A 57,671-nucleotide genomic window follows, 5' to 3' on the forward strand; every position below is an offset into this window, starting at 1 on the left:
ATTTTATACCTTCCGATCCATTTTGATAGCGCATAACTGCTTGTAATTTTTCATCTGAACTAAACTTAGCCATATAAAAACTGCACCTCCAATGTTAGTTGATGTCTAACATTTGGGGTGCAGTTCATCCTAGGGTGGTTTTTTTATGGCTATTTTTCAGTAACTTCTACTTGTTTCGATGGCATGGAATGCATCCCTCTCGCTGTTACATGAGAAGTAACTTTATATATTCCTTCAACCGGAAACTGATAAACTGCAGTATACTTTCCCTCCCCTTCGTATGTCGCCGCCACTTCTAGTCCCATACTGCCTTCTAAAGAAATTTCAAATGTTACATCATCCGCATCATCTATGTATTCATCTTGCTGAGTAACAATGGCTTCCAATTGTACAAGGTCAGCGACCGTTACTGCTTCCACTTCAGGAACAACGAGTTCTACGTTTATGGGCTTAGGCAATTCCATTTCCGTAAATTCGTTTTCTTCCTTTTGGCATCCGCTTAATAACATAAGGAAGATCATCGTAGAACATAGTAGTACAATGAATCGTCTCATTTTTATAAATCCTCTCTTCGATTTATATGTAGATAAAAGAAAACCGCCTCTGTTTTAATCAAACAGCCAAGCGGTTCATGGAAGTAAAATCTGAATTTGTTCTTTTATGATAATAGTTCGTAAATTTCAGTAAGATGTTTAATTTCAACATCGGGGTTAAAGGATTGGTCGTTTGTTTTTTCATTACGGTTAATCCATACTGCTTTAATTCCTGCGGAAAGCGCACCCTTAATATCCGTAGTCAGCTTGTCCCCGACCATTAACGCTTCCTCAGCAGACACATCAAGCTGTGATAAGGCATGATGGAATATTGAAGCATCCGGCTTACCTTTACCAAACTTCCCAGAAATAACGATGTGATCAAAATAAGGTACCAAATTAGGAACACCATCGAGCTTCTCTTGCTGTAAAGAAGGACATCCATTGGTGAGAAGCAGCAGCTTCACTTTACCTTTCAGTTCGGTGAGAACTTCGAGAGTCTCATCATACATATAAGGACGAGATCTTCTCTCTTTACCAAATTTATCAGCTAACTCCGCACCTAGTTCGCTATCATTCACACCAAGTGCCGCAAGACCGTTCGTCCAAGCATCTTTACGATATCCGGGTACTAATTGTTCGAGCTTTCTGAATTCTGGCTGTTCCCCAGCATTAAAATTCGCCCATAGTCCCTCAAAGGGATTGATGCCAATCATTTTCGTAAATGGATATGTTTCATAAGATTCATATAGCTTTCTAGCTTCGTTTCTTACCGATACTTCAAGTTCATGAGGATCTACACCGCATTTTTTTGAGGCATAGAGACATGTTTCGTAGAAAGCTTCTTCTACACTTTTTTCATCCCATAGCAGGGTATCATCCAAGTCGAACATCACTGCTTTAATTGACATCTTGTTCTCTCCCCTTGAGTATATCGATTTATTTAGCTTCTTTAAGAGCTTTCTTATCCTCTACTGGAATCTGATGTGTCTGTGCAAAGGTAATGAGTCTTTCGCCCATTGCGTCAGTATCATACAAATTAAGCAAACGACTGAAAGCCCAGTTACTGCCTTTAGCGTTGTGTTCAATAATAATCGAACCTTTATCTACCACAATGCGTTTGATGTCTTCTGCACCAAGTGAACGTTCTCTGCTCAGCTTAATGGTCTTAATCCGTTTCTTACCTACTTTAAGATAAGGACGACGTAAGAAATACATTAGTGCTAGTCCAATATAAAGTATAAATACAAACCAATCGAAACCAGACACACCGTCTTTTGTAACACCACTGAGTGTTAGAAACATAAAAGCAAGTACGACTAGTACGAAAGGAAAGATAAACGCTCTTCCTTTGAAAATATCTTCATTTTCCATTCCGGAGCCAAGGACAGGTTGTCCCTTTTTTTTGCGATTCTTATTTACTTTTTGTTGATTCCTTTTGACTGCTCTTTCAAATGAACTTGCCATGTAAATCCCCCTTTAAAATCTGTACAATGCAGTTATTATATCATGGTAGTTATATACTAACTCTCCACTCATAACTATGATTAAACCTATACTTTTTTCACGGGAATAATATTAGTTTTAGCATAACGGAAATTCTCTTCCTTCATCTAAATTGCTCCCTTAAAAAAAGCACAATCTACTTAACTTTGCCATGTAAATAAAGGGTTGTCAAGGTATATACCTGTATGGCCAGACCTCCTTATGTAAACAACAAAAAAAGGACACAATTGTGAATTGCGCCCTTGCCGGTCATCCATTAAAAAACGATATAGACAGCATCAATGAACTGTAAATGAAAGTAGAAGTTCATTAATTAACAGATAAAATTCAAAATATAAAAAGCATCTTCCCTTACTCTACATGAGGTAAACTTAATACTTGCCCTGTTTGAATATCACTCGTTTCCATCACATTCAGCTGTTTGATTCGTTCTACATATTCCCTAGTATCCATGTGATGCGGTTTATGATCCAAAGCAATCGACCATAAAGAATCTCCTGTGGATACAACAAACTCTTGATAGGAAACAATTTTACTTGCATTGGTAAGCACCGTCATAAACCCAGTTAGACATAAAAAAGCAACACTAAGAATAATGACCAGGTGAACCAAAAAACGTCTATTATTATAAATCAATTGATGAAATAACTTACCAAGCAGAGTATGATCCTTAACTCCTTCAGTATTACTATAGATACTGTTGTATGTACTGTATTTTAGCATATATACCGTCCTCCAAACATTTGTTCTCATTTCTATATTGATCACTATAACACGAACGTGTGTTTTGTACAATAACTTTTTAGAACAATTGTTCGTCCCATTTTAGAACTAACGTTTGTACGAACGGAGGTTCTATGCTATAATTTTCCCAAACGTTATTAAGTGGAGTTGATACGGTATGTCGAAGGTGTCCAGCAGGCAATTAGCAATCTTGGAGTTTATACGAAATGAAGTTCGATTAAAAGGATATCCACCGTCCGTAAGAGAGATTGGTGAAGCTGTCGGACTCGCGTCCAGCTCCACTGTTCACGGACACTTGGATCGTTTGGAGAAGAAAGGTTTAATTCGAAGAGACCCTACAAAACCTCGTGCAATCGAGCTTTTGAGTCACGATGAGTTAGATGAGACAAGCCAATTTGCGCAGACGGTTGTCAGAGTTCCCGTCGTTGGTAAAGTAACCGCAGGTATTCCTATTACTGCAACAGAGAATATTGAAGACTATTTCCCTCTACCTATGCAATATGTTGGAGAAGAGAAGGTATTTATGTTGAATGTAGTAGGCGATAGTATGATCGAAGCTGGTATTGTCAATGGGGATTATGTCATTGTGCGTCAGCAACAAACGGCTAACAATGGAGAAATCGTCGTAGCTATGACGGAAGATGATGAAGCTACAGTGAAAACTTTCTATAAAGAAAAAGATCATGTTCGTCTTCAGCCTGAGAATCCTACATATGAACCTCTCCGGCTTACGAAAGTAACCATACTAGGTAAAGTTATTGGCCTATTCCGTGATTTTCATTAATTTTAAAAAAATAAAAATAAAAATAATTTAATTTGCACTTATATTTTTAAAGCAGAGATCTTATAACTCAGATCTCTGCTTTTCACATTTTACTCCACTACTAATCATTAGGATCAACTTACCTTACATTGATATGTCCTTCCCATTCAATCCTTACTTCATTTCCAAATTTTCTTACTTCAGTATCTATCACATTCAGTTGGCAGTCTTTTTTGGAATCATATAATCTTAATCGATATGTATCTTTCTCTTTCCGCTTTTTCCACTCCAATCCATAAAGGTGATTCTCAAAAGATGAATATAAATTATTTAGTATAAAGTCATTTAACATATCCAGCGGAAAACCCGATGTCACTTCAATGTAATTTTCAATGGTGAGATTCGTCCAACCAAAAACGAAATCATGTATTTTTTTATGATTTTTATAATGCTTAAAATTAATTTGGCAACCTTCAAATTTACCTGGAATACACTTAACAAAAGAGAATTCAACATAAGTACCATCGCTAAATGTGTCTCGTAAAATCGCCATTTCATTCCCCTTTAGATTTGAATTGATCTGTTCTGTGTCTATGTATGGAAAGTCCTTCATTCGGATCCCATTATAAGTCTGTTTAATTCACTTACAAAGTCATTCAATGAAACAAACTCAGTAATTATATAAAAGTTTGCTCTACAATTAAACGGGATGCCTATATTTTCGAAAAGATTGATCATTTTCGGTTGAAAAATCATGAAGATAATTCAAACTTCAGAGACAATTTCGAGGGTTAAAGAAAAATAAAATCTGTTACCAATACCAACAAAAAACCCTCAACGCTTAGAGCGCCAAGGGTTTTCCATTCTAGTACAGCGTCAAATATTGATCGCGTTCCCATTGATGTACTTGAGTTCTGTACATATCCCACTCAATTTCTTTCAATTCATAGAAATGAGCAAGTGCGTGTTCGCCGAGAGCATCGGTAATCACTTCACTGCGGATCAGTTCATGCAATGCTTCTTTCAGGTCAGCTGGCAAGGAAGGGATACCTTCTTCAATGCGCTCTTCTTCTGACATGATATAGATATTACGGTCAATTGGAGCCGGCAATGACAATTCACGTTTGATACCGTCAAGACCTGCTTTCAGCATCACTGCAAGTGCAAGGTAAGGATTTGCTGCTGGATCCGGGTTACGAACCTCAACACGAGTACTCAGACCACGTGATGCTGGAATACGAATCATCGGGCTGCGGTTACTTGCTGACCATGCTACGTAACAAGGTGCTTCATATCCAGGAACCAAACGTTTGTAAGAGTTCACCGTTGGATTCGTGATCGCTGCCATTGCGCGAGCATGTTTCAGGATACCTGCCATGTAATGGCGGGCTTCTTTACTGAGACCGAGTTCATCAGACTCATCATAGAATGTATTTACATTACCTTTAAATAAGGACTGGTGGCAGTGCATCCCTGATCCGTTCATACCAAATAGAGGTTTCGGCATAAAGGTTGCATGCAGACCGTGCTGACGAGCAATCGTTTTTACTACGAGTTTAAACGTTTGAATCTCATCCGCTGCTTTGACAGCTTCTTCATATTTGAAGTCGATCTCATGTTGTCCTGGAGCCACTTCATGGTGAGAAGCTTCAACTTCAAAGCCCATCTCTTCCAAAGTAAGTACGATCTCACGACGGCAGTTTTCACCAAGATCCATTGGAGCCAGGTCAAAATAACCACCTTGGTCATTGAGTTCCGTTGTCGGATTACCATTCGCATCCGTACGGAATAAGAAGAATTCAGGTTCAGGTCCCACGTTCATGGAAGTATAGCCCATTTCTTCTGCTTCTTTAAGTACACGTTTTAAAATACCACGCGGATCTCCTGCAAAAGGAGTACCATCTGGCATATATACATCACAGATAAGACGTGCAACACGGTTCTCAGCAACCCATGGGAATACGACCCAAGTGTCTAGATCCGGGTACAAGTACATATCTGATTCTTCGATACGAACATAACCTTCAATGGAAGATCCATCAAACATCATTTTATTATCCAATGCTTTTTGTAACTGGCTTACTGGAATTTCAACGTTCTTGATCGTACCGAGCAGGTCAGTAAATTGCAATCGGATAAAGCGTACATTTTCTTCTTTTGCAATACGAATAATGTCCTCTTTAGTAAAACTCACAAAATCCTCTCCCTTTTCTTCATATAAGTATCAGCTTCAATGAGTGCATGCAGGACAGCCGATCCGTTTTCTAAAGTAATATCACGATTGTTATTGCTTTAGAAAATGTTGGTTCCCCATTCATTGTCACAGGCGCACTTCCACATGTCAAGAAAGTGAACCTGGAGTCCTATTTCAACTTATCACCTAAGTTTCGGCTTAAGAAACTTACTTTTTGTTAAAGAAGCGTGACAACTCACCTTGAATTAAGGAAACCTGACCTGGACGTTTACCAGCAACCAGCTGTTGCTTGAGCATCCGGTGCAGCTGAGAATCCGACAGCTCTCTTCGTTTCACTTCGGTGTCAGGAGTAATAACCGTTGCTTCCTCTGATTCTTTTGTTACCGGGTTCATTACTTGCTTAATCCCCGCAATATTGACCCCTTTTTCAATTAAAGCTTTAATCTCAAGCAATCGTTCTACATCATTAAAAGAGAAAAGACGCTGATTTCCTGATGTACGCGCTGGGACGATTAAATTATGCTGCTCATAATAGCGAATTTGCCTTGCAGAAAGATCCGTAAGTTTCATAACGATTCCAATAGGAAATAAGGCCATATTTCTGCGGATTTCATCACCCATGTCGTTCATCTACCTTCCAAGTATTCTATATACCATCATTGTACATTTATATGATATGAAGTGTCAATGATATGTAAGGAAAACTCACAGTAAATTACGGTCTTTCATTGTTTGCAGTGCCATAAGAACGCCATATTTCACATGGGAGTAAGTAAGACCGCCTTGCATATATCCTATGTAAGGTTCTCTGATCGGTGCATCTGCTGATAGTTCAAGGCTTCCACCTTGAATAAAAGTTCCTGCTGCCATGATTACTGGATGCTCATAACCCGGCATGTCCCAAGGCTCTGGTACCACATGACTATCAATTGCCGAAGCTTTCTGAATTCCTTGTACAAAAGCAATGAGATGGTCTGGGCCGTCAAAAGAAACAGCCTGAATGAGATCGGTTCGCATCTCATGCCATGCCGGTTTCGTGACAAAGCCAACCGCTTCAAACATTGCCGCAGCAAATATACTTCCCTTGATTGCTTGTCCAACAGTGGATGGAGCTAGATACAAACCTTGGTAAATCCCTCTTGTCGTCCCAAGCATGGCTCCAACTTCGCCGCCGATTCCTGGTGCCGTGAGCCGGTAAGCAGCAAGCTGAACATACTTTTCTTTTCCGCAAATATAGCCACCGGTTTCGGCAATACCACCGCCCGGATTTTTAATAAGAGAACCGGCAATTAGATCAGCGCCTACTTCTGTAGGTTCCTTCTCTTCCGTAAATTCTCCATAACAATTGTCCACAAAAACAATGACATCTTCTTTTAACGCCTTCACTTTTTGAACCATCTCTTCGATCTGCGCCACCGTAAAAGATGATCTCCAGTCATATCCCCTGGAACGCTGAATACCGATCACTTTTGTACGTTCACCTATGGCTGCTTCCACCGCACTCCAATCAATCAGACCCTCAGCAGTAAGTGCAGTCTCCTGATACGTAATTCCAAAATCATGTAATGAACCTGTGCCATCCCCAGCTTTTCCTATGACTTTATGTAACGTATCATACGGTGTTCCTGTAATATATAGCAGTTCATCTCCTGGACGAAGCACTCCATAAAGCGCTGTAGCAATAGTATGTGTCCCCGAGGCAAAATGCGGCCGCACTAATGCTGCTTCTGCCCCGAAAACTTCAGCATATACTTCATCCAGCACTTCACGACCGCGATCATTATAAGCATACCCAGTGGAACCTGCAAAATGATAATCACTTACTTGCTTCTTCTGAAAAGCTTCAATGACTTTCCACTGATTCTTGTCGATGATCCGGTCGACTTCTCTGAGTCTACCTTCAATCTTCTCTTCAATCTCTTGCCCTAAGCGAACAATTTCTTCTGAAAAAACGGCCTTCATGTTCTTCTTCTCTCCTCATGCGTACAAATCTGACATGATATGCACTTTAGTTGTTATATCGTTATCCGGTAAAATCACGTCAAATGATTAAACTTCAATAAAATCTTTCAGCAAATATCCGTGCTTCTCATATTCCCCTTGCTGAACCTGTACTTCATATATAACATCACTTTCATCATATTCAGTATTAATTACATCACCCACACGGTAAATAACAGAAGTAATATCTCCTCTTTCTGCAGGTATGCGGAACTTCACCGTATCTCCTGCCAGTTCCTCTTGAATCATCTCGCGAATGCTGAGTAAATCCGCTTCATCAAAGGCACTGATCTTCTTATACCCTTTACCTGATGGCAACATTTGAAGCTGTTCTGGTGTACATGCATCTTTTTTATTAAATAGAACAATCTGCGGTTTATCCGCCGCTCCTAGCTCCTCAAGGATCTTGTGAACGACTTTCATCTGATCTTCTCTCATCTCGGATGATGCATCCACTACATGAAGAATAAGATCTGCTTCATTCACTTCTTCGAGAGTAGCGCGGAATGCAGCGACTAAATCATGCGGTAAATTTTGAATAAACCCAACCGTATCCGTTAGAACAATCTCCTTGCCGCTTGGAAGTTCCATCGTACGAGAAGTAGGATCTAGTGTTGCGAACAATTGATTCTCAATATACACATCCGCTGCCGTCAGTTGTTTGAGCAGGGTTGATTTTCCCGCGTTCGTATAACCAACAAGAGCAACCTGAATCACTCCGCTCTTTTTGCGGCGCTCTCTGTACAGTTTACGATGACGCGTCACTTCTTCCAGTTGACGTTTCAAATCGCTGATTCGATTACGAATATGTCTACGATCTGTTTCAAGCTTACTTTCCCCCGGTCCACGGGTACCGATTCCGCCGCCTAGACGTGATAAATTCTTGCCATGACCGGACAAGCGCGGAAGTAAATAAGAGTGCTGTGCGAGTTCAACTTGGATAATACCTTCTCTTGTATTTGCCCTTTGAGCAAAAATATCAAGGATGAGCTGAGTACGGTCAATGATCTTGAGATCAAGGCTTGCTTCCAGGTTCCTTACTTGAGCACCCGAGAGATCCTGATCAAAAATAGCTGTAGTCGCCCCGAGCTCATCCGCAACGAGTCTAAGTTCTTCCACTTTTCCTTTTCCGATAAACCATTTGGTATCCGCTTTTTCCTTGTTCTGCGAAATTACGCTAAGTACTTCAACCCCTGCTGTCTCAGCCAGTTTAACAAGTTCCTCCAGAGAATACTCTGGATTAATCCCGCTTTTTTTTACTTGATCTGTCACAAGACTAACCAAAATTGCTTTATCTTTAATATCCATATTTGTTTCGTGCGTGGAGTTTGCCATCATGTTTGCTCCTTATTATTCATATCGTTTGCTTGTATTATTGTCTTTTTATTTATTTTGTCTCAAGTTTTAAATCCTCTGTTCGTATCGTCATCAGCTCAAGCTTTCCCGGGCTTCCCGACGAATATTGATTTAGCAGCCGGACCGCCTGATGACGAATCGACTTTTCAATAATATTCCGAACATATCTTGCGTTACTGAATGCTTGAGAGGTATCATTCTTTTCTTCTAGCAAATGTTGTTTTAATTTGAGTATGGACTGCGGCATTAAAATATAATCCCGTTCTTTCGCCATAAGTTCTGATATTTGGATCAATTGATCAAGGGAGTAGTCAGGAAACTCAATCTGAATGGGAAAACGAGAAGGCAAACCAGGATTGGTTTGCATAAAAAAATCGATTTCCTCTGAGTATCCGGCCAGGATGAGGATAAATTGATTTTTGTGATCTTCCATTGCCTTTACTAATGTATCAATTGCTTCTTTACCAAAATCTTTCTCTCCACCGCGAGCCAGACTATAGGCTTCATCAATAAATAAGATACCACCGAGCGATTTTTTCACGAGATCTCGCGTTTTTTGAGCTGTATGTCCAATATATTCACCCACAAGATCGGCCCGTTCTACCTCAACCAAATGTCCTTTGGTGAGAACCCCCATCTTCTGAAATAGTTTCGCAACGATTCGCGCCACCGTTGTTTTACCTGTACCCGGATTTCCTTTAAAGACCATGTGGTAAACATGAGAGCCGCTCACAAGGCCAGCTTGGGTCCTCATCTGTGCAATTTGCAAAAACGCATAGATTTCGAACACAAAATCTTTTATACTTTCAAGTCCCACAAGTTCGTCTAACTCTTTTTGAATATCCTGGTACATGGCGAATTGAGGATTATCCTTGATCTGAGCCTGCGTTGTATCCGCCTCTGCTGCTGGGCCGCCCTGTACACTATACAAATCTGTGTGATTACGAAGCACCACATTAATCTGCCGGGAAGGTCTACCTTCCTGACCCCCTCCAGCTGCCATCGCTCTTCCATTCATCAAACGCTCACCTCTACTCTTCAGGGGCTTAACTTCCTCTACTTAAGGTATTCTAGCGAAGCGGATGTTATTAGAAGTTTTGCGAAAGTAGGTTGTTAGAAAGAGAGCACAATCTGATCCATCTTCCACTTCGAGTAAGCAAGCGTTTCTCTTATTTGGCTAGGCCAAAATGGCATGACGACGGATTCAGCTAGTGAAATCATTGGTTTATCATAATCAAGGAATGCAGCAATTTCAAGCGATCTCATACCATGAAAATCATGAGTAATAATTACCGAAGAACGGAGGCCATGTTCATTCATGATACGTTTGCTGTATAGTAAATTTTCGTAAGTACTCGTAGCTTCATTCTCTAAAAGAATATATTTAGGATCTACTCCCAGCCGAACAAGGTACTGCTGCATCCCTTCAGCTTCCGTGTATCTATGCTCAGAACTATCAAGCCCTCCGCTCACGATGAAATAAGTAAAAGTCCCTTTTTCATATAACATCAGCGCATGGTCCAATCGTTCCTGTAAACCAGGACTCGGTACATCTCCCCAAAGCGAGGCTCCAAGTACAATTCCGACATCTACCTTTTGTCCGCTTATATTTGATTCGCTTGGCGTAAGAATTCTCCACTGGGTATACCCGATCCAAAGTATAAAGAGAACAGCCAACAAGAGGATTATCTTAAAAAATCGCTTTCTAGCTTTCGTGGCGTAGATAACATCTTTTATTCTTTGTCTCTTTCTTATCTTCTCTATCTTCATGTCTACTCCTTAAAGTCACCATTTTCAAATAAATTCGCCCGATCTTCCAGGGACATTTTGAAATAAGGAAAGGAATGAGCATCGATCGTCTGAAGAAGATACTGAGCCGTTCTCGTTGATAATTCATAATCTGCTGTTGTGATGTGGCCTTTCTCCAGTGCATCATCCAGTTCATCTTCGTCCAGCAAAAATATTTCTCCATCTTTGAGGACAATCACATCGAGATATAAATCATCAAACCAAGGTACTCCTTGATCCGTAATCCCCTGATTACGACATGTATCAATGTACCATTCAACAATTTGATCCTCATCATCAAACATAGCTGTCACAACATAATGTTCGTCTTTGGGAAAATACTGAAGCCAAGAGTAGCCTTTATCTGCAGTACAAAACGTGTATCCACCATAAGTCTTCCACAGCGGTTCCTTCAAATCATGAATCGTATAAAGGGATAAATATCCTGTGAATTCTTCGCTCTCCACATATCGGCAAGCAAATTGCCGATTGGTAATTCTTCGCCAATTGGCTCGATCTCCGAATTTTCTTTTCATCCTCATCCCTCTTCATTCATTACTCACATCCATAGTAGGATGCCTTTCATTATGGATAAAGTGATCCCTTCACTACATCCAAGTTCTTAATTCATATAATTTCATATCTCAATCAAGAACGATCTACAAGGTATTTACAGCTTACCATATTTAAGATATACACTCAAAGTCGCTTCCCATAGAACAGAAAGAAGCCAGCAGGTGTCATCACCTGCTGGCTTCTTTTGAATTAAAATGATTTATTTAGGGTGTAGTTCCATCTTGTTTATTTGTATCGGCTTGAGGAGTGGTAGCTCCATTAGTAGAAGGAGGGGTTTCACTAGCAGGAGGAACCGTTTCCTCTGGAGTGGTAGTTTCATTTCCCCCACCAGATTCGCTGTTATCACCACGATCAGGGGTTTCCGTTTCTCCGCCGCCACTTTCATTTCCTGCATTATTTCCATCACTATTGCCGTTGGCGTTACCGTTACCGGTGCTGCTGCCATTCCCGCTACCATTACCATTACCATTTCCTTCATTAGTTCCATTACCCGTGCCATTTCCATTACCATTTCCGTTATTTTCACCATTATCATTACCATTCTGGTTTTCGCCAGTGTTTTCATCTTCCTCATCAGGAATGGTTTCTGGCTGCTCTGGCTCTTCTGGTATTACCTCTTCTGCTTCAATGAAGAGAGTAACTGTATTCGACGGAGCTGAGTCTTCTCCGTTCACTGGGTTAATGGCTGTTACATAGTACTCATAAGTGAGCCCCGGTAATGCTCCCGTATCGGTTGCACTTGTTTCTGAGATTCCATCCTGGATCCGGGTAAATGAACCTTCTGAAGATTCTTTACGATACACGCGGTACTTCTCACCCTCTGCCGATGAACCTTTCCAGCTAAGAGATACCGCTTTTTGGTTAACATCATACGAAGCACTCAGACCGCTGACGGATACATCTACTTCCGGTTCTTCTACCGGTGGAGCCACTGGAGTGTCAGGAATTTCATTCTTTGGTGTAAAGAATTCTTTCCGTTCTACCCCTTCCAGTGCCTTTTCCATAACTGTACTGAAGAAGGTAGCAGCAAGTTTACTGCTGTTTTTCAGCATGTGTTCTGAGTCTGGTTCGTCATACCCCATCCATACGGCTGCCGTATATTCCGGTGTATAACCAACAAACCATACATCACGGTTTGCACTGTTTCCAGAAATACCGCTTTGGGTCGTACCTGTCTTACCAGCAACTGGACGGCTCAGTCTAGCACTTGTACCTGTCCCACTGTTTACTACTTCTTGCATCATTTCAGTCATCTGATAAGCTGTTTCTTCGCTCATCACTTGTTCTTTATCATCTTTATGCTCATAGATTGTTTTGCCATCACTATTTACGATCTTCGTAATTGCATAACCTTCCTGGTATTGACCGCGATTGGCAAATGCGCTGTAGGCTGCAGCCATTTCCAGTGTATTCGTCCCTTTATTCAGACCGCCGAGCGCCATCGAAAGGTTACGATCATCTTCGGTCATCGTAATACCAAGTTTTTTAGCAAAGTCGTAACCTGTACCTACACCAATTTGGTTAAGCAACCAAACTGCAGGGATATTCTCTGATTTTGTAATCGCATCTGCCATTCCAATGGTGCTGGAGTATCCGTGCAAGTTCTTCGGACAGTAATTACCAAAACATTGCTGTTCATTACTCAAACTAGAGTTTTTCGTAAATTTCCCTGTCTCAAGGGCTGGTGCATAAGATGCAATCGGTTTAAATGCCGATCCCGGCTGACGATAACTGCTAGTTGCTCGGTTGAAGCCTTGACGCTGATAATCGCGTCCTCCTTGAAGAGCAACGATACTTCCTGTCTCATGATCCATAATAACCATAGATCCTTGAACTTTCTCATCATCAGGACTATCTTCAAACAGATCATCGTTTTTGAAAGCTTCTTCGACCGCTTCCTGAGCCTGCGTACTCATCGCTGTATAAATCTGATATCCGCCAATATTCAAATCATCGGTAGTTTTGCCTGTTACCTCTTCGGCTTCTTTCAGAACATAGTCGACATACGAATCATATTTACGTTCTTCTTTTGGTCTTTCGTATGTGTACTCAACTTCCTTCGCTTCTTCCATCTCTTCCTTCGAGATATATCCTTGTTCATACATCAGATCAAGAACTACACCCCGGCGTGCTTTGGAATCGATTGGGTTTCCTGAAGGATTATAAGCAGACGGCCCTTTTGGAATAGCAGCCAGTGTCGCGATTTCCCATAGTTCCAGTTTCTCTAGATCATCTTTACCAAAATAAAACTGCGAAGCTGCTTTAATTCCATACTCCTGATATCCAAACCACACACGATTCAAATACATGGTAAGGATCTCATCTTTGGTATACTTCCGCTCAATCGCGAGAGCAATAGACACTTCTGTAGCTTTACGGAAGAACGTTTTATCCCGAGTTAAGAATACGTTCTTCGCTAACTGCTGGGAAATTGTACTGCCCCCTTCAACTAATGAACGCGCCATAACGTCTTTTACCGCCGCACGGGCAATGGACCATAGATCTACACCATTATGTTCATAAAATCTGCGGTCCTCTGTAGCGACAAATGCATCTTTTACGAGCTGAGGAATTTCATCTTCTTTAGCTGGTTCCCAGTTTTCTATCGAAAGCTCACTAATCTCATTTCCTTCTGAGTCATATACTTTCGATGTTTCGTTCACAGTCATCTTATCTAGGTTTGCAGTTAAAATGCGTTCTCCACTAACCATGATGAACAAGTACCCAGCCAGTGCAATGAATATGGCAAAAGCTGCGGTGAAAAATAAAGTCCAACCTACGCGTTTACGTGTAAATTTCTTCTTCTTAGATCCGGCTTTCTTATCGCTTGGTTTCTTTTTATTATTCTTATTGTTGCGATTGCCGGATCTGGACAGTGTATCGTTTGACATGATACCTCCCTGACTCCTTTTTCGGTACGCATAATGCATGCTACCTTATGTCTTTTTCTTTAGTATTTGTAGAAACATGGAAAAATACCGCAGGAAGTAAAAGAACAACCTTTACAGGTTGCTCCGCCAATTCCTTATCACTATTAACGATTTCATTTTAAGAAAGTTTCATGCTTTATTCTTCATTGTTTCCATTTTGCATCAGTGAAATGTTGCGCTGAGGTGTAAATGTGGATATGGCATGCTTATAGATCATTTGTTGGCGTCCGTCACTATCGACAACTATCGTATAATTATCAAATGCCTTTACCGTACCTCGAATTTGAAAACCGTTGACTAGAAATATGGTTGCTGGAATATTTTCTTTCCGCATTTGATTCAAGAACGTATCCTGGATGTTGATGGACTTGGTCATTTAGCCGTACCCCCAATAATTCTATTAGATTGTTTTGAAGATGATGTTACTTCAAATTCAGCTTTTCAGCTATTATATCACGTATCATAGCGAAACTCGTAGAAAAATTTGCAGTATCCGTCATATCCACCCAATGAATATCTTTCATATGTCTGAACCAGGATAGCTGTCGTTTGGCGAAGCGACGCGTATCTCTCTTCAGTTCACTTACTGCGGTTTCTAGCGGAACTTCTCCTCGAAGATAAGAAGCTATCTCTTTGTATCCGAGACCTTGCATAGAAATGCAGCCTGGTCCCACACCATGGTCTAGCAGCGCAGCTACTTCCTGTACTAAACCTTCTTCCATCATTTCATCAATACGGTCTTCAATACGTTTATATAGCATTTGTCTATCCATTGTCAAACCGACGATACATAGATCATACGGAGATTCCTTTTTTTGTGCTGCAAGCTGATCGGATTGTCTCATGCCTGTCATATGATAAATTTCAAGCGATCTAATCACACGTCTAACATCATTAGGGTGTAATCTTTCGGCACTCGGCGGATCAATTTCTCTTAATTTTTCATGGAGTTTCTCAGGTCCGTGTACATCCGCATAATCAAATTGTTCCTTACGGAATTCTTCATCAGAGCCCACTTCCGAGAATTGAAAATTATAACAGACGGATTCCACATAAAGTCCTGTGCCTCCTACGATAAAAGGCAACTTTCCTCTCGCATGAATATCTTCGATCAAGTGACGGCAGTTCTCTTGAAATTCTGCTACCGAATAAGGATAGTCAGGCTCATGAATATCAATGAGATGATGGGGAATTCCATTCATTTCTTCTGGTTTAATCTTCGCTGTTCCGATATCCATCTGCCGATATACCTGCATAGAATCACCTGAAATGATCTCGGCATTAAATGTTTTGGCCAGTTCTATACTCATTTTTGTCTTTCCCACCGCTGTAGGGCCTACAAGGACAAGCAGCTTGGGCTTATTGCTCATTGTCAAGTTCTATCACTCCGTACACTATTTTCGACCTCGAACGATCGGGTTCACGAAACCCAAGTCTTGTAAATTCGTCGCTTCCGGCTTTTTCTTTCATTACGATTCGCTTTCTTGCGACCCTGCGTGCCTCTATTATACTCTCTAACTGCAGCGCAGCACTATTTGCGAATGGACGAAGCGGCTTTATTCCGCTCGAATCCAGCATCGGCTGACGAAACATAGGGTCGAAATAAATAACGTCAACGCTCTTATCTTCCATCTGCTTGAGCAAACTCAGGTGATCACTATGTTTTAGTTCAATCGATCTTAAGGCCTCATTTACCTCAGGCTTGCCTGTACGGTAGTACTTCATTCCTTCGAGTAATAAGGTATATAAGGAATGCGAGCTTTCACAAGCAATAACGTGACCGCTTTTTCCAACAGCTACAGCAAAAACCAGGGCATCCGTACCTAATCCGGCTGTGCAATCAAGCACGGTATCTCCTTCCTTGATGTCACCTGCCGTGAGCATCGGATCACTTTCCCCCCGTAGAATCCGCTTCGCTCTGACATACCCCATACTCGGGTGAAAAGAAAGCTCTGGCTCGTTTTGGCGGTTAAGACGTGCTCCTTCCTTTACGACCACAACAATCTCATCATCCTTGTACTCTTCTGCAAGCCGGGCTAGAGACGTTTTATTTCGCGGGACATATAAAGATCCAGTGGCTTCTGCCAACTCCATTGCTCGTTTCACTAGATCCCCATTTTTTGTTTCCCCAGTTGTAATTAACATAATTTCTCCGTTCCTTATTCCAATTTACATAACTCTTTTAAACATTTTTTCTAAATCATACGTTGAAAAGGAAACGACTATAGGTCTTCCATGTGGACATGTGTATGGCTGCTTACACGCAGCGAGTCTTTGAAGCAAGACCTCGGCTTCTTTTTCAGTCAATTTTTGATTTGCCTTAATTGATGCCTTACATGAACACATAATAGAAGATGCTTCCCGCAGTTTTGATAAGTCAATGGACCTTTCCGATAACACCCATTCTGCCATTTCTAGAATAATTGATTCTTCACTTCCTTTTGGGAACCAGTAAGGGTAGGAAGTAACACGAAAAGTCTGCCCTCCAAAATGCTCCAGATATACACCTGCTTTCTCAAACCACGGAAGCTTCGTTTTCAGCTGTTCTGTTTCTGAAGGGGTAAACTCAAGGGTGATCGGAAGCAGCAGCTCCTGAGATGCCTCTACTGGATTACCAAACTGCTTATAATAAAACTCATAATTTATTCGCTCATGAGCAGCATGCTGATCGATCAAATAAAGCCCGCTATCATTTTGCGCTATCAAATACGTTCCGTGATGTTGACCAATCAGAGATAGTTCTGGAAACTCAGGAAGCTCTGGTCTCTCCGAAGACTGATGATGAGGATCGTCTGGTTTGTTACTTTTGGATGCAGCGATATCACGATAATAGTCTTTAAAGGACTTATTGAGCTGAGATTGTTTTACTTGTTGACGCTCATTTCTCACTTCTGAAGAAGCTTCTGAATAATTAAAGGGTGAAAGACGCTCCTGCTTCCCATCCGGCTGAATGTAGTCTTCATCAAGATCATCTTTCAAACCTTTGGAAGGAAGTATCTGATCCTTAGCCTGAACCTGCCCATCATAATGAACCGCGCTCTCTCTCATTTCAGTAGCAGGTAACTCTTTTTCTTCAGAAAAAGGTAACTGCTTCGCAAAAGAACCAGAGAACTGCTTGGTTTCCGCACGATCTTCAATCTTTCCTCTTGGAAAATGGAATTGTTCCTGCACAATAGAAGTGCTGCCCGGCTTACCAATCGTTTGCTTAACCACCTGCGGTATTAACACTTCCTGCCGCAGAGCAGCATGTACAATCTCCTCTACAAAAGCGTAAAGTTCAGCTTCTTTACTAAATCGCACTTCGAGCTTAGCTGGATGCACGTTCACATCAACTAGCGACGGATGCATCTCAAGCTGTAATACGGCCAGCGGGAACCGATTAATAGGTAGTAGTGTATGGTACGCCTTAAGAAGCGCTTGGTTCAGTCCATAGTTTCTAATATATCTTCCGTTTATAATCGTTGATATTCCGTTACGGTTGGCTCTCGTAAAATCGGGCCGACTCACAAATCCGCTAATCTTATAATCCAGGTTTTCTCCGTTTACCGGGAGCATGGTTTTGGCCGCAGAAGTTCCGTATATGGCAGCAATCACCTGAACTAAGTCTCCGTTTCCAATCGTCTGCAGCAGCATATTCCCATTATGTCTTAGGGTAAATGCGATATCGGGATGCGACAACGCCATACGGTATATCGCATCTGAGATATGACCGAGCTCTGTCTGGATGGTCTTCATATATTTCAGTCTTGCTGGTGTATTATAGAAAAGTTCTTCTACCGTAAAATCAGTACCTTGAGAAGCGGTGATATCTTCATGCCTTATTAATTTACCGCCTTCAATTACAATCTCTCTACCCCGCCCATCGTCCTTATTCGAGCTGACAAGACGAACTTTAGACACGGCTGCAATACTCGGAAGTGCTTCTCCTCGAAATCCTAAACTCGTAATTTCAAACAGATCTCTGCCATTCTCGATTTTACTTGTTGCGTGACGGTAAAAGGCGGTTTCCATATCATCGGGATCTATGCCGCCGCCGTTATCCGTGACACGAATCGTTTGAAGTCCCCCTTCATAGACAGAGACGTCAATTCGAGTACTGCCTGCATCGATCGAATTTTCTACAAGCTCCTTTACTACAGAAGCGGGTCTTTCTACAACCTCACCTGCAGCAATCTGGTTTGCAATATGTTCATCCAGGACATGAATTTTAGCCACCTTTTAACCCTCCCTTTATTTCAAACTATATTTTAAATTATAGATCATTTACTTTCATTTTCAGGTCATTCACAAACTGCATTGTTTCCAGCGGGGTCATATTCATTAAATCCGCTGTTTTTAGTTTCTTGATGATTTGCTTCACAGCTGGATCTACCTCTGAGTGGGTTGCTTTTTTCTTCGGTATCATGTCTTCTTCATCAAAAATCGAAAGCTGAACTACTTCTGTATCTTGCGTATTCTCTTCCGCTGTCTCGAATAGCGGTGATTCCATGACATATTCATCTGTCTTACGTCCATCCAGCTCGGATTTTAGATCAGAATGCGTGTTATCCTCAGAAGTTGCCGCGCTTTGTTCTCTGCCAGCAGCAGACTCTGCCTGTGCATTCTTCTCATGATCATGCTTGTCCATCGTACCCATCGTCTCATGAATGAGACCCTTTGCTCGCTCGATAATTGAGCCAGGCAGACCTGCAAGTCTAGCTACATAAATACCGTAACTGCTGCTCGCAGCCCCCGGAATTAATTTGCGCAGGAACTGAACTTCATCTTCTTTCTCCTGAACTGCCATCGAGTAGTTGCGAAGAGAAGATAGACTATCCTCCAGATGAGACAGCTCATGAAAATGAGTCGATACAAGCGCCTTACAACCAATATGATCATGCACATATTCAATCACAGACTGAGCAATGGCCATTCCTTCACTTGTAGAGGTACCCCGGCCAAGCTCATCAATAATAATTAAACTCCGCGGTGTTGCTTTTTCTGTCATGATCTGAATATCAGCCATTTCAACCATGAATGTACTTTGACCTCCAATGAGATCATCACCTGCGCCAATTCTTGTAAAAATCCGGTCCATAATCGGAACTTCTGCCTGCGCAGCAGGTACAAACGAACCCATTTGCGCCAAAATTGAAATCAAAGCAACCTGCCGCATATAGGTGCTTTTCCCTGCCATATTAGGTCCAGTGATTAGCAAAATACGCGGATCTTCTTGTTCCATCAAGGTATCATTAGCCATAAACGATCCATCTCTCATGACGGATTCTACGACAGGGTGTCTGCCTTGCTTAATCTTCATATTAAATGCATCCGTAATAACAGGCTTTACAAAACCTCGTTCCGCACTCACCGTAGCAAGGGATTGATAGACATCAATCTCTGCGACTTGTTCAGCGAGACGCTGAAGTCTTTTTATTTCACCTGCCAACTTATCCCGAAGTTCAATGAATAGAGAATACTCTAGTCCTACCATTTTTTCTTCGGCTTCAAGAATCAGTGACTCCTTCTCTTTCAGCTCCGGAGTGATATAACGTTCCGCATTCGCAAGCGTCTGCTTCCGCTCATACCTTCCTTCTGGCAAGGAAGCAACATTCGATTTGGTCACTTCAATGTAATAACCGAATACTTTGTTGTATCCGATCTTAAGAGAGCGAATACCTGTTGCTTCACGCTCTCTGGCCTCAAGTTCAGCAATCCAACGTTTCCCGTTCACACTCGCATAACGCAGCTCATCAAGATGTTCATGATACCCTTCACGAATCATTCCCCCGTCCCGTACGGAAACGGGCGGCTCCTCCACGATAGCTTCCTCGATCAGTTCCTTTAGGTCAGAACAGTGATCTAAGGAACTCGCGATCTTCTGCAATGTTTCAGATGGAGAGTTCAGACATAATTCAATCAAAGCAGGAACCCTTGTAAGTGATACTTTTAGTGCATTCATATCCCGGCCGTTCGCATTCCCAAATGCAATCCGTCCGACTAGGCGTTCCAGATCATAGATTTCTTGCAGCTGCTCCCGAATATCCTGACGTAAGATAAACTGATGATACAACTTGTCTACCGCTTCCAGACGCTCTTCAATTTTGTTTTTTTGCAAAAGAGGTTTATCGATCCAGCGGCGGAGCATTCTTGCACCCATGGAGGTCTCCGTCTTATCAATGAGAGACAGAAGGGAGCCTTTCTTCGACCGATCGCGCACCGTTTCTACAAGTTCTAGATTCCTTCTAGTAAAAGGATCAAGGATCATATAGTTATCAGGTTCATAAGTCGATACCTCTGTAAGCTGACCAAGAGAGCGTCTTTGCGTCTCATGAAGATACGAGAATAAAGTCGCGAGACAGTGCTGACGTTCTTCACCAAGTCTTGCCCATACCGTTTCTCCAAACTGCTCAATAACGAAGTCAGCTTTATTCTTCTCATATTCCGTATAGGTAACAGGACGATTCCCCGTCATCAGTTCACTCTTTACCGTATGGAGAAGGGCTGCGTCACCAAGAATCTCTGACGGTTCATAAATCCCAATTTCATCTTTTAGCCACTTTTCAGAATAAAGGGCTGATGTTAAATAAAGTTCGCCCGTAGATAGATCACATGCGGAAATGGCGATCATTCCGTTTTTCTGTGTGAGGCAGACCATATAGTTATTGCTTTTATCGCCAAGCGTCTTGCCTTCCATCACGGTTCCCGGCGTAATGACACGCACAATTTCCCTGCGTACCATCCCTTTTGTTGTTGCCGCATCTTCCATCTGTTCACAGATGGCTACTTTATATCCTTTTTCAATCAAACGATGAATATAGTTATCAGCAGAGTGATAAGGCACTCCGCACATCGGAATTTTTTCACCTACTCCGCCTTCCCGGCCGGTAAGTGTAATCTCTAGTTCCTTAGCGGCAAGTATTGCATCTTCAAAAAACATTTCATAAAAATCGCCTAAACGAAAAAAAAGAAACGCATCTTGCGCTTGCTCTTTTACTTTCAAATATTGCTGAATCATCGGCGTATATTGTGCCATGATATTTATCCACTCCTGCTACACGTTGTAAAGCTTACATATCTTTTATCTAAGATACGGCTTTCTATCGTTCAGATCTCTATTATAACAAAAAGACTAAGCATGTCATGGCTCTAGCGGAATATTCCACAAAGGCCGGATATCCCTTGTTTCATCCCACGTCTTTCCTTCATATAAGGCAGACACTAGCGGACTTATATATTTATGAAATTTGCGGTATTCAGGAAGGAGAATCATTTCTTGCAAAAGGGGCTCCATAACAGAACGCAGCAAAACCTGGTCCCCTTCATAAAAAGCTGCATGGATCACTGGCTGATCCAGCGGCCGCAGGTTTAGTCTCCGGTACTGAGAAGCAATAAGTCCTGCCATAGCCACGACCCCTTTTGCGATCATGGGAGAGACTAGAAAGCTCGGCAGCGTACGATATTCAAATCCTCCGTAGGGCTGAACTCGAAAATCTCCCAGGTATCCATAACGAGGCCTTCTTCCGGCACTTCTCGGATCTTCCAGTATAGCAACAGGCAGCGCTAAATAATTGTCGAGTGCTCTTAGGAGCTCAAAGCTAAGCACCACCCGGCTAAAATGTACGTGTCCCCCTAGAGGAATCCCTTTTACAGGCATTCCTCCTGCACACCAGATTAAAGAACGATCAGTAATTAGGGAAGAAGCCGTACGAAACGCATGCATAAGGTGTGTTATGAGTTCTCTCGGTTCCGCACTCGGACTTGGACGGAGTTCGGCTACAGGATAAACCCTTCTTCCTTCCCGAGAAATCGAGTCACATCCCGCTTCTCCCTGACGATCCAAAAACTGAGAAGCAGGAACCATAGATCTGTCTTCACGTAATAGTAAAAACTCAGGGTCCATACCAAGTACCGGTACAGTGCCCGCTTCTACTTCTGCTTCCAAAGCGAGTTCTGTTTCCCTTACAGCCTGTTCGTACATCTGACGAATGTCATCACTTAGGAGCCAAGGATAATCGTTGACACTCGTAACGACAGCTCCTTTCTCCGATGCTTCCAGCACAATCTCTGCGTGCACTAAATTCAGTGCATATGCTGCCTTTACAGCGGCACGCTCAATTCTTCTATAACGGGACGTTTCTTCTATTTTTAGTACGGATATCTCTTTCACTTGTTTTATTCCTGTGTATACTACCTTCCGAACTCGCAATGCCTTCAGCTGACTAACTAGCACTTCATAATATACTTTAAAATGATTTTCTTGCTCTCTATGTATAGAGAGGGCGGAACCGAGACCCGAACGTTTTAGTCTCGCAGTTCGTTCTGCGATAGACATCTGCTCATATAAAGGCAAATTCCGGATTACTGCCATCCCGCTTCCACCCTTCTCCTTCAGGCTAAAAAAAATAAAAAAAGGAGGGCTGCCGCCCTCTACGCCGAAGAGTTCGGCGCATATGATGCACTATACAGATCGAAAAAGCAATTACAATTCATCATCCAGTGAGTCTGGATCAAGTTCATCAAAATCTGCTTCGACTGTACCAAAATCATAATCTTTGTCATCGTCCCCACAGCCATGAGGACTAACAAGCACATTGACTTTAGTTTCGGCAATCAGTTCGACGGCGAATTCGCGTTCCACCCGAATAAGTACACTCTCACCATTTGAAGATACACTTGCTTCTACGCAGCTCGGCTCCTGTGTTGACTCCGCAGAAACCTCTACAGTAGAAGCACGGTGTTTCGGATCAAGGTACGACAGTGGAACATTCTCTACATAAGACACTGTTTCCTTAGCAACGTCGGTTTGAGAGTTTTGGTCATAAGAATACCAAATATTGATATCGTAAGTACCAATCACTTCAATTCCGTCACCAGCCGCAACCGCCTCGTACTCGTGATTTATAATCCATGCACCTAAAATACTGGTAGGATTATGTGGCGGAGTCACAGTATGTGTTACGGTAGAGAACTTACGACCTTTGCCGCAGATCGCTTTCGTTATAATCTCTCTACATTGTTGTTTATGACCTAATGACATCTTTGAACCTCCTCCATACAATCATTCCATTTATATGTATGCAGGACATGGGCATTTGTTGATTGATTAAGTCACTTATTTTTTCTATTAATAAAAGATTTATTTATAAAAAGCTATTCTCCTTTTGCTGACACGGAAAAGGAGCTTTATCTTTTTTCGCAATTTTTAAATATAATCCAAGTTCTCTGCACAGTTGTCTAATCGCTGAACGTATTTCAAATTCCTCCCTTGTGGTTGGAAGGTCCATAACGCGAAACTGTTCTTCCATCTCTTGCAACAGTTTTTCGGTACGTCCCGTATAGAACTCGGTATGAACATCGGCGCTTAGCTGATCAAATAATTCTGCTACCATCTCGGCATGTGTCATCGTTGTATATACTTGTGATATCAGATGCATCATATGCTGAATTGAATCTAGCTGCGTCTTTCGCATGTAAAAATAAACCGTCCATTCTTCGTTTGGATGAATAACCTGATTTTCGAGATACATTTTAGAAGCTGCAATTCCGCTTGATATCACTTTTTCTGCTTCAATAATCTCTTTCCCGCCCCAAACATAAGAAGGATCCTTTAAGGTGTTAGCAAATTCCTTGAAAATCACAGAAAATAATGCATCAATGTCGTGTCTTATGTTTAATAGTTTATTATCCGGTTTCGGCATGTAAGCCATATTCACAACCATAGCCGAACCCAGACCAATAATAAGCATCAGAATCTGAACTCCGATGACTTCAAAACTGATCTCCCCTCCGTTAAATACCCGAAATACAACAACAGAGCCGGTGACGATGCCCTCTTTAAACCCTGCTCGTACAATCGCAGGAAAAGCGGTTAGTATATATGCTGCCAGCACCCAGTAATGAAATCCCAATACTGCAAACAGAACAGATGCAAAAAGAAGCCCGACTACCGACGCGAAAAAACGTGCCGAAATGGTTTTCAGGCTTCTTTTGCGAGTTACGTCCACTCCAAGTATAGCGAGTAGACCTGCCGAGGTCGGACTATGCAAGCCCGCCGCATCAGCAATCAGAACAGCCATAAGAGCTGCAATAGCTGTTTTAATAACGCGAAACCCCATGTATGATATCTCTCCTCTATCTCTATCGGCAATCTAGGTTCTACACGAATGCAGACAACCTTGTTATTACCCAAACGGATCGTAGGTATTTATCGTACATGATTTTTGTTAGCCGAACAATGTAACTTATTCGGGTGACGCTAAATCTACATATTTCCGTGTCTTTTTTACATTATTTGTTCCATTCGTGCTATAATTCACGGCCTCCCATCAGTTTACGTTCAAGCCAGGCTACAAGTTGGTACATCATCGTAGCAACAACGGCGATGACGATAAGACTCGACATGACGAGCGTAAAGTTAAATACCTGAAAACCATAAATAATGAGATATCCAAGCCCTTCCTTCGCAACAAGAAATTCTCCGACGATAACCCCGATCCAAGCAAGCCCCACATTCACTTTTAAAGTAGAGACAATCGCCGGAAACGAAGCAGGAAAAATAACTTTTCGAAAGATTTGCTTGCGGTTTGCTCCAAAAGTACGAACAACCTTCACATAATTCGGATCTACTTCATTAAAGCTGTTATACACAACGAGCGTTGTAATAATGACGGTAATGGAGATGGTGGTCATGATGATCGCGGTAAAACCAGCCCCAAACATGACGATAAAGATGGGCCCGAGGGCTACTTTAGGCATACTATTAAATACAACGAGGTATGGATCAAGAACCTTGGACAAGAAAGGGGACCACCAGATCAAGATGGCAATGAGCGTTCCTAGAATAGTTCCAAGCAGAAACCCAACCACCGTCTCAAATACCGTAACGGATAAGTGACTCCAAATTTCACCGCTGGCTACATCCTTACCAAGCTGTCCAAAGATTTTAGAAGGATAACTGAAGAGCAGTACATCAATCCATTTCATTCTTCCAGCGACTTCCCACGTTAGAAACATGATAATGAGAATACCAATCTGGGTAAGACTGACTTTTCGGCGCAAGGATTTTCGTTTGCGATTGTACTGACCATGAATTTGCCCAAGCCAGTCCTGCCCTTGAGATGGATTCAAACCTTCTTGCTCCTTCATCTGTTATCCTCCTTTCCATCTGTGTCTTCCAGTTCTCTCCATATCTCATTAAATAGTTCATTAAATCCTGCCTGTTCCCGCGCATAAAAAGGCTGCGCCTTTCGAATTTCATCTGGAATCAGGAATGTTCTGCGAATTCTCCCCGGATTTTTATCGAGTACAATCACTTTATCACTTACAGCAATCGCTTCAGATAAATCATGTGTTACCAGGATCGCCGTCTTCCCCTGTTCTCGGAGTATGTCAGAGATCAGATCTTCAAGTTGAAGTTTCGTTTGATAGTCTAGTGCTGAAAAAGGTTCATCCAGCAGGAGCAGGTCAGGGCTTGTTGCCAACGTTCGCACAAGTGCTACCCGCTGGCGCATCCCCCCTGATAAGGACGAAGGGTAGAGGTTTTCTGTCCCTGCGAGGCCCATATTCGCGAGCATCTCGCTTGTTTTTTGCGCAGAATCTTTCGTAAGCTGTCCTGTAATTTCAAGACCAATGAGTATATTCTCCCTAATGGTCCGCCAGGGATACAAGTAATCCTGCTGCAGCATATATCCAACCTTGGGGGAGGGGGACTTGATCACATCGCCAGATAACCTGACTTCTCCTTTTGTAGGAAAGAGAAGTCCTGCGATCATAGAGAGTATCGTTGTTTTGCCGCAGCCGCTTGGACCGACAAGACTAATGAACTCGCCCTCATTTATCTCTAAATGAAGTGATTCAATGGCGAGTTTTGCTTCTCTCTCGGTCACATAGACATGGGTAATATCCTTCATCTCTATTAAATTCATTTACTCACTTCCTTTGATAAAAAGGCTTCACTTGGAAGAGATAACGTCATTTGCAAAATCGTTATTCACAATGGCAGAAGCGGGAACTTCCTCTTTCAGCTCTCCTGCATTTTTCATAACTGCAAGCAAGTTATTCCATTCTTCCTCATCAATGATTGGGTCAGTGGCATAAGTTTCTTGAGCTTTATATCGCTCTATACTGCTGGTAACTATCGATGGATCTGCATCTTTAAAATAAGGCATGATCACTTCCGCAATTTCTTCGGATGAGTGCTCATTCACCCAAGTCTGTGCTTTATGAAGACCTCTAGTGAATTTGGTTACCGTCTCTTGGTTCGCCTTTATATAGCTTTGCTTTGTCATAAATACCGTATAAGGCAAATGTCCGCTCTCCACCCCGAAAGAAGCCACTACTTTCCCTCTACCTTCCTTTTCAAAGATGGATGCCTGCGGTTCAAAAAGCTGCACATAATCTCCAGTTCCCGAAGCAAAGGCAGCTGCAATGTTTGCAAAATCGATATTTTGGATCAGCGTCAAATCCTGGTGAGGATTGATCCCTTTTTTACCTAGTGCAAACTCTCCCGCCATCTGCGGCATGCCACCTTTTCTCTGGCCGAGAAATTCACTATTTTTAAGCTGCGACCAGTCAAAGTCACCTTGCTGGTCTCTTGCGAATAAGAAGGTTCCATCGGTTTGCGTTACTTGGGCAAAATTAATGACAGGGTCTTCTGCTCCCTGCTGATATACATAGATCGACGTTTCCGCCCCAACCAAGGCTATATCAATGGATCCTGCCAAAAGAGCAGCCATTGTCTTGTCTCCACCAGCGGTCGTTTGAATCTCTACATCAAGTCCTTCTTCCTTAAAAAAACCTTTAGCGACAGCTACATATTCCGGTGCGTAAAATACGGAACGAGTAACCTCTCCTACTCTTACCTTTACATCCCCGCTGCTTTTTCCGCCCGTACACCCGCTCATAACAACACTCAACAGGAGAACCGGCAGCACAAGCAGCTTCCACCATCCTTTTCCTTTCATCTTAGAACCCTCCCCTAAGTAAGCAATGCAATTTATGAGTATACGTATGCAATGAACTTACAAATGGTTAATGAATTCGGGAGATCATCGCGCCCGTTTCCATATATTTTACATCGTTATGTAAAAAAAGCTGACAGGTCATAATGACCGTCAGCTTTGTTTTCTATTTTTTAAAAGCGAAGTGAATTCATTTCAATACATTTCGTTGCTTTCATCAGAACGATATTTCAAGTATATCTCTCTCTATCTAAGCTCTATAAAGAATAGATCTCTTTATATTTATTCTCTAAATAATCTGCAAGGTAATCTGGATTCAGCTCTTCTCCCGTAATAGCAAGAATGAGTTCAGAAGGTTTACGGGATTTACCGTATTGATATACTTTTTCAGTAAGCCATTCTTTAATCGGTGAAAGATTTCCTTCTCGAAGATAACGATCAAATTCTGGCATTTCTTTTCGCATCGTGTTAACGATCTGTGCAGCATACATATTCCCCAGTGAATACGACGCAAAATAACCAAAATCTCCACTCGACCAGTGTACATCTTGCAAAACACCCAATCCATCGTGAGGAGGTGTCACACCGAGGTATTGTTTATATTTATCATTCCATACGGCAGGAAGGTCTGAAACAGGTAAATTCTCGTTAAATAACATTTTCTCTATTTCATAGCGGATGATGATATGCAAGTTGTAAGTTAGTTCGTCTGCTTCAATACGTATGAGTGAACTCTCTACTTTATTAATTGCGCGGTAAAAAGATTTGACAGACACATCTTTCAGTTGCTCTGGGAAGTAAGACTGTAATACCGGGTAGTAACGCTCCCAAAAAGGAAGACTACGGCCAATCATATTTTCCCACAGTCTCGATTGAGATTCATGAATTCCCATGGAAGTTCCTTCTGCAAGGAGGGTCCCTGCAAGTTTCGGATCGATATTTTGTTCATATAGCGCATGACCGCCTTCATGAAGTGAGCTGAATACGGCGCTTGCCACATCTTTTTCATAATAATGCGTGGTAATACGTACATCCCCTGGATTAAGCCCTGTAGCGAATGGATGTACGCTTTCGTCGAGTCTTCCGGCTTCAAAATCATAGCCCATTTCCCCAAGAATATAGCGGCTAAATTCTTCTTGTTTCTTGATATCGAAAGATTGATCTAGAAAAGAAGTATCCGGTTTATGTACGGAATTTTTGATTTTTTCTTGCAGGGGAACAAGACGCGCTTTTAATCTACTGAATACTTCATCCAGTTTTGCTACCGTGAGATCCGGTTCAAACATATCAAGCAGCGTATCGTAGCGCGTATCTTTCACGCCGTAATAATCTATGAATTCTCTCTTCATTTCTACGATTTGGGATAAGTAAGGTTCAAAAGCAGAGAAATCTCCGCTTTCTTTCGCACTCTCCCACTGCACTTGTGACTTAGGCGCAAGCACACTAAAAGCGTGGAATTTATCCGGCGGGACGGACTGCATACGATTCATTTCCAGCTTTACATCCTCAATCAGACGCTGATCTTGCTCTTGAAGCTGCTTAAATACATCTTCGTTCGTTAAATAAGTGATGAGTTCTTTCATTTCATCCGAGATCGAAATTTTGAATGCTTCCGTTGCCAGCATACCAATGGTCTCAGAACGTGTATCTACGCCCTTACGTGGAGCCCCCGTAGCGAGATCCCAATCAAGCAATCCGATAGCTTCGTAATAACTTTTTATTTTCCGATTCATATTCAAAAAAACTTCGAATTTAGCTTGAATATCGTGATTCATGTCAATGCACCTCGTTTACAATATAATCTCTTCCTATTGATCATACTTTTTGTAAGTCGTATAATCAACTTTACAGACCAGATTACTTATCTTGTTATATAGGAGGGAACGAGTGACTATGAAAATCAAAGTAAACAAGGCTGCAGAAGAGCTTCTTAAAAAAAAGCTTGGCGATAAGCCCGGTGTCATTCGTTTGTTTTACGACACGGAAGGCTGCGGTTGTGTAGTAAGCGGCGTTCCTGCATTTCATATTGTTTCAAACACGGAAGTTTTGGATATTACAATTGAGAGCAATGTCCCGGAGCTCACCTTTATTCTTGACGGCTCAAAGGCTGTTTTTTTTGAGGAAGAACTTATTTTATCCACAGATCCTGGTGATCGTTCTTTGAGACTATCCAGCAACGGACAACATTATGGGATGTACCTGTTTCCGAAGGATACTCGTATACAAGAAACTCAGGACTAATTAGTTAAACCCTATCAATAGCTAGTAAATACCAAGGAGGATGTAACATGGACAACATCAAGGATATTCTGGAACATAACAAGCAGTTTGTAGAAAACCGGGACTATGAGGCTTACATATCAGATAAGTTTCCTCAAAAGAAAATGATGATCGTTACTTGTATGGATACACGACTCGTTGAACTTCTTCCTAAAGCCATGAATTTCCGTAATGGCGATGTAAAAATCATTAAAACAGCTGGTGCTATTATCTCTCATCCATTCGGCAGTGCAATGCGCAGTATTCTTGTTGGCTTGTACGAGCTTGGCGCAAAAGAAGTCATTGTTGTTGGGCATCATGAATGTGGTATGGCAGCACTTAATAGTGATGATATGCTCCATCATATGACGGAAAGAGGAATCTCCGATAAGGTTCTTGATACGATTGAACATTCTGGAATCAATCTGAAAAACTGGCTCCGCGGATTTGATAACGTACAAGAAGGATTGATGGAAACGGTAGAACTGATTCGCAACCACCCTCTCCTTCCTGCAGATGTACCGGTTCACGGTATGATTATCGATCCAAAAACAGGCGCGCTGGATCTCTTAGTCGACGGAAATAAAAATCTTGCAGTGAAATCTTAAATTAATAGAAAAATCTTAATTTATAAAAAAACAAGACCCTGTACATTGCACTTCGTAATGTACGGTCTTGTTTTTTTATTACATTTTCGTGACGCACCTTATACAATCTTCCTGTGGAAAACGAAGAACGGTTGTCAAACCATACAGTATTAGTGTACACTTTTATTCATATTATAGTTATAGAAAACGCTTAATTCCATGTTTGATGTAGCTATAACTTAGTAAAGGAGACATGTCCACTTGAACATACTGTCCTATGGTTTGCTCGGGTTACTCACACGTGACGAATCTTCCGGTTATGATCTTATGCTAAGAATTCAGCCACACTGGCAAGCAAAGCATAGCCAAATTTATCCCATTCTCTCTCGAATGGAAGATGATGGACTGTTATCGGCTCGCTGGGTTGAACAAACAGACAAACCGGATAAAAAAATGTACCGTGTCACAGACAAAGGTATTCAGAAATTATTGGACTGGATGTACACTCCCGTGTCCACCCCTGCTTTAAGGGATGAACTCAATCTTCGTATGATCTGCTTTCAAGTCACGAACCCTATTGTGATGAAGCGATGGGTAGATGAACGCAGAGATTGGTTTGAATCTCGGCTTGCATACTATGAAGCATTGCTTGCCAATTTACCAGAAGAAGCAGTACAGCCAGGCAGCCCCTACTTTGGGGAATACATTGTAAATACGAAAGGAACCATGACGGCAAAAACCGGTATTGAATGGTGCCATTGGGTAAATGGCCTCATGAATGCTCATTATCAAGAACGCGAAGCAACCCGTACACATTAATGATCGAAAAAAATGAAACCAATGTTTTTCTCAAACGTAAATAACTTATGTCACAAAAATCACATTCCAGGAGGGTTTTTCACTCATATGAAAAAATGGTTCAGCTCGAAACGTCTATTAATGGTAATGATGGCTTTTACACTGATTTTCTCTACTCTAGCAATTCCGGATCATGCCGATGCACGCCGCGGTGGTGGATTTAAGTCAGGTACCAAGTCTTATCAAAGTAATCCTAGCCGTTCTAATAACAGTACGAACTCTACTACAAAAAGTAATGCTGCAAATAACTCAGCAAACACAGCAGCCAAAAAGCCAGGATTTTTCAGCGGTGGATCTTTGATGAAAGGTCTGATGATTGGTGGTCTTGCAGGAATGCTGTTCGGAGGTCTTTTCGGTAACATGGGATTCCTTGGCGACATTCTAGGACTTGCAATTAACCTCTTAGCAATCTATGTCATTGTTATGCTTGGAGTAGGTATCTATAGATCTATTAAGAAACGTCGCCTCGAGAATGAAAGATCAGGTAATAACAACGGCGGAAACGGACGGTATTAAGAAATATGGTTATTACAATGGATGAGATCGTGAATGCAATATGCATCCACACTGCAGAACGTAAACAAATTAAGCCAACAGATGTTCAAGTTGAACTTAGTTGGGATGAAGATACTGGTTACAGTGCAGAGGTATGGGCTCAAGGTCGCAGCCAGTTCATCGTTGAAGCAAATATGATTGAAGCGATCTTGCGATATGTTCACCAAGAATATAACATTCGTGCTTATCGTGAAGATGTTACCCTTGAACTTGATGAAGAAATTACGGCTACGATTCGTACTTAATCATTACAAGGTAGTATGATCTCGGTATACAGTAGAAAAAGCGGTCTTAGTGTCATGTCAATGACGCTAAGACCGCTTTTTTATTTTACATCACGCGATTCTTAATGTAGCGAACTTTCTAACGAACTAAGAATAAAAAAACGATTCCCATCAGCTAGTGAAGCTGGTGGGAATCGTTAAAGTTCTTGTGTAGAAATCAATTTCAAAACTCATTTAGAGAATTATAAAATGGATTCAAGTAAATGTATTTATGTATGTTAGTTATAATCAGTTATTATCTACCAGTGTACTCAGATCCATGATCTGCTAGATCCAACTGGATTGGAGTGTAACTAAAAGTTACTACTGCTAGTCCCAGTAGGAGTGCTACGGAAAGAATGGCTTTTTTCATCGGATAAGTCTCCTCTCATAATGATATCGTTTAATATATCATAACATAGCTTTAGCTGTGAAACACTACCAAATTTTCTAATTACTTCAAATAATGATATTGCTTTTTTAAAATATTTATCATTGCCTAACTGATCCGCTGCAAAAAGAATGTGCAGAGTTAGATCAATTGCAACGGAGTGTTCTTGTCTTTTGTGTCTATACAAAGCTAACTGATACTGATAAGCCAAGTAATGCGCTGCCTTAACCTTCTCTTTGTAGTGAGTATAGTCTTTTATGTGTTGTTTTAACTGATTAATTTCTGATTCCACATCGTAATTGTATTGATTCGCGGAACGAAGGATATTTATTAATCCTTGTAGTGCTTGTTCGGGAGTTTTAACTAAAAACTCAACATACTCAGGTATTCTTTCTTGTTTACCATCTAGTACATCAATTTGTAATGTATTTGCTGAAGCAAAAAATTTGAAATCTTCTATAATAAACGTTCCTGTTTCCGTAGAATCATTAAGCCAATCAAGATTCGCATAAAATGATATGTACTCTCTTGATTTGTTAAGTTCACCTAATTTCTGATAGGACAAACTTTTCATCAACGAACTATAACCAAAATAATAAATGATATGTTGTTTAAATTCGTGAGAAGTGGACTCCGTTTCAACGAGTTCCTTGTGAATTTCTTTTGCCAAAGTCATCAATTCGTCTGAGAACGAAAGCACTTCCTCCCAATTCTCTAATGTATAGTTGATCTGAATCAACTTCACGAGTGTGTCTAAGTCGAGAGATTCGTTATAAGGATAATGTTCGTGCATTATTTCCCTCCTCACTATTTAATATCATATTTTTACTATATTTTACATTACATATAACAACAGGTCAATTACATGTAGTATTACTAGTTTTAATAGAGACTTTTAGCTTATTTCACTATTTACACAAGATAAATGTTGCCGTTTTCTTTTCAAAGACTATAATTAAAATCATATATATCCTGTCACAAGAGAGGAGACATTCAGTGCTACCACAAACACTAAGTTATGACTTTGCTTTTACACAAGCAGCGATAGGTATGGCTCTCATTTCCTTAGATGGAACCATTCTAAATGCAAATCCGGCACTTTATGATCTCTTGGGATACACTCGGCCCGATATCATTTCATCTCCCCCTCTTCATTTCATGGAAGACGACATTATTATTCATATCATTCAAGCGGGACAGTCCCTTCAATCTGATCATCGTACCCCCAGTCATACACAGTTCGAACAAGAATACGATCATCCTTCAGGCCAAAAAGTTTCTCTTCGCATCCATGTTTCCATGGTTTTGGATAACAATCAAGTTCCTATACACTATTTGGCTCAATTTGAGAATAACACGAAGATTAAATATATCGAAGAGCAGCTGCAGGTAGCGAAGACCGCTTTACATGATAATGAGAACTTTCTTCAACAGATGTTAGAAGAGCTTTCTCTCACTGTGCTGATTACGAAACACGGAATTATTAAGTATGTGAATCCCGCTGGATTGCAATTGATCTGTGCTGAAAGTATGGATGAAATACTCGGGAAGAGTACAGATCAGTTTGTAGATACCTCAAGTCAGAGTACTCTATTGGAACGTAGGGAAAATTATTATAATAACAAGGAATTAGGATCTGTTCGCTATCTAATCCGATGCTTGAATGGACACAAGAAATATGTTGAAGGATTTTCATTACAGATTACCTTCAAAGGTCAAGATGCCATCATCGGAATCTTCAAAGATATCACAAAGCAAGAAGCAGAGAAAGAACGCACGATGCAATCTGAAAAGCTATCTACTGCCGGCCAATTAGCTGCGGGAATTGCCCATGAAATCCGTAATCCACTTACGGCAATCAATGGATTTATGAAACTGCTCCGCTCCTCTAAGGACAAGTCGGATCAATATATTTCGATTATTGAATCGGAGTTGAAACGTATTGAATTCATCGTGAATGAGCTGCTCGTCTTATCCAAGCCTCAAAGAAATCATACCAGTACACCCCTAAATGTAATTTCTTTAATAGATCAAGTAATTACATTAATGAATGGACAAGCTTCTCTTAAAAACATCCAGATTGTTACACAATACCCTGATAGACCCTTCATTTTAATTATGGGTGTGGAGAATCAACTGAAGCAAGTATTCATTAACTTACTTAAAAATGCACTGGAAGCGATGAATCATGGAGGAACGATCCATGTTTATCTCCAAGTCAATGATAACGAAGTCCAAATCCATGTTCAGGATCAAGGATACGGCATGACCAAGGATCAGATTGAGGCCCTAGGAAAACCTTTTTATACAACGAAAGATACAGGAACGGGCCTTGGTTTTATGATTACACAAAATATTATTCATAATCATGGCGGAGCAATTACAGTAGACAGCATTCTTGAGCAGGGTACCACTTTTACCGTATCTCTACCTAAGATCATGATTGCAGATAAAGAAGATCTATAATCTGTACAGTAAGAAACACTTATTCTACAACCGCTTACATAGAGAACTGTCTCAAGTTGTCCAAGTTTTGGATGTAACGAGACGGTTTTTTTTATTTATTCCTATCTTTCTTTTCGAATGCCATCTATCTTGCATATAACAGTATCAACATATCGCCCAATCTTACCTGTTCCGCTCTGGACAAGGTACTTTTAAAACCTCTTCTTCGTACAGTATCCTAACAGCAGGTAGATGTCCGTCTATCTTCCTAGTCGAACCGTAAGAGGTGAAAACTATGCCAATAAAAAATGGCACTCAGTATATCGAGCGAATAGATCAACAAAATTTAAACCTATGGTATCAAGGAAAAAGAATCACGGGACCTTACTCAAAGCACCCTTTGTTCAGCGGACTCATCAAAACACAGGCTGCATTATACGACTTACAGTGTGATTCTGAGTTTCAAGATGAAATGACTTATCCATCTCCACTCACGGGAGAACCTGTCGGGCTTTCTTTTCTCCCCCCTGTTCATCCAGATGATATCAAAAAGAGAAAACGCATGATGGACCTCTGGTCTGCGAAGCATCATGGTTTTTTGGGCCGCTCTCCAGACTATATGAATACAGCTCTCATGTCTTTATATACGGCAGCTGATATTTTAGAAGAGCATAACCCTGCTTACGCAACGAACCTTCGTAATTATTATACTTACTGCAGAGAACATGATATCACTTTGTCTCACGCTTTTATTCAGCCATTCGCCAGTAAAGTGTCAGGACAAGTGGATTCGCTAGAGAATTCGATTACAGCTAAAGTTATAGAAGTAAATGAAGAAGGTTTTATCATCAGCGGTGCCTTCATGATGGCAACACAAGGAGTCACTTGTGACGAAATGCTCGTATTTCCTACGCCAACACTGTATCCTCTTGATGATAAAAATCCATATGCCTTTGCTTTTGCCATCCCCAATGATCTGAAAGGTATAACCTTTATTTGCCGAGAAAGCAATACTTCCGAGTCTTTCTACAATCACCCGCTCAGTGCAAGATATGAAGAGATGGATACGCTTGTTATCTTCGACCGTGTACTTGTACCACATGACCGAATGTTCTATTATGGCGATGAAAATGTCGGTTATCGTTTATTCAGTGATGGAAATTTCCATACTCATATCGGGCATCAAATTGTATCTCGGTATATAGCAAAAACAGAATTCTTCCTCGGACTTGTAGAATCACTGGCACAAGAACAGAATGTAAGTTTTGATGCTAACATCATTGGTCAAACAGCGAAGATTATGACCATGCTTGAAACGTTTAAAGCTCTTAGAATTGCAGCAGAAGAAGGCGCAAAACAAAACAAGTATGGTTATTATGTTCCAGCATCAAGTCCTCTTCTTGCTTCCAGTATTCTGTTTCCGTCCTTCTATTTAGAAATGGTGGATATGATTCAGCGGCTAGGCTCTAGTGGTATTATTATGATTCCTTACGAAGAAGATCTTTCTTCAGAGGTTGGAAGCTATGTCTATGAGTATTTACACGGTCTGGAGTCCACATCTAAAGATCGTATCGCTCTATTCAGACTGGCATGGGAACTTGGAGCTGGCTCATTCGGGGGACGGCAAAGTCAGTTTGAGCGCTTCTTCTTCGGTAATGCTCAAACCGTCAATTTCCGGATGTTTAACAGTTACGACAACCATGAAGATTATCAGCAGTTGATTCATGACTTCTTAGGAATAGAAAAGAAGAAAACAGATGACGAAGACGACCAATGATTTGAAGTAAATGGTTATAGAACCAAAGAAATAGATTCCTTCGTCCTCCCCTCAGAACTACAGAGCGGGGATGCAAGCTTTATATAATCTAGTGCAAGAAAATAATCTTCATCGTTAGGCACATAGGTCTCTTTCTTCCCTTCCATCAGACAATCTACTTCAATAGAGTACGGAAGTTCCCCAAAAGCATGAACACAGAAAACCGTAGCAAGATGTTGATAAGCCTTAATAACCTCAGGGTGATAAGAGACCATGTACTTGTGTATGGTTAATTGTGTAGCAGCATTCGTATCAAGCTGCCATGTGGCTTGAAATATAACAGATAAGTCCATTTGCAGCTCCGGAACAAAAATACTCAGCTCTTCAAAGAGCAGAGTCGGATATAAAAACTCTGCTCTTTGGGATAGCACTCGGGTAAGTTCATCCGTAACCTGGGATTTCACATGCCAATAATGGTCAGCAGAATCAAAATCAGAGATTTGCCTTGGCCAGCGTTTTTCAAGTAAATACGGAATAGACACTTCTCTACGAACCTCGGGAAGAAGCGTATAATACTGATTCACAGCGTGACTGACCGCATACTGTACACGATGTCTCCAAACATACTTCTCAGGTATCATTTCATCCTTTCTGATCCGGTTCCATGACTTCTCAGACCATAACATCTCTTCTAATTGATAGTCATTCAAAATCCTGTTCACCCTGCTATCAGGAGCATGTTCCATTCTGTACTTCCTCCTTCATCATACTAGCTAAACGATTCGCAAAACGCGTTCCGAACGCGCGGCAATCGTTTTTTTCTTCATCTAAAGGACTATATTCGATCTTCAATGACGACTCCATGATCACTGCGCCTCGTTCCTTAACCTTCGCCTCTGCGGTATCAACTGCTCCGCAGAATAAATCATATGAAGTATCCCCGCTTCCAAAGAGAGAAACGGGGTATCCTGTAAGATCCACTTCATCAAGTTCCTCATAGAAATCTAAGAATTCATCTGGTAAATCCCCGTCTCCCCACGTGTATAGTCCAATCAGTGACCCGTCATAATTCAGCATTTCATCAGCCCTGCACTCTTCAGCCGTCTTCAGAACTGCTGTATGGCCTTGTTTTTTTATTCCTTCCGCAATTAATTCTGCAATTTCCTCTGTGTTTCCCGTTAAACTTGCATATACAATCAAGATGTTAGCCATAGCAATATCCCTCGCTTTATCATGTTATTGCCTCATCATATTTGATAATGATTATCATTGTCAATGTATTAATTCTGTTTTCTTTATCGCCTTTGTAGATGCAAAAAAATACGCCTTCAAAACTGAAGACGTATTTTCATATTTGGTTTCCTTACTTTTCTATGTAAGTCGAAAGGGTTTCCCTCTTTGGCTCCGCCACTATACTCTTTCAGCGGAAAGTTTCTGTTCTTTCGTTAACAACGGTTCAAATTCATATACCCATACTCCGTTATCAGCAACTTTTATTTTTACGAGTCCTTTTTTACGCAATTCTTCTAGAACCTGCTCTGCCGTTTTCTGATCCATCTCTGTATACAATACAATTTCGGAGATCGTAAGCAGCTGATCCTGCTCCATAGCGAGCATTAAGAGTTGCTTTTCCATCCTCCTATTTTTCGTTTTCTTCATACGAGATTGTTCATATAATCCCATGCTGAGGGGAAGTACGCCAAAGATCAGAAACCCGAAATCAAGCCCTGAATGATATACGTTAAAGGAATAGATATATAGTAAAATCGAAAACAAACCAAGACTAATGAGCGTCCATAAAATCCAAACTTTGCTGTTTCCCATGGTTCTCCTCCTTCTTCCTATATCATAAGTTTACCCAAAAAAAGCGAATCAGACCATTTCTTCAGGGAATTCGTTTTGTTTTTTCCGCAGTATTCCGTGGAATACTGGCATGAAAACATAGAATTGTTGTACAATAGTATCTAAATGTTAAAAACGAAGGATGGATTAATTACATGTACGCAGCTCAAGATTGGAAAGACTATGAAGTTATTGATACTGGCGGCGGAGAGAAATTGGAACGCTGGGGAGATATCATCCTTAGAAGACCCGATCCGCAAATTATTTGGCCCCTAAAAAAAGAGACCGGTGCATGGCGCGATGTGCATGGTCATTATCATCGCAGTTCTTCTGGCGGAGGAAACTGGGATATGAAAAAACCGATCCCGGACCGCTGGACGATTTCTTACGATCAGCTTAAATTTTATATTAAACCTACGAGTTTTAAACATACAGGTTTGTTTCCAGAACAAGCAGCCAACTGGCGCTGGATGATGGACAAGATTCAAAATGCAGGAAGACCTATTTCCGTGCTGAACCTGTTTGCTTATACAGGTGGAGCTACTGTTGCTTCTGCCTATGCAGGTGCAAGTGTCGTTCACGTAGACGCTGCAAAAGGTATGGTGCAATGGGCTAAAGAAAACGTTCAGCTCTCCGGCCTCGCAGATCGCCCGGTTCGATTCATAACAGATGACGTATTTAAGTTTGTACAACGTGAAAAGCGCCGCGGAAACCGTTATGATGCGATTATTATGGATCCTCCATCCTATGGACGCGGTCCAAACGGGGAAACTTGGAAGCTGGAACAAAATCTCTATCCATTCCTTGAATCTTGCACCGAAATTTTGTCGGATAACCCATTGTTTATGCTGATTAACTCCTATACAACAGGAATCTCTCCTACGGTTCTATCCAACATGCTGAACATGACAATGACGGATAAGTATGGCGGTAAAATATCAGCAGGTGAGATCGGTCTACCGATTACGAAATCCGGTATGACTCTGCCGTGCGGTATACTGGGACGCTGGGAATCATAAATGATGGTACATGGTCATAATTTACCTCCTATCACCATTCTTTACGAGGACAATCACCTATTAGGTGTCGAGAAGATCGTTAATGTCCCTACACAGGCAGATGTATCGGGTGATATGGACATGCTGAATCTGCTAAAAGAAGATATAAAAATCAGGTTTAACAAACCCGGTAATGTTTATCTTGGTCTTGTTCACCGATTGGACAGACCCGTTGGAGGTGCTATGATTTTTGCAAAAACCTCTAAAGCGGCTTCCCGACTTTCGGATGCAGTTCGGACCAGAAAATTTGATAAGACCTATGTAGCTGTTGTTCATGGTCATCCCCCTGCCCGCCAGGGTAGACTCGAACATACTTTACTCAAGGATGAGAAGACAAATATCGTTAAGGCTGTTCCTAAAGGAACACCAGGCGGTAAAGATGCTGTGCTTGACTACTATGTATTAGGCCAAAATGATCATTACAGCTTAATTCAAGTCGTTCTCCATACAGGGAGATCCCATCAAATTAGAGTACAGTGTAAAGAAATGGGCTGTCCTTTATATGGGGATCAGAAGTATGGTTCCTCTGTAAATAAGCCCGGGCAGCAACTCTCCTTATGGTCTTGTTCTGTCGGTTTCCCTCATCCGGTAACGAAAGAATATGTTCAGCTTATCTCGATTCCACCAAGAGAATATCCTTGGAGTGAATGGCAAGAAAGTATATATCAAAGTGCCGCACGTCAGCCCTTTGTTTAAAAGTAATCAACAAAAAACCGCTCTGCATTAGCAGAACGGTTTTTTGTTTAGCTTTTAATTTGATTGACTTGTGCTAACTTCCGGCTTACCCACAGGAAACCCTTTACTATCCTTAGGAACAGACTTTTTAATGAAGAAAGCAAGAACAAGAGCCACTACAGTAAGAACGGCAGCAATGATAAAGGCAAAATTAATACCATGAATACTAGCTTGCGCCAGTACTTGCGGAGATTCTTGTGCCAATTTTCCAACGGCTGCTGGGTCATTCATATTTACACCAGCTTGATCAAAAACATATTGTTTGAGCGAGCTGCTATAAATGGTTACGAAAACGGCTGTACCAATCGCACCAAATACCGTACGCATCGTATTTAACATAACCGTACCATGCGCGTTTAACTTTTGCGGAATATCATTAAGCGCTGCCGTCTGAATTGGCATCATAAGCAGTGACATACCAAACATACGGAATGTATACATCAGGATCAAATGATTATAGGAAGTGTCCATCGTTAATTTACTGAATTCATAGGTTGTCACTGCGGTGATTACCAAACCAATAATACTCAACCACTTGGCACCAAACTTATCAAATAATCCACCAGTAATCGGAGACATAATCCCCATTACAATCGCACCCGGTAACATGAGGAGACCGGAATCAAATGCACTGATACCGCGTGTGTTCTGTAGATAAATAGGAAGCAAAATCATACCTGAAAACATCGCCATATTCACTACAACGAGAATTACCGTATTCAAGGAATACATGCTGTTCTTAAATACACGGAACTCGAGTAACGGAGTTTCTAGTTTGAACTGTCTTAAGATAAAGATGAGCAATGCAATTGCACCAACAACAAGACAGGAGATGACAACCGGGTCTCCCCAGCCTTTTGAACCAGCATCACTGAATCCATATAGTAAACCACCAAATCCCAATGTAGATAAAACAACAGAAACCATATCAAGCTTAGGATTACTAGTAGCAGTTACATTTTTCACGAAACGCATACCAATAAGTATGGAGATGATCGCAATCGGAAGAATAATCCAGAATAAAGTTCTCCAATCGTAATTTTCAACAATATAACCCGAAAGTGTAGGACCAATAGCCGGAGCTAAGATCATGGCAATCCCGATGGTCCCCATTGCTCTTCCCCGTTGTTCTATTGGGAAAATGTTGAGAACCACAACGTTAAGCAAAGGCATCATAATACCTGCGCCCGCTGCTTGAATAACACGTCCTGTCATCAGAACAGCAAAATTAGGGCTTATGCCACATAACAGGGTACCGATCGTAAATAGACTCATACCCGTAATAAAGATTTGTCTGGTGGTGAATTTAGCCATCAGATAGGCAGTCACCGGCATTAATACACCATTAACAAGCATAAACCCGGTAGACAACCATTGTACAGTCGTTTCTGTAATATTCAGGCTTCCCATAATACTAGGCAATGCAACGTTAAGCAATGTTTGGTTCAAAAATGCAACAAACGCACCTAGCAGCATTGCAAATAAAATGGGACCTTTCTTTACTTCTCCAGCACTAGAAGGCTGGTTCGCAGCAATACTACTCATAAAAATAAATCATCTCTCTTTCTCCATCTTTTGAATCATAAGTGAATGAATGCGTAAAAGATTTTCAATATCTTCCTTGGGTAAATCCATCATCGGAGCTACCCGCTTCATAAACAATTGATACATTTTTTCTTGGGTTTCTTTGCCTTTCTCCGTTACATGAAGCTCGAGTGACCTTCTATCCTGTAAACATCTTTCCCTCACAACCATCCCTGCTTTAACCAGACGATCAATGACTCCACTCATCGTGCTGTTTCCCATATGACAAAGTTCAGCGAGTTCGGAAAGACCAATATTCGGATGTTCAACCAGAATGGACAATACGAGGAGTTGAATCCTGGTTACTTCGATCTCCCCATTACCCTCATCAACCCAAAAGTTACGGTGAAACGTCTGTGATACTTGGCGGAAAGAATTGAAAATACGGTACATCTCATCATAAGCCATCATTATATTCACCCTAATTAGTTATTATATATAATATTTCGTATACGAAATATAAGGGTTACAAAGTAATATTATAACCCGTTAATGAAAATAGTCAACTATTTTCATATGTAATTACTTTCTTAATTAAATATGTACATAAATAAAACCAGAAATATAATATATTCCTGGTTTAAGTCCGTTTATTTAAGAAGATTGTTTAAGAAGATTGTTTAGTTGTTGCCGTTTGGGTTGTGATTTTTGACAAGAGGTACACCAGCAACTGCTGATTATGCGATGAAATCTTACTTAATGTCTGATCTATGAATTCTTCTCTGATCGTCGTCCCGCGTACCGCTTCGAGCCTCCCTTTTTCACTTAATGTTATCCACACGACCCTTCGATCGCGATCATCTCTTCTTCGTTCTATTAACTCATGTTTCTCCATTCGATCAAGCAGCATCGTAACCGCTGCAGGTGTAGTAGCTAAATAAGGCGTAAATTCAGAAGGTTTCATTCTTGGGTGTTCCAGCAAAAGTTCCAGTACAGTAAGTTGGGCTTCGGTCAATACAGGAGCCAGTTCCTGTTCCATATGTGATTTGTAATCCTTCGTTAGTATGGACCACAATTTTACAAATTCGGAAGAATGCATTCATTTCCTCCCCTTTCCATGGATTAGGTACAAAATGTACACAATGAACTTTGATTTACATGGTCTACTATTCACCAGCTGAATTATCTTTGCTAGATGAACATTTCGCTGTTTTAGATAAGAATCCTTCCCCATTTTTGGCACTCGACCCTTATCGACGAAGGTTCTTAATCTTCCCAAAAAAGCATCAAAAAAAGTCCTCCATGCCGTATTTTGGCATGTGGAGGACTTGTTATGACATCTATTTTAAACCTACTCAGATAATTGTAGAATTTTCACAATCAAATCTGTCTTATCAGCGGCTGCAATCGATTTACCGACACTTTTCTTGTCAGATATCGGTGCTGACTCCGTCGAGAACGGAAGTGTTTTTCCTTGTTCAGTCCAAGCTAGTAATGATTTAGGCTCTTTCACATGATAAGCGGCAACGATTCGGGTTCCATTGGATCTTACTCTTTTTCCTTCTTTGAATTCAAAGGTAATGACTCCCTTACCTCCACGGGTTTGCAGAGGATAATCAAGTAACAATGAACGCTTACCATATCCAAGTTCCGTGATGGTGAAGACTTCACCCTCATCTTCGTCGACCCATAGTGCTGCTACTACTTCATCATCGTCTTTTAACTGAATGCCTTTAACTCCGCCAGATACACGGCCCATAGAATTGACTTCACTTTCTAAGAAGCGTATGCTCATTCCATTTTTCGTCACGAGAAGAATATGTCTATTACCTGTACTTAATTGTACTTGAATGATCTCATCCCCTGCTGCTACTTTACAAGCTGCTACCGCGGATGAACGTTTTGTCGCATATTCCTTAAGTTCGGTACGTTTTACTTGACCGCGTTTGGTTATAAATACGAGACTTGATCCTTCTTGTTCAAAATTACGAACAGGAATGACACCAATTACTTTATCTTCTTTGGATAGAGGAATTACATTGACAATGGCAGTCCCAGGTTCCTTCCACTTAAATTCAGGAATCTGATGGACGGGAAGCAAGAAGTATTGTCCCCGCTGTGTGAAAACAAGCAAGTTATCAAGTGTATTAACGTCAAGAATTGAGGTGATCAGATCACCATCTTTGACACCTGAACTTGTGCGCTCTGCTCCTGATCTAGTAAATGACAGCATACTCGTCCGTTTGATATATCCGTCATTTGACAAGGTCACCAGCACATCTTCTGAATTCACCAATACTTCAAGATTTACTTTCAACTCTTCTACCTGTTCTTGAATTGCTGAACGACGATCTATCCCGTATTTATCGCGTATTTCTTTCAGTTCCTTACGTATGATACCAATCAATTTACGGTCGCTCTCTAAAATACTACGTAACTCTTTCACTTTTTTCTGGATTTCATCCAGCTCTTTTTGAAGTGTTGTAATTTCAAGATTCGTTAATCGGTATAATTGCAAGGTTAGAATGGAATCCGCTTGTCTTTCAGAGAATCCAAACATCCATTCCAGATTGTTTTGTGCATCTTGGCGATTCTTGGAGGCTTTGATTGCGGCAATCACTTCATCAAGGATATTCAGAGCCTTTACCAATCCTTCAAGGACATGTGCTCTGTCTTCTGCTTTTTCCAAATCGTATTTGGTACGATAGGTTACCACTTCGCGTTGATGCTTAATGTAAGCTTCCAATATTGGTTTCAAACCAAGTTGATGCGGCGCTTTATTAACAATCGCCACCATATTGAAATTATAAGTCACCTGTAGATCTGTCTTTTTGAACAGGTAAGCTAAAATACCTTGTGCATCTGCATCTTTTTTAAGTTCAACAACAATTCGCAAACCTTCTCGGCCGCTCTCATCGCGAACTTCTGCAATTCCCTCGACTTTTTTCTCTAAACGAATCGTCTCCATCGCGGTAACAAGGCGTGATTTCACGACTTGATACGGGATTTCCGTAATCACAATTTGCTGTTTACCGCCGCGAAGATTCTCGATATCTGTCTTGGAACGGATATAGATACGACCTTTTCCCGTACGATACGCATCAAGGATTCCTTCGCCGCCCATAATAATGCCGCCTGTCGGAAAATCTGGACCTTTAATGAAGGTCATGATCTCATCAAGTTCGATCGAAGGTTTCTCCATCACCGCAATACAAGCATCAATGACTTCTCTTAAATTGTGAGTAGGAATCTCGGTTGCAAAACCTGATGAGATCCCGCTCGCCCCATTAACCAACAAGTTTGGATAGCGGGAAGGAAGCACCACAGGTTCTTTCGCCGTATTATCGAAATTGTCTTTAAAAAGAACGGTACGTTTCTCAATATCACGCAAGATTTCCATAGCAATGGGTGATAATCTGGCTTCTGTATAACGCATCGCCGCAGCCGGATCGTCATCTTGTGAACCCCAGTTACCGTGACCGTCAACGAGCACATGGCCCATTTTCCATGGCTGTGCCATACGTACCATCCCATCATAGATGGAGGAATCACCATGGGGATGATAATTCCCCATTACGTCCCCTACTGTTTTTGCTGATTTCCGATACGGTTTATCAGGCGTATTATGGGAATCATACATCGCATACAAAATACGTCTTTGCACAGGTTTTAGCCCATCTCGTACATCGGGGATGGCTCTATCTTGAATTATATATTTAGAATACCGGCCAAAGCGATCACCAACGACTTCTTCTAAAAATGCCGGCAAAAATTGTTCTGGTAAACTCATTCAAAGCACCTTCTATTCTTCGTACTCTGTAAAATCAACATTTTCTACAATCCAGCGTTTACGTGGATCTACTTTGTCACCCATCAGGGTGGATACTCTTTTTTCTGCTTTTGCTGCATCTTCGATCTGCACTTGCAATAAAGTTCTGGACTCTGGATTCATTGTCGTTTCCCACAATTGATCCGGATTCATTTCACCCAGCCCCTTGTATCTTTGCAGTTCGAAACCTTTTCCAAATTCTTTTAAATAATCTTGTAGTTGTTCGTCAGTCCATGCGTATCTTGAGGTCTGCTGCTTACCGGATTTACGAGAAATTTTATAAAGCGGCGGCTGAGCAATATAGACTCTGCCTGCATCAATGAGCGGTTTCATGTAACGATAGAAAAATGTAAGTAAGAGGACCTGAATATGCGCTCCATCCGTATCTGCATCCGTCATAATGATAATTTTGGAATAATTGCTGTCTTCTACGGCAAATTCAGTTCCAATTCCTGCACCAATTGCTGCTGTAATGGCACGATATTCTTCATTTTTCATAATGTCAGCAAGTTTCGCCTTCTCGGGATTCATCGGCTTCCCTTTAAGTGGCAATATCGCCTGGATCTTCGAATCTCTACCCTGTTTGGCGGAACCACCAGCAGAGTCTCCCTCAACGATAAACAGTTCGTTTTTTGTAAAATCTTTAGATTGGGCTGGAGTCAGCTTGCCTCCTAGATTTGAACTTTCGCTGCGTTTTTTACCGGTACGCATATCGTCTCTTGCCTTACGAGCAGCCTCGCGCGCTTTTGAAGCCTGCACTGCTTTTCTAATCAGTGTCTGTGCAACTTGTGGATTTTCTTCTAAAAACCGATGTAAGTTCTCGGTCACGACCTGATCTACTGTACTTCGTGCTGATGCGCTTCCGAGCTGGTCTTTGGTCTGTCCTACAAATTCAACTTCAGACATCTTGACGCTGATAACTGCCATCATACCTTCTCTTAAGTCATTACCTTCCAAATTTTTATCTTTTTCTTTAATCATACTTGTTCGACGGGCATAATCGTTCATCACCCGTGTGTACGCCGTCTTAAATCCCGTTTCGTGCGTACCCCCGCCTCTGGTTGGAATGGAGTTTACGAACGAAGCAATGGTTTCGGTATATCCAGCATTATATTGAATCGCAATTTCGACTTCGATATCATCCTTTTCCGCATTAAAATGGATGACTTCGTTTAAGACGTCTTTGCCTTCGTTCAAATATTCAACAAACTGCTTTGCTCCACCTTCGTAATAGAATTCATCCATTTTGCCAGAGCGATCATCCTTCAGTACGATCCGCAAACCTGAATTCAGGAAAGCAATCTCCTGAAGACGCTCCGACAACGTATCGTAGCTTAGTGCAATCCCGTTTTTGAATACCCTGCTGTCCGGTTTAAATGTCACTTTCGTTCCGGTACGATTCGTATTCCCAAGCACCTCAAGCCCTGTTACCGGTTCACCAACATGCTCTTTTCCCTTCTTATCTACCCAGTATTCAAAGCGCATCCGGTGAATTTTACCTTCACGATAAATCTCAACTTCAAGCCATTCAGACAAAGCATTAGTAACCGATGCGCCTACGCCGTGCAAGCCACCCGATTTTTTATATCCGCCACCGCCGAATTTACCGCCAGCATGGAGAATCGTATATACGACCTGCGGAGTAGGTACTCCTGTCTTGTGCATCCCTGTCGGAATACCGCGTCCATTATCATAAACGGTAACTGAACCATCCTTATGTAGCGATATTTCAATTTTGTTACAATACTTAGCTAAATGTTCATCGACAGCATTGTCGACAATCTCCCATACTAAATGGTGCAAGCCTGAATTACTTGTGCTACCAATATACATCCCTGGTCTTTTCCGTACTGCAACAAGTCCTTCCAGCACCTGAATATCATCAGCGCCATAACCGGCTTCTATATCTTTGCCGGAAACTCCAGCAGATAGATCCATTTCCTGGGCCATAAATGCTCCCCCTCTTATGCCTTCACTCATTTATGAATGATCACACTTTTAGAATATTAATATATTTCACAGTACAAGCGGATCTTCTCTATAGAAATCCCTAAAAAATCTATAGACAAATTTTGGAAACCTATTCTGTTTTTACCTTAAAACTTCGAAAAATGCAAACAGATGTTTTCTTATCCTTGTCCATTTTAATTCAAGATATCCCGTTTCGTAAAGACAAGGAATGAAACAACCAGTGCAATGAGTCCCCAGACGGTAAGAACTCCAAGTGAAAATACTAAAGTCATTCCCTCAATCGGCGGCAAAGTACCTGATAGGTAACCGGTGAGACCAAGGTTCACCATGAATAAATATTTGGCAGTGCTCCAAGACGAAGCCATATTCGTTAAAATACTTCCTGCAATCAGTGCAGCCATCATAATGACAATACTCGCAGAAGTACTCCTTACTAGAGTAGACACCATAAAAGACAGGATCGCCACGATGATACTGACAAACCATAAGAGCCCAGATTGCATTAGTAAATATTTCCACTGGGGCACCATATGTACTTTTGACATATCCACATCAGAACCATGGATTTGAAAACCGGTAAAGATGGGCATCGTAAATCCTTTATATCCAAAAAAGAGTCCTGCTATAAGATAGCATATAACAAATACAGCAAGAATAAGAAGAGAAACGAATAAAAATAAGGTAAGGAGTTTGCTTAACAGGATTTTCCACCTTCGGACAGGTCTCGTTAGCAGCATTTTAATCGTTCCCGATGTTCTCTCTCCAGATACAAGATCTGAGGCCATTGCAACCACAAGCAAAGGAATAAACAAGTTAATGGAATTGTTCATAAACTCTCTTGTAAACGTAACCCCGCTAGGCTCATTCGGATTAAGATCATGTTCGAGATAATATTGAAGCTGCTGAATATAAATTCTGCGATATTTCTTCCATTCCTCTGGTACCCGATCACTTCCGAGTGAATTCTGATTATCCGTGATCGCTTGCTGCATTTCAAGTCGCCAGTCATTTCCAAACTTTTCGCGCTTTGTTTCAGACTCTTTCATCTGAGCATAGGTAAACATCGGCGTTAATACAAGCAAAACGAGTATAATCACATAAAATCTTTTTTTCTTGATCATTTTAATGGTCTCGTTCTTAACTAAGGGCAAGAGACTATTCAATAGATTCACCTTCTGTCATTCGTAAAAATAACTGTTCAAGTGTAGGATGTACTCTTTGTACTCCCTCCACTTTTACTCCTGCAATGACCATGGTTTTCACCATTTGTGATACGAGTTCCTCCGGCATTTCAGTAATAATCGCATTTGGTCCAAGATTCGCGATCAAAGTGTCATCTAACATGGATGTATCTCGCAGTCTCTTAATCCGCGGATGATTCGTTAACCAGCGTGATCCTTCATCAATTGGTGTTACATGCCAGACCGTGATATTACTATAGTCTCCAATTAGTTCATCGACTTTACCTACAGTGAGCACTTCACCATTATTAATAATAGCCACTCGATCACACAGAAGCTGGATCTCACTAAGTAAATGACTGCTGACAAGAACGGCTAAACCTTCCTCTGCCAGTTTTTTAATAAAAGCCCTCAGTTCCTTGATCCCTTTGGGATCAAGACCATTCGTTGGTTCATCTAATATAAGTAGTTTTGGATTTCCAAGAAGCGCTTGGGCGATACCTAAGCGTTGACGCATCCCCAAAGAGTATGTGCTCACTTTATCATGTATTCGCTGATCCAGTCCCACTATCTTCGTAACTTCATAGATCCGCTCCTCCGTGACGTCCGGAAGCATTCGTGCAAAGTGTTCCAAATTCTCAAATCCTGTTAGATAATTATACATCTCAGGGTTTTCGACAATAGATCCTACATATCTTAGTGCTTGCTCGGGTTTTTGGTGCACAGGGTATCCGCACACCTCCACAACCCCTTCTGTCGGTTTAATTAAATCAACAAGCATTCGGATTGTCGTTGTCTTCCCAGCTCCATTCGGACCTAAAAACCCAAAGATTTCGCCAGCGTGCACTTCAAAAGTAACATCTTTAATAATCCACTTACGCCCTATCTTTTTTTTCAGATGCTTCACAGACAATACGATTTCTTGCGACAGATATTCACTCATCGCCCATCTCCACCTTTTTTCCATGTTGATCAGTGATGCCAAGTACTTCTACAATTCGCTCTGCCATCTCTTCATAACCCTGTGCATTCGGATGAAAATGGTCACTGGCAAGCAGCTGCGGCACATTGTTCTCAAACAGGTCAAATGTAGGCGCAAGAGCCATCTGATCATAGGTACTTATCAGCTCAAGTACTTTACTATTCCATGTAGTTACTACAGCATTCCCAACTTGTTTCAGATCTTGCAAATCATTGAATGGATTATATAAACCAACATAAACAATCTCGGCGTTAGGATTAATCTCCGCTATTTTTTTCAACACTTCTTCGAGCGAACCTGAGGCTTTGGGCAAAAGCTTAAATAGTGCAGCAGTGTCCGGAATATTGATATCTGCTCCTTGACCCGCCTGAGCACCTTGAAACAAATCATTTGCACCGATGGAGAGCAGAATAAGATTAGATTGTTCCAGCGTATATTTCACACCTGCTTCATCTAGCTCAGGAAGAAGTTTCTCAGCAGTAAGTCCATTGATCGCTAAATTTGCTGTAACTCTAACTTCTTTTCCATCTTCTTTAAGCATACTGACAACCCTGCGAACAAACCCCTTTCCCTCATCATCTCCAGTACCTTTGGCAAGCGAGTCACCAATAGCAGCAATTTTAATTTCTTTGGATTGTTTGATAGGGGAAGCAGTAGTCGTCTCTTTTTGTTCAGATATGAAATCAGTGTCACCTGACGGATTCACTATATCCTGAACGGCTATAATAAAGCCATATATAAGTACGAACGTCACAATGATGGATACCGTACTTACAGTGATCCAAATTTTACTTGATGACTTCACAAAAACATTCCCTTCACGCTGTATTTACTTACAGTAACCATAAAACTTCCAGTCCCTATTTGCAAATCAATGTCTCTCTCTTCTTTACTATCTGCCAAAAATGAAAAAAAAGACCTCCAACAATCGTGGAGATCTCAAAATAACTTCAAAATAGTATGGCACCTAAAAAATATGGCATCTTGCATGTAAAGGTAAATCTCATAAGGTGATGATATTAGTCAAAGGTTAGAAATAAATTATTTTCCGACAAAAGCTTGTACCCAGTACCCGTTAACATATCCTACGCCAATCAACGTGAAATTCTTATTCATGATATTTGCTTTGTGACCTGGGCTGTTCATCCAAGCTTTTACCACTTCTGCAGGCGTTTTTTGCCCTTTAGCAATGTTTTCACCCGCATATTTATAAGTGATTCCAAACTTCTTCATCATATCAAATGGAGATCCATAAGTTGGAGAGGTATGACTGAAATAGTTGTTATCATTCATGTCTTGGGCTTTGGCTACAGCCATTTTAGTAAGATTCGTGTGAATAACAAGCGGTTTGAGGCCAGCCTTCGCACGTTCCTTATTTACCAGTGACACCACTTCTTTCGCATAAGCAGATACGACAGAAGAACTGCTTTGATCTTGACTTGTGCTGTTATTGCCCGTACCACTGTTCGAATTGTTATTACCCGAACCTGATTCGGGTTTTTGTACGGTCCCTCCTATGTAACCATTCTGCTGCAACCACTGCTGAATATATTTGCTATAGCTTTGACCTTTTTGAGTAGATAGAGAATGAGCGGAAGCAATTCCTGTTCCAGGAATCAACATTCCAGCTGCAAGAACAGCGGAAAGACTTCCTGCAATGATTGTTTTTTTAAGAACGTTCTTTTTCAAAATAATTCAACTCCTAAATTAATTATTACAATTTTGTAACTGTTATGTTTAGGATTATATCAGCACTTTTCGAATTTGTTAACCCATAAATAATGGAAATAGTTAAAAAGTCGTAACTTTTTGAGAGTATAGAATCAGAATCGTTTGTAATAAAAAACACAGAAAAATATTCCAAATTAAACGATGATATAACGAAAAAGAAAAACATAACAAAACAACCTAATGGAAAAAACCATTAGGTTGTTCATTATTTTTATTATGAATTCATTAAAAATGGAGTCTGTCTCGTATATATAGATTACAGCGACTTGCTGAACCGATACCCATGTTTGATAAAACCGATATGCTCGTAAAATGGATATGAAGACTTATGTTGATCCCGATTGCCTTCGATAATAAGCAATTTTTCGCTTCCATGTTCACGTGCCCAGCTCTCAGCCAGCTCCAGTAGTCTACGCCCAATTCCTTCACCTCGGTGTGAATGACGGACAATAAGGGAAGTAATTTGTGTTGCTTGATTACGGCTTGCATGAGATTGAATACACTGCAAACCTAGTAAACCAACTACTTCATTTTCTACTTCCGCTACCAACATACAAGCTTTCTCGCTCGTTTGACTCATCTGGATGCGTTCCCTCATGACTCCAGGGGTAGCTGGATATCTGACCTCATGCATCAGACTCGTTACCGCATCCACATCGTACAGTTCGCATGCTCGAATCGTCAGTACTGGGGCCTCTACATTACTTAACATGGTTAACCTCCACTTTCAACATATTTGCGGCTTGTTTTGCCGTATCTCGTGCACTCTCTACATTGGGTGATGCACTTAAAGCTACTGCCATTCTTCTTCCTACTTTAGTCTCAGGTTTTCCGAATAAACGAACCTGAGTTCTTGGTAAAGATAGTGCTTCAGACACGCCAAGAATTTTGTAGGATGCTGTCTCTAAATCTGCTTTTAGTGTAGCAGAAGCTCCTGGTGTTAACAACTCCACTCCCGTAACTGGAAAACCAAGAATTGCCCTTACATGAAGTGCGAATTCAGATAGGTCCTGCGTAACCATGGTTACCATTCCGGTATCATGGGGACGTGGAGAAACCTCACTAAATACAACTCCATCCTTCGTCAGAAAAAGTTCAACCCCAAATAAACCGTAGCCTCCAAGTTTATCTGTAATCCGCTTTGCGATTTCTTTTGCTTCATTCAGCTGCTCTTCGCTCATCGGATGTGGTTGCCAAGATTCTATATAATCCCCATCCTTTTGAATGTGTCCAATAGGTGGGCAAAATACCGTTCCAGATACAGAACGGACAGTCAGCAGGGTAATTTCACTTTCAAATTCAACAAATGCTTCGACAATTACTCGAGTCGTTTTCGCTCTAGCACCATCCAAGGCAGCATTCCAACTAGATTCAGCATCCTCATAGGTACGGCATACACTTTGACCTTTACCTGAAGAACTCATCAGCGGTTTTACTACACAAGGAGTTCCCAGTTCACGAACTGCAGCTTGCAAAGTTTCCAGACTGTCTGCAAATCGATAAGCAGCTGTAGCAATACCAAGGTCCTCTGCTGCAAGGCGCCGGATTCCTTCCCGGTCCATCGTCAGCTTTGTTGCTCTAGCGGTTGGAACTACACAAAATCCTTCTTCTTCAAGCTGAATTAGTGCATCGGTTGCAATTGCTTCAATCTCAGGAACGATTACGTCGGGTTGCTCTTTCCGGATGATCTCTTGTAACAATTCTCCATCCAGCATATTAATACAGTATGACCTATGGGCGATTTGCATCGCAGGAGCATTATCGTAGCGATCAACCGCTATGGTCTCCACACCAAGTCTTTGGGCTTCGATAATGACTTCTTTTCCTAACTCTCCGCTGCCAAGCAGCAGCAACTTTTTGGCTTCAGCCGAAAAAGGAGCACCCCACATTCTCTCCCATCCCCCTATGTGAGAAATCTATTACATTTCTCTATTTTCAGGGTTATTGCGGCAGAATGCAAGAGTGCTCGACTTTTTTCTTGTGAATATTACATGGATTTTCGTTTTCTAACGAACAAAATTTACAAAAATCTGAATTGCGCTTCAATCAATCCATTATAAATTCCTTTTTGTTGGATGAGTTGTTGATGATTTCCTTGTTCTTTAATTTCACCATGATCCAGCACGATAATGTTATCTGCATTCCGGATCGTCGAAAGACGGTGAGCGACCATAAATGAAGTTCTGCCTTTTAGAAGCACTTTCAGTGCTTCTTGTATTTTCAGTTCTGTCTCCGTATCAATACTCGCAGTTGCTTCATCAAGGATTAAGATCCTCGGGTCTGCCAGCAAGGCTCTCGCAAATGACAGCAGCTGACGTTGGCCCATGGATAATACATTTCCCCGCTCTTCCACTTCTGTTTCATATCCGCCGGGAAGTTTCACAATAAATTCATGAGCATTAACTGCTTTCGCGGCTGCCTCTACCTCTTCATCGGTCGCATCCAGGCGCCCGAACCTAATATTATCCCGAATGGTGCCGGAGAAGATAAAGGTGTCCTGAAGCACAATACCGATCTGGCTTCGCAGACTGCGAATCGTCACATCCCTGATATCATAACCATCAATCGTCAGCTTGCCATCGGTCACATCATAAAATCGGCTAAGCAGATTAATAATCGTACTTTTACCGGAACCAGTATGGCCAACCAGCGCAATAGACTGCCCTGCTTTGACGTCAAGATCAATTCCTTTGAGCGCCTGACGTCCTTTTTCATATTCAAAAACAATATGTTCGAATGTAATGTCGCCCTTGATTGACGGAATTGGAACCGCATTTGGCTTATCGGCAATGCCAGGTTCTTCATCCATAAATTCAAAGATACGTTCTGAAGATGCCATAGCGACAAGAAGCTGATTATACATCTGGCCTAACCGGTTAATCGGATCCCAAAAGTTTCCGACATAGTTAGCAAAAGCGACCAGAAGACCAATGGTGAGTTCACCTGATTGGATAAGAAACGCCCCGTACCAGAATAAGATTAAGGAACCTACCCCGCCTGTAATTTCGATCAGCGGTCCGAATGCTTGGTTCATTGTCGAAGCTCTATTCCAGGATTTACGGCTCGTCGCATTCATTTGATCAAAGAACTTCATGTTCTCATCTTCTTGTGTGTAAGCTTGAGTAACACGAATCCCTTGAATGGATTCATTAAGATGTGAATTAATTCGTGAATTTTTCATACGTACATCTTGCCAGGCCCGCCTGATTCGAACTCTGAGTTTCGTCGATATAAGGAACATTACCGGTACCGTTAGAATCACGGCGAGCCCCAGTTTCCAGTTAATAAAGAGCAAAATGATCATAATCCCAACGAGCTGTACGCAGTCAATCATCAGGTTAACCACCCCGTTGGTGAACAAATCCTGTAATGAGTTGATGTCGTTGGTTATTCGAACCATAACAGAACCGGCAGGTCTTTTATCAAAAAAGGAGAATGATAATTTCTGTATATGTTTAAACAAATCCGTTCTAAGGTCGTAAATAACCCGTTGTCCTATAATATTCGTATATTTAATTCGGTAAGTAGCCGCAGCCCACTGAATAATATATAGGAGCAAAATCCCCCCTGCAATCCAGTATAACAGTCTGAGACTCGGCGACCCTTCAGCCGGTGCGATCGCTTTATCGATGGCAAGACTTGTAAGATAAGGTACGGTCAATTTTGTAATTGTTCCGAGGATCATCATAACAATAATGATCGGCAGTAACTGTTTTGCATAAGGTTTCATATAAGAGAACAACCGAGTGAACTCTCCCCAGTTAAACGGCTTTTCTATCACCTCATCATCTTGATAGACAAATCGTTCCTGGTTCTTATTTTCCTTCGTACCTGGAATCTTCTTGCTTTCTGCTGCTGTATCTGCACTCATGAGTTCACCTGCTTTCCGGGTGCCCGCTGCTCACGAGCGATATGATCCGCATACTGAATATGATAGACATCTTGGTATTGACCAGGAACTTTAATCAGTTCGTCATGCGTCCCCCGCTGAACTACGTGTCCTTCGTTAAGCACCAATATTTCATCCGCATGTCGTAATGAAGAAATCCGATGGGCAATAATAAATGTTGTTCTTCCTCGCATAACTTCCTGGAATCCCGACTGGATTTCATGTTCTGTCTCCATATCAACCGCACTTGTCGCATCATCAAGAATGAGGATTTTAGGATTCTTGAGCAGCGCTCTCGCGATCGCAATTCTCTGCTTTTGACCTCCAGATAAGCCCATTCCCCGCTCACCGACAATCGTGTCGTAGCCTAGTGGCATTTCCATGATGAAATCATGGGCTTTTGCAAGTTTAGAAGCGCGAATGATTTCCTCCATAGATACGTCTTTTAAACCGTATGATATATTATTACGAATACTGGATGAGAACAGGAATGTCTCTTGGAACACGGCCGCAATCTGACTGCGTAAACTTCGAATGTTGATATCCTTAATCTCCATACCGTCAATCTTGATTGAACCTGAATTAATGTTATAGGCACGCATTAACAGCTGAATAATTGTTGATTTACCCGATCCTGTCCCTCCCAGAAAACCAATAACCGTTCCCGGTGGTGCATCCAGATTAATATCTGTAACAGCTGCTATTTTGTTTCCGTAAGCAAAGGTCACATTCTCAAAAGAGACATGCCCCTTAACCTGCTCGGGCGCAAGAATAATAGAATCCTCTGTATCCTGAACATCAATAGGCTGATTAAGTAACTCCAGTACGCGTTCACCGGAGGCTTTGGACTGTGTATAGTTATTGATATGGAAACCAATATTCCACATCGGTCCGATTATGTACCAAATTAAACTAAAGAAAGCAACAAGTTGGCCTAATGATAATTCTTTTTGTATGACTAATCTGCCGCCTACAACAAGAAGTAATATTACACTCATCGAAGCCAGTAGTTCCATGATCGGGAAAAACTTAGCCCATAACGATGATGCAAAAATCTGATTCGTCTTGTAGCGTTCATTCCGAATGGAGAACTTATCTACCTCATGCGGCTCACGAGCAAACGATTTAACGGTACGCACTCCGGTCACATTTTCTTGAACAGCTGTGGTAAGTGAACTCATTGCCAGCCGCATTTCTTGGAAAGCAGGGTGGATTTGTGTTTCAAATTTTAGAGCAACCATCACAAGGATCGGCATGAAGATCATCGTAATTAAGGTCAGCTGCCAATTAATTGAGAACATCATAATCGACCCAAACAGAACCATGAGAACCATATTTAAAATCTGGGCAAAACCGAACCCGATAAAGTTACGAATTGCTTCGAGGTCACCGGTTAGCCGTGACATCAGGTCCCCTGTCTTAGCCGTATCATAATAGCGGAAAGACAAAAACTGTAGTTTTTCGTAACATGCATTACGTAAACGATAAGCAAGATAGTTACCAAGCCTAGCGCCAAAAAAGCCGTGCAAGAACTGCAATGATGATTTTAAGATGACCACTCCGAGTACGGTTAGGGCAAGCATGGGAACGCCTTCAAAATTACGAGGCGTTATCATATCATCAATGAGTACCCTCAGTAGATTCGGGTATATAAGCCCGAGTGCAGTCGCTAAGGCCAAGCAAAATATTGATAAAAACAACAAAATACGTTTGGACCAGAAGAAGCTCTGCAGCTGCCTGAGAACATCCATGTTTCTCCTCCTTCAAAATATTTACTTTTTTACGAACATTAATGAAGTTTATCACCGCATTACCACCTCGGCAAAGCGAGAATCAACTCATATTTCGCCTTCTTTTCGTATGATTGGGCAATAACAGGAATTAATCACCATCTCTCAATTAAATGGTCAGCAATCCTCCCCTATTCAGGGTCATATGCGCAAAAAAACACCCCCGCTGCGAAAAAAGCATAGGAAGGGTGTTTTCTGTACTCTTAAATATGTGATTCCTGTTCGAGTGAAGATAATTTTTGGGCAAGCAGGACTAACTTTTCTGAATCATCTGCTAAATCCAGGGCTGCAACTAGTCCAGAAATATTCTCTTTCCACTGCTCACTGAGATCTAGGGAGACCTCATAAAACGATGTCCGAATAAGTGATTGATAGTAGTCTTTCAGCAGAGACTCATTCCCCTGTAACTGTTTACTAATGAATTGTTTAAGCTCTGGATCAAGGACTTGCTGTAGCTCTTTTCTACCGTTGCCTTCAAAAAAGGATTTTGGGTTCTTGAAATATTTCCAAAACAGTTTAAATTCTATACTCTCCTGTTCTTCCCCCGTCCCCAGAGACGGAGTTTCCCAACCCTTCGATAAACTGACCGACAGTGAGATGCCTGGTGTCAGCCCACTGAGTTCGTCAGCCATTTCCTCTGCAGCGAAAGTCACCAGCTGTTTCCCTTTGTTCTCTAACCGAATGGACGTTGCA

The 57,671-nt window shown here is 41.3% G+C and carries 53 protein-coding genes (1 of these 53 running past the window's edge); 10 read left to right on the plus strand and 43 right to left on the minus strand.

Annotation, left to right across the window (positions count from 1 at the left end; translation table 11 throughout):
* Positions 1 to 149: 149 nt before the first annotated feature.
* The 4 genes from KJS58_RS00005 to yneA all read right to left on the minus strand — a co-directional run bounded on the left by KJS58_RS00005 (position 150) and on the right by yneA (position 2,762).
* Positions 150 to 554: a FixH family protein gene (locus tag KJS58_RS00005; RefSeq protein ID WP_213529403.1), complete on the minus strand. Its 405-nt coding sequence runs from the start codon at positions 552 to 554 to the stop codon at positions 150 to 152.
* A gap of 104 nt (positions 555 to 658) precedes the next feature.
* Positions 659 to 1,444, minus strand: coding sequence for an HAD family hydrolase (locus tag KJS58_RS00010; protein ID WP_213529405.1), 786 nt, complete (start codon positions 1,442 to 1,444; stop codon positions 659 to 661).
* A 28-nt stretch (positions 1,445 to 1,472) separates the two neighbouring features.
* A complete protein-coding gene (locus tag KJS58_RS00015) occupies positions 1,473 to 2,000 on the minus strand; it encodes a methyltransferase (RefSeq protein WP_213529407.1) in 528 nt (175 codons plus the stop codon).
* Between the two features lie 390 nt (positions 2,001 to 2,390).
* Positions 2,391 to 2,762 carry a cell division suppressor protein YneA gene (gene yneA / locus KJS58_RS00020; RefSeq protein ID WP_213529409.1) on the minus strand — a complete coding sequence of 124 codons (372 nt, stop codon included), beginning with the start codon at positions 2,760 to 2,762 and terminating at the stop codon, positions 2,391 to 2,393.
* A gap of 178 nt (positions 2,763 to 2,940) precedes the next feature.
* On the opposite strand from yneA, the gene lexA reads away from it, so the two are divergent.
* Entirely contained in the window at positions 2,941 to 3,567 is a 627-nt protein-coding gene (lexA, locus tag KJS58_RS00025) for a transcriptional repressor LexA (RefSeq protein WP_160031939.1), read from the plus strand.
* 118 nt (positions 3,568 to 3,685) lie between these two features.
* Here the strand turns inward: lexA and KJS58_RS00030 are convergent, their stop codons facing one another.
* The 21 genes from KJS58_RS00030 to KJS58_RS00130 form a co-directional block, all read right to left on the minus strand.
* Positions 3,686 to 4,099 (minus strand): hypothetical protein, encoded by a 414-nt coding sequence (locus KJS58_RS00030; protein WP_213529411.1) that lies wholly within the window; start codon positions 4,097 to 4,099, stop codon positions 3,686 to 3,688.
* A gap of 312 nt (positions 4,100 to 4,411) precedes the next feature.
* Entirely contained in the window at positions 4,412 to 5,740 is a 1,329-nt protein-coding gene (gene glnA, locus KJS58_RS00035; RefSeq protein WP_213529413.1) for a type I glutamate--ammonia ligase, read from the minus strand.
* 207 nt (positions 5,741 to 5,947) lie between these two features.
* On the minus strand, positions 5,948 to 6,361 hold the full coding sequence (locus KJS58_RS00040; protein ID WP_160032050.1) for a MerR family transcriptional regulator: 414 nt from the start codon (positions 6,359 to 6,361) through the stop codon (positions 5,948 to 5,950).
* Positions 6,362 to 6,445: 84 nt separating this feature from the next.
* The gene (locus KJS58_RS00045; RefSeq protein ID WP_213529415.1) at positions 6,446 to 7,702 is read right to left on the minus strand and encodes a methionine gamma-lyase family protein; all 1,257 of its coding nucleotides are present in this window, start codon (positions 7,700 to 7,702) and stop codon (positions 6,446 to 6,448) included.
* A gap of 87 nt (positions 7,703 to 7,789) precedes the next feature.
* On the minus strand, positions 7,790 to 9,076 hold the full coding sequence (gene hflX, locus KJS58_RS00050) for a GTPase HflX (protein ID WP_213529417.1): 1,287 nt from the start codon (positions 9,074 to 9,076) through the stop codon (positions 7,790 to 7,792).
* 52 nt (positions 9,077 to 9,128) lie between these two features.
* Positions 9,129 to 10,115: an AAA family ATPase gene (locus KJS58_RS00055; protein WP_213529419.1), complete on the minus strand. Its 987-nt coding sequence runs from the start codon at positions 10,113 to 10,115 to the stop codon at positions 9,129 to 9,131.
* 95 nt (positions 10,116 to 10,210) lie between these two features.
* Positions 10,211 to 10,774, minus strand: a complete 564-nt coding sequence (locus KJS58_RS00060) for a YdcF family protein (RefSeq protein ID WP_249716816.1) — start codon at positions 10,772 to 10,774, stop codon at positions 10,211 to 10,213.
* 95 nt (positions 10,775 to 10,869) lie between these two features.
* Positions 10,870 to 11,421, minus strand: coding sequence for a ribonuclease FAU-1 family protein (locus KJS58_RS00065; protein WP_213529423.1), 552 nt, complete (start codon positions 11,419 to 11,421; stop codon positions 10,870 to 10,872).
* 243 nt (positions 11,422 to 11,664) lie between these two features.
* The gene (locus tag KJS58_RS00070) at positions 11,665 to 14,352 is read right to left on the minus strand and encodes a penicillin-binding protein 1A (protein ID WP_213529425.1); all 2,688 of its coding nucleotides are present in this window, start codon (positions 14,350 to 14,352) and stop codon (positions 11,665 to 11,667) included.
* A 175-nt stretch (positions 14,353 to 14,527) separates the two neighbouring features.
* On the minus strand, positions 14,528 to 14,767 hold the full coding sequence (gene hfq / locus KJS58_RS00075) for an RNA chaperone Hfq (RefSeq protein WP_160031946.1): 240 nt from the start codon (positions 14,765 to 14,767) through the stop codon (positions 14,528 to 14,530).
* 46 nt (positions 14,768 to 14,813) lie between these two features.
* Positions 14,814 to 15,767, minus strand: a complete 954-nt coding sequence (gene miaA, locus KJS58_RS00080; protein ID WP_213529426.1) for a tRNA (adenosine(37)-N6)-dimethylallyltransferase MiaA — start codon at positions 15,765 to 15,767, stop codon at positions 14,814 to 14,816.
* On the minus strand, positions 15,751 to 16,536 hold the full coding sequence (locus tag KJS58_RS00085) for a class I SAM-dependent methyltransferase (protein WP_213529428.1): 786 nt from the start codon (positions 16,534 to 16,536) through the stop codon (positions 15,751 to 15,753). Before KJS58_RS00085 ends, miaA begins: the two co-directional genes overlap by 17 nt.
* A 24-nt stretch (positions 16,537 to 16,560) precedes the next feature.
* Positions 16,561 to 18,606, minus strand: coding sequence for a DNA mismatch repair endonuclease MutL (gene mutL / locus KJS58_RS00090; RefSeq protein ID WP_213529429.1), 2,046 nt, complete (start codon positions 18,604 to 18,606; stop codon positions 16,561 to 16,563).
* Between the two features lie 37 nt (positions 18,607 to 18,643).
* Positions 18,644 to 21,406 (minus strand): DNA mismatch repair protein MutS, encoded by a 2,763-nt coding sequence (gene mutS, locus KJS58_RS00095; protein ID WP_213529430.1) that lies wholly within the window; start codon positions 21,404 to 21,406, stop codon positions 18,644 to 18,646.
* A 105-nt stretch (positions 21,407 to 21,511) separates the two neighbouring features.
* On the minus strand, positions 21,512 to 22,741 hold the full coding sequence (locus KJS58_RS00100; protein ID WP_213529431.1) for a putative amidoligase domain-containing protein: 1,230 nt from the start codon (positions 22,739 to 22,741) through the stop codon (positions 21,512 to 21,514).
* Between the two features lie 111 nt (positions 22,742 to 22,852).
* On the minus strand, positions 22,853 to 23,410 hold the full coding sequence (locus KJS58_RS00105; RefSeq protein WP_191799335.1) for an outer spore coat protein CotE: 558 nt from the start codon (positions 23,408 to 23,410) through the stop codon (positions 22,853 to 22,855).
* A 103-nt stretch (positions 23,411 to 23,513) separates the two neighbouring features.
* The gene (locus KJS58_RS00110; protein ID WP_213529432.1) at positions 23,514 to 24,488 is read right to left on the minus strand and encodes an aromatic acid exporter family protein; all 975 of its coding nucleotides are present in this window, start codon (positions 24,486 to 24,488) and stop codon (positions 23,514 to 23,516) included.
* A gap of 190 nt (positions 24,489 to 24,678) precedes the next feature.
* Positions 24,679 to 25,518 carry an ABC transporter permease gene (locus tag KJS58_RS00115; RefSeq protein WP_213529433.1) on the minus strand — a complete coding sequence of 280 codons (840 nt, stop codon included), beginning with the start codon at positions 25,516 to 25,518 and terminating at the stop codon, positions 24,679 to 24,681.
* Positions 25,515 to 26,297, minus strand: a complete 783-nt coding sequence (locus KJS58_RS00120) for an ABC transporter ATP-binding protein (protein ID WP_213529434.1) — start codon at positions 26,295 to 26,297, stop codon at positions 25,515 to 25,517. Before KJS58_RS00120 ends, KJS58_RS00115 begins: the two co-directional genes overlap by 4 nt.
* 27 nt (positions 26,298 to 26,324) lie before the next feature.
* Positions 26,325 to 27,335, minus strand: a complete 1,011-nt coding sequence (locus tag KJS58_RS00125; RefSeq protein WP_213529436.1) for an ABC transporter substrate-binding protein — start codon at positions 27,333 to 27,335, stop codon at positions 26,325 to 26,327.
* A 254-nt stretch (positions 27,336 to 27,589) separates the two neighbouring features.
* Positions 27,590 to 29,107, minus strand: coding sequence for a carboxypeptidase M32 (locus KJS58_RS00130; protein WP_213529438.1), 1,518 nt, complete (start codon positions 29,105 to 29,107; stop codon positions 27,590 to 27,592).
* A 118-nt stretch (positions 29,108 to 29,225) separates the two neighbouring features.
* Here KJS58_RS00130 and KJS58_RS00135 point away from each other — a divergent pair, with 118 nt between their 5' ends.
* The 5 genes from KJS58_RS00135 to KJS58_RS00155 all read left to right on the plus strand — a co-directional run bounded on the left by KJS58_RS00135 (position 29,226) and on the right by KJS58_RS00155 (position 31,836).
* Positions 29,226 to 29,573, plus strand: coding sequence for an iron-sulfur cluster biosynthesis family protein (locus tag KJS58_RS00135; protein WP_213529440.1), 348 nt, complete (start codon positions 29,226 to 29,228; stop codon positions 29,571 to 29,573).
* A 47-nt stretch (positions 29,574 to 29,620) separates the two neighbouring features.
* Positions 29,621 to 30,199, plus strand: a complete 579-nt coding sequence (locus KJS58_RS00140; RefSeq protein WP_213529442.1) for a beta-class carbonic anhydrase — start codon at positions 29,621 to 29,623, stop codon at positions 30,197 to 30,199.
* Positions 30,200 to 30,439: 240 nt separating this feature from the next.
* Positions 30,440 to 30,997, plus strand: a complete 558-nt coding sequence (locus KJS58_RS00145; RefSeq protein ID WP_213529444.1) for a PadR family transcriptional regulator — start codon at positions 30,440 to 30,442, stop codon at positions 30,995 to 30,997.
* Between the two features lie 87 nt (positions 30,998 to 31,084).
* On the plus strand, positions 31,085 to 31,552 hold the full coding sequence (locus KJS58_RS00150) for a hypothetical protein (RefSeq protein WP_213529446.1): 468 nt from the start codon (positions 31,085 to 31,087) through the stop codon (positions 31,550 to 31,552).
* A 5-nt stretch (positions 31,553 to 31,557) separates the two neighbouring features.
* Positions 31,558 to 31,836, plus strand: coding sequence for a YxcD family protein (locus tag KJS58_RS00155; RefSeq protein ID WP_213529448.1), 279 nt, complete (start codon positions 31,558 to 31,560; stop codon positions 31,834 to 31,836).
* Positions 31,837 to 32,168: 332 nt separating this feature from the next.
* Here the strand turns inward: KJS58_RS00155 and KJS58_RS00160 are convergent, their stop codons facing one another.
* A complete protein-coding gene (locus KJS58_RS00160; protein ID WP_213529450.1) occupies positions 32,169 to 33,038 on the minus strand; it encodes a hypothetical protein in 870 nt (289 codons plus the stop codon).
* Between the two features lie 203 nt (positions 33,039 to 33,241).
* Here KJS58_RS00160 and KJS58_RS00165 point away from each other — a divergent pair, with 203 nt between their 5' ends.
* On the plus strand, positions 33,242 to 34,711 hold the full coding sequence (locus KJS58_RS00165; protein WP_213529452.1) for an ATP-binding protein: 1,470 nt from the start codon (positions 33,242 to 33,244) through the stop codon (positions 34,709 to 34,711).
* Positions 34,712 to 34,985: 274 nt separating this feature from the next.
* Complete coding sequence (locus tag KJS58_RS00170) at positions 34,986 to 36,467, plus strand: 4-hydroxyphenylacetate 3-hydroxylase family protein (protein ID WP_213529454.1); 1,482 nt, start codon at positions 34,986 to 34,988, stop codon at positions 36,465 to 36,467.
* Positions 36,468 to 36,481: 14 nt separating this feature from the next.
* On the opposite strand, the gene KJS58_RS00175 is transcribed toward KJS58_RS00170, so the two are convergent.
* The 3 genes from KJS58_RS00175 to KJS58_RS00185 all read right to left on the minus strand — a co-directional run bounded on the left by KJS58_RS00175 (position 36,482) and on the right by KJS58_RS00185 (position 38,270).
* Entirely contained in the window at positions 36,482 to 37,192 is a 711-nt protein-coding gene (locus KJS58_RS00175; RefSeq protein WP_213529456.1) for a hypothetical protein, read from the minus strand.
* A complete protein-coding gene (locus KJS58_RS00180) occupies positions 37,176 to 37,658 on the minus strand; it encodes a flavodoxin (RefSeq protein ID WP_213529458.1) in 483 nt (160 codons plus the stop codon). The genes KJS58_RS00175 and KJS58_RS00180 overlap by 17 nt, the downstream gene beginning before the upstream one ends.
* A gap of 198 nt (positions 37,659 to 37,856) precedes the next feature.
* Positions 37,857 to 38,270 (minus strand): Rrf2 family transcriptional regulator, encoded by a 414-nt coding sequence (locus tag KJS58_RS00185; RefSeq protein ID WP_213529460.1) that lies wholly within the window; start codon positions 38,268 to 38,270, stop codon positions 37,857 to 37,859.
* A gap of 173 nt (positions 38,271 to 38,443) precedes the next feature.
* On the opposite strand from KJS58_RS00185, the gene KJS58_RS00190 reads away from it, so the two are divergent.
* Both KJS58_RS00190 and KJS58_RS00195 read left to right on the plus strand, forming a co-directional pair.
* Positions 38,444 to 39,307 carry a class I SAM-dependent methyltransferase gene (locus tag KJS58_RS00190; protein ID WP_213529462.1) on the plus strand — a complete coding sequence of 288 codons (864 nt, stop codon included), beginning with the start codon at positions 38,444 to 38,446 and terminating at the stop codon, positions 39,305 to 39,307.
* On the plus strand, positions 39,308 to 40,042 hold the full coding sequence (locus KJS58_RS00195) for an RluA family pseudouridine synthase (RefSeq protein WP_213529464.1): 735 nt from the start codon (positions 39,308 to 39,310) through the stop codon (positions 40,040 to 40,042). It abuts the gene before it with no gap.
* 54 nt (positions 40,043 to 40,096) lie between these two features.
* Here the strand turns inward: KJS58_RS00195 and KJS58_RS00200 are convergent, their stop codons facing one another.
* The 14 genes from KJS58_RS00200 to KJS58_RS00265 all read right to left on the minus strand — a co-directional run.
* Positions 40,097 to 41,626 carry a DHA2 family efflux MFS transporter permease subunit gene (locus KJS58_RS00200; protein WP_213529467.1) on the minus strand — a complete coding sequence of 510 codons (1,530 nt, stop codon included), beginning with the start codon at positions 41,624 to 41,626 and terminating at the stop codon, positions 40,097 to 40,099.
* A 9-nt stretch (positions 41,627 to 41,635) separates the two neighbouring features.
* Positions 41,636 to 42,073 (minus strand): MarR family winged helix-turn-helix transcriptional regulator, encoded by a 438-nt coding sequence (locus KJS58_RS00205; RefSeq protein ID WP_249716818.1) that lies wholly within the window; start codon positions 42,071 to 42,073, stop codon positions 41,636 to 41,638.
* A 199-nt stretch (positions 42,074 to 42,272) separates the two neighbouring features.
* Positions 42,273 to 42,704, minus strand: coding sequence for a MarR family winged helix-turn-helix transcriptional regulator (locus KJS58_RS00210; RefSeq protein WP_213529471.1), 432 nt, complete (start codon positions 42,702 to 42,704; stop codon positions 42,273 to 42,275).
* A 252-nt stretch (positions 42,705 to 42,956) separates the two neighbouring features.
* Complete coding sequence (gene gyrA, locus KJS58_RS00215; RefSeq protein WP_213529472.1) at positions 42,957 to 45,395, minus strand: DNA gyrase subunit A; 2,439 nt, start codon at positions 45,393 to 45,395, stop codon at positions 42,957 to 42,959.
* Between the two features lie 12 nt (positions 45,396 to 45,407).
* Positions 45,408 to 47,384 (minus strand): DNA topoisomerase IV subunit B, encoded by a 1,977-nt coding sequence (gene parE, locus KJS58_RS00220; protein ID WP_213529473.1) that lies wholly within the window; start codon positions 47,382 to 47,384, stop codon positions 45,408 to 45,410.
* A 194-nt stretch (positions 47,385 to 47,578) separates the two neighbouring features.
* Positions 47,579 to 48,568: an ABC transporter permease gene (locus KJS58_RS00225; RefSeq protein WP_213529474.1), complete on the minus strand. Its 990-nt coding sequence runs from the start codon at positions 48,566 to 48,568 to the stop codon at positions 47,579 to 47,581.
* The gene (locus tag KJS58_RS00230) at positions 48,561 to 49,529 is read right to left on the minus strand and encodes an ABC transporter ATP-binding protein (RefSeq protein WP_213529475.1); all 969 of its coding nucleotides are present in this window, start codon (positions 49,527 to 49,529) and stop codon (positions 48,561 to 48,563) included. Before KJS58_RS00230 ends, KJS58_RS00225 begins: the two co-directional genes overlap by 8 nt.
* The gene (locus KJS58_RS00235) at positions 49,522 to 50,373 is read right to left on the minus strand and encodes a GDSL-type esterase/lipase family protein (RefSeq protein ID WP_213529476.1); all 852 of its coding nucleotides are present in this window, start codon (positions 50,371 to 50,373) and stop codon (positions 49,522 to 49,524) included. The genes KJS58_RS00230 and KJS58_RS00235 overlap by 8 nt, the downstream gene beginning before the upstream one ends.
* A 236-nt stretch (positions 50,374 to 50,609) precedes the next feature.
* Positions 50,610 to 51,257, minus strand: a complete 648-nt coding sequence (locus KJS58_RS00240; protein WP_249716821.1) for a CAP domain-containing protein — start codon at positions 51,255 to 51,257, stop codon at positions 50,610 to 50,612.
* A 298-nt stretch (positions 51,258 to 51,555) separates the two neighbouring features.
* Positions 51,556 to 52,011: a GNAT family N-acetyltransferase gene (locus tag KJS58_RS00245; RefSeq protein WP_213529477.1), complete on the minus strand. Its 456-nt coding sequence runs from the start codon at positions 52,009 to 52,011 to the stop codon at positions 51,556 to 51,558.
* Positions 52,001 to 53,188: a formate-dependent phosphoribosylglycinamide formyltransferase gene (gene purT, locus KJS58_RS00250; protein ID WP_213529479.1), complete on the minus strand. Its 1,188-nt coding sequence runs from the start codon at positions 53,186 to 53,188 to the stop codon at positions 52,001 to 52,003. Before purT ends, KJS58_RS00245 begins: the two co-directional genes overlap by 11 nt.
* A 131-nt stretch (positions 53,189 to 53,319) precedes the next feature.
* The gene (locus tag KJS58_RS00255) at positions 53,320 to 55,170 is read right to left on the minus strand and encodes an ABC transporter ATP-binding protein (protein WP_213529481.1); all 1,851 of its coding nucleotides are present in this window, start codon (positions 55,168 to 55,170) and stop codon (positions 53,320 to 53,322) included.
* The gene (locus KJS58_RS00260) at positions 55,167 to 56,939 is read right to left on the minus strand and encodes an ABC transporter ATP-binding protein (protein WP_213529483.1); all 1,773 of its coding nucleotides are present in this window, start codon (positions 56,937 to 56,939) and stop codon (positions 55,167 to 55,169) included. The genes KJS58_RS00255 and KJS58_RS00260 overlap by 4 nt, the downstream gene beginning before the upstream one ends.
* Positions 56,940 to 57,181: 242 nt before the next feature.
* Positions 57,182 to 57,671 carry the 3' portion of a dynamin family protein gene (locus KJS58_RS00265; RefSeq protein WP_483874586.1) on the minus strand. Its footprint extends 3,089 nt past the window's final position, so 490 of the gene's 3,579 nt are visible here — the last part of the coding sequence; the start codon falls outside the window, past its right edge; its stop codon occupies positions 57,182 to 57,184.

This window comes from Paenibacillus sp. J45TS6, from assembly GCF_018403285.1.
Classification (GTDB): domain Bacteria; phylum Bacillota; class Bacilli; order Paenibacillales; family Paenibacillaceae; genus Paenibacillus.

Bases quoted from the DNA above. Each gene is read 5' to 3' on its own strand.
- KJS58_RS00005 (WP_213529403.1), bottom strand. From the start codon at position 554: ATGAGACGATTCATTGTACTACTATGTTCTACGATGATCTTCCTTATG.
- yneA (WP_213529409.1), bottom strand. From the start codon at position 2,762: ATGCTAAAATACAGTACATACAACAGTATCTATAGTAATACTGAAGGA.
- mutS (WP_213529430.1), bottom strand. From the start codon at position 21,406: ATGGCACAATATACGCCGATGATTCAGCAATATTTGAAAGTAAAAGAG.
- KJS58_RS00015 (WP_213529407.1), bottom strand. From the start codon at position 2,000: ATGGCAAGTTCATTTGAAAGAGCAGTCAAAAGGAATCAACAAAAAGTA.
- KJS58_RS00010 (WP_213529405.1), bottom strand. From the start codon at position 1,444: ATGTCAATTAAAGCAGTGATGTTCGACTTGGATGATACCCTGCTATGG.
- lexA (WP_160031939.1), top strand. From the start codon at position 2,941: ATGTCGAAGGTGTCCAGCAGGCAATTAGCAATCTTGGAGTTTATACGA.
- parE (WP_213529473.1), bottom strand. From the start codon at position 47,384: ATGGCCCAGGAAATGGATCTATCTGCTGGAGTTTCCGGCAAAGATATA.
- KJS58_RS00175 (WP_213529456.1), bottom strand. From the start codon at position 37,192: ATGGAACATGCTCCTGATAGCAGGGTGAACAGGATTTTGAATGACTAT.
- KJS58_RS00180 (WP_213529458.1), bottom strand. From the start codon at position 37,658: ATGGCTAACATCTTGATTGTATATGCAAGTTTAACGGGAAACACAGAG.
- hflX (WP_213529417.1), bottom strand. From the start codon at position 9,076: ATGGCAAACTCCACGCACGAAACAAATATGGATATTAAAGATAAAGCA.
- KJS58_RS00190 (WP_213529462.1), top strand. From the start codon at position 38,444: ATGTACGCAGCTCAAGATTGGAAAGACTATGAAGTTATTGATACTGGC.
- KJS58_RS00105 (WP_191799335.1), bottom strand. From the start codon at position 23,410: ATGTCATTAGGTCATAAACAACAATGTAGAGAGATTATAACGAAAGCG.
- KJS58_RS00230 (WP_213529475.1), bottom strand. From the start codon at position 49,529: ATGAGTGAATATCTGTCGCAAGAAATCGTATTGTCTGTGAAGCATCTG.
- KJS58_RS00110 (WP_213529432.1), bottom strand. From the start codon at position 24,488: ATGGGGTTTCGCGTTATTAAAACAGCTATTGCAGCTCTTATGGCTGTT.
- KJS58_RS00210 (WP_213529471.1), bottom strand. From the start codon at position 42,704: ATGCATTCTTCCGAATTTGTAAAATTGTGGTCCATACTAACGAAGGAT.
- KJS58_RS00055 (WP_213529419.1), bottom strand. From the start codon at position 10,115: ATGAATGGAAGAGCGATGGCAGCTGGAGGGGGTCAGGAAGGTAGACCT.
- KJS58_RS00040 (WP_160032050.1), bottom strand. From the start codon at position 6,361: ATGGGTGATGAAATCCGCAGAAATATGGCCTTATTTCCTATTGGAATC.
- KJS58_RS00245 (WP_213529477.1), bottom strand. From the start codon at position 52,011: ATGTTAAGTAATGTAGAGGCCCCAGTACTGACGATTCGAGCATGCGAA.
- KJS58_RS00205 (WP_249716818.1), bottom strand. From the start codon at position 42,073: ATGGCTTATGATGAGATGTACCGTATTTTCAATTCTTTCCGCCAAGTA.
- KJS58_RS00135 (WP_213529440.1), top strand. From the start codon at position 29,226: ATGAAAATCAAAGTAAACAAGGCTGCAGAAGAGCTTCTTAAAAAAAAG.
- KJS58_RS00185 (WP_213529460.1), bottom strand. From the start codon at position 38,270: ATGGGAAACAGCAAAGTTTGGATTTTATGGACGCTCATTAGTCTTGGT.
- KJS58_RS00155 (WP_213529448.1), top strand. From the start codon at position 31,558: ATGGTTATTACAATGGATGAGATCGTGAATGCAATATGCATCCACACT.
- KJS58_RS00200 (WP_213529467.1), bottom strand. From the start codon at position 41,626: ATGAGTAGTATTGCTGCGAACCAGCCTTCTAGTGCTGGAGAAGTAAAG.
- KJS58_RS00260 (WP_213529483.1), bottom strand. From the start codon at position 56,939: ATGGATGTTCTCAGGCAGCTGCAGAGCTTCTTCTGGTCCAAACGTATT.
- KJS58_RS00160 (WP_213529450.1), bottom strand. From the start codon at position 33,038: ATGCACGAACATTATCCTTATAACGAATCTCTCGACTTAGACACACTC.
- KJS58_RS00100 (WP_213529431.1), bottom strand. From the start codon at position 22,741: ATGGCAGTAATCCGGAATTTGCCTTTATATGAGCAGATGTCTATCGCA.
- KJS58_RS00045 (WP_213529415.1), bottom strand. From the start codon at position 7,702: ATGAAGGCCGTTTTTTCAGAAGAAATTGTTCGCTTAGGGCAAGAGATT.
- KJS58_RS00125 (WP_213529436.1), bottom strand. From the start codon at position 27,335: ATGAAAGGAAAAGGATGGTGGAAGCTGCTTGTGCTGCCGGTTCTCCTG.
- KJS58_RS00070 (WP_213529425.1), bottom strand. From the start codon at position 14,352: ATGTCAAACGATACACTGTCCAGATCCGGCAATCGCAACAATAAGAAT.
- KJS58_RS00195 (WP_213529464.1), top strand. From the start codon at position 39,308: ATGATGGTACATGGTCATAATTTACCTCCTATCACCATTCTTTACGAG.
- KJS58_RS00255 (WP_213529481.1), bottom strand. From the start codon at position 55,170: ATGAGTGCAGATACAGCAGCAGAAAGCAAGAAGATTCCAGGTACGAAG.
- KJS58_RS00130 (WP_213529438.1), bottom strand. From the start codon at position 29,107: ATGAATCACGATATTCAAGCTAAATTCGAAGTTTTTTTGAATATGAAT.
- KJS58_RS00085 (WP_213529428.1), bottom strand. From the start codon at position 16,536: ATGTTAATTACAACTGGGGAAACAAAAAATGGGGATCTAGTGAAACGA.
- gyrA (WP_213529472.1), bottom strand. From the start codon at position 45,395: ATGAGTTTACCAGAACAATTTTTGCCGGCATTTTTAGAAGAAGTCGTT.
- KJS58_RS00065 (WP_213529423.1), bottom strand. From the start codon at position 11,421: ATGAAAAGAAAATTCGGAGATCGAGCCAATTGGCGAAGAATTACCAAT.
- KJS58_RS00120 (WP_213529434.1), bottom strand. From the start codon at position 26,297: ATGAATTTAATAGAGATGAAGGATATTACCCATGTCTATGTGACCGAG.
- KJS58_RS00140 (WP_213529442.1), top strand. From the start codon at position 29,621: ATGGACAACATCAAGGATATTCTGGAACATAACAAGCAGTTTGTAGAA.
- KJS58_RS00170 (WP_213529454.1), top strand. From the start codon at position 34,986: ATGCCAATAAAAAATGGCACTCAGTATATCGAGCGAATAGATCAACAA.
- purT (WP_213529479.1), bottom strand. From the start codon at position 53,188: ATGTGGGGTGCTCCTTTTTCGGCTGAAGCCAAAAAGTTGCTGCTGCTT.
- KJS58_RS00030 (WP_213529411.1), bottom strand. From the start codon at position 4,099: ATGGCGATTTTACGAGACACATTTAGCGATGGTACTTATGTTGAATTC.
- KJS58_RS00115 (WP_213529433.1), bottom strand. From the start codon at position 25,518: ATGAAGGAGCAAGAAGGTTTGAATCCATCTCAAGGGCAGGACTGGCTT.
- KJS58_RS00150 (WP_213529446.1), top strand. From the start codon at position 31,085: ATGAAAAAATGGTTCAGCTCGAAACGTCTATTAATGGTAATGATGGCT.
- hfq (WP_160031946.1), bottom strand. From the start codon at position 14,767: ATGACCAAGTCCATCAACATCCAGGATACGTTCTTGAATCAAATGCGG.